A 55169-nucleotide genomic window follows, 5' to 3' on the forward strand; every position below is an offset into this window, starting at 1 on the left:
CGGCGTGGAACAGGCGGCCAGCGCCAGCAGCAAGGCGGCCAGCGGCAGGCAACGTTTGCAATAAGTCATGAAGCGCATGCGCGATTCTCCCGATGGTCACTATATATATGTTGTAGCGGCGCGCGCCACAGCAATAACGCCGCCAGCAGTTTCAAAACACAGGGCAGCACGGCGTAGGCGGCAGACAGGGCCGGCAAGCCGCCGCTGCCGCTGGCAGGGCCGGCGGCAAGGCCAGGTCGGCGCCCAGCGCCAGGCCCGACAGCAGGCAGATGGCGGCAAAACCCCAGGCGGCGCCCTCGCCCAGGCCATACGCCCAGACAAACACGCTGGCGGCCAGCAGCATGGCGCCGCCCCAGGCGCGCGCTTCGCCAAAGCGGCGCGCCAGGGCCACCCACACGGGCATCGAGGCGGCCGCCGCGCAAAAGTAGACGATCAGAAACGGTCCCGCGTATTGGCCCAGGCGCAAGTAGTCGGTGGCAAAGAACAGGAACAGGGTGGCGGGAATGGCGGCAGCCACGCCATTGACGAGCAGGACGGCAAACAGCCAGCGAAACGCGCGCTGGCGAAATGGCAGGCGCCAGGCGCCAGCAGGCAGCGCCGCCGTGCCTTGGCGCAAGACCGGACGCGGCGCGCGCGCCAGCAGCAGCGCACCTGCCGCCAGCAGGCAGCCGGCAAAGGCCAGCGACAGGCCGTCATAGCCGAGCACGGACGTCAGCCCCGCCGCCAGGATCACGCCGAGCAAGCCGCAACCTTCGCGCACGGCCGTCACCCGCGCCCGCTGCGCGCGCGCCTGGCTCAAGGCCGCGCCCCAGCTCTGGTGCGCGATGCCGGCCAGGCCATAGGCGGCGTACACGAGCAGCAAGGCAGCCAGGAACCAGGCCAGGGTGGCCGCTTGCGGCATGGCCGGCGGATGGAACAGGGCGCCAAAGCCCAGCAACAGCAGCGGCAGCGATGCGCCGACCAGCACGGCATAGCTGCACCCGCCGCGCGCCATCCAGGCGCCGAGGGCCGGGTCGATGAAAGCGGCGGCAATGCGCGCCGCCAGCAGCACTGCGCCGATTTGCGCCAGATCAAGGCTGCTGCGCTGCGCATAAAACGGCGCCACATATATATAGATGGGCAGCGCCAGCATGGCCAGCGGCAAGCCGAACAGGCCATAACTGAACAAGGCGGGCAAGCTCAAGGCGCTGGCCCCGGCGTTCATGGCAGCGGCGCCGCACTCTGCAGCAAGGCGGCGCGCAGCTTCGGCGCCGTGCTCGACGGCGACAGCCAGATGGCGAAGAAGGCGCGCGCGAAGTCGCCATCGTTCACGTCGGCCAGCACCTTGCCATCGAGATAAAAGCGCACGCCGGGCGCGATGCCGGCCCGGTAGGCGCCCGCGATGCGCTGGTCTTCCTTGACGTCAGGAAAGATGCGCTGCATGGTGGCCAGCCACGCCAGGCGCTGCTCCGGCGTGCCGGCGCCGATTTTCTGCATCTGTTCATAGCTGGCTTCGGCGATCTTCTTGCCATCGAGCGCGCGCGCGTAACGCAATTCCAGCACGAAGGGCGCCGTTGCCGATGCCGCGCCCTGGTAACCGTTCGCGCCCACCCAAAGTTGCGCCCGATAAATACGCATGCCGAACCACGTGTATTCCCCCTCGCCCGCCAGGCGGGCTTCGGGCACGTCGGCCGCGATAAAGGCCGGCGGCGCAGCCGCGGCGCCAAACATGGTCAACGACAGCAAAGCGGCGACAAGCAGGCGGCGCATCATCACTCCTTGATCAGGGTAAATTGCATCACATCCGTGTTGTGGGCCAGGAAGGCGGCCTCGCAATACGCAAGGTAAAACTCCCAGGTGAGCAGGAAACGGCCGTCGAAACCCTGCTTTTCCAGCGCCGTGCGCTGGGCCAGGAAGCTGGCGCGCCACTGGCGCAAGGTTTCCGCGTAATCGAGGCCAAAGCTGAAGGCGTCTTCCACGCGCAAGCCCTGCGCCTCGGCGGCGCGGCGGAATTCGGCCGGCGAAGGCAGCATGCCGCCCGGGAAAATGTACTGTTGAATAAAATCCGTACTCTTGCTGTAGCGCTCGAACAAGTCGTCGGCGATGACGATGGTCTGGATGCAGGCGCGTCCGCCCGGCTTCAGGTTGCGCGCCACGCATGCGAAATAGCCGGGCCAGTAGCTTTGTCCCACGGCTTCGAACATCTCGATCGAGGCGATGGCGTCATACTGGCCGGCGCTGTCGCGGTAATCGCACAGCTGCAAGTCGGCCTGCCCTGCCAGGCCCGCGTCCTGCAGGCGCTGGCGCGCATAGGCGAGCTGTTCTGTCGACAAGGTCAGGCCCGTCACGTGCGCGCCGCAGTCGCGCGCCGCCGCTTCCGCAAAGCCGCCCCAGCCGCAGCCGATCTCCAGCACGCGTGCGCCCGGCTGCAGTTGCAACTGGTCCGCGATGCGCGCGTATTTCGCCCCTTGCGCCTGTTCCAGGCTGGCGCCTTCGGTGAACAGGGCGCTCGAGTACGTCATCGACGGGTCCAGCCACAGCTGATAGAAGGCGTTGCCGATGTCGTAATGGGCATGGATATTCTTCTTGCTGCCCGCGCGCGAATTGCGGTTGAGCAAGTGCCGGACCTTGTAGACCAGGTTGCCCCACCAGTTGCCATAGATCAATGACTCGATGTGCGCGCGGTTGCGTATCATCAACTCGATCAAGCCCGGCAAATTGTCCGTGCGCCAGTCGCCGGCGATAAACGTTTCCGCAAAGCCGATGTCACCCGAGCGCAGGACGGCCGCACACAGGCGCCAGTTGTGCAAGTCCAGGGTGACGGGATGGCTGCCATCGCCGTACAGCAAGATGCTGCCGTCCGGCGTGCGCAGGCGCAGCGCGCCGTATTGCAATTTTTCCAGCAGGCGCACGATCATGCGCCCGGCAGCGGGCATGTCCACGTGCGCATGCCCATGCAAGGGAGTGGAACTGCTGCGCGCATGCAGGCCGGTCGGCAGGGAATCGGAGCTCATCGGGACACCTTTTCTTGTGGAGGGTGGGGTTTGCTGAAAAACGGCACGCGGCGCAGCCACAGGCGCAAGGCTTGCCAATGGATGCGCACCATCACGCCGAACGTCATCAGGGGATAGCGCAGCAAGGCCCAGGCGATGGCGCCATCGCGCAGCGGCTGCGCCGTGCCGGACAAGCTCGTCTGCAGCAGCGGACCGTCGAGGTCGTCGTAATCGACCCGGGCCAGGTGGCGCTCGCCATCCTGGTCGTTGTTGCGCAGGAAACGGAAGCGGTACTGGCCTTCCACCTTGCAAAACGGCGACACGTGAAAGATTTTCTTGGCGACCAGTTCGCTGCCATACGCGATGGCGCCGCCCTGCTCGAGCAAGTACAGGTGGCGCTCGCCAAAGGTATTGCGCACGTCGCAGAGCACGGCCCGCAGCGCGCCGTCAAGCCCGTGACAAAACCAGAAACTGACGGGATTGAAGACATAGCCGAACATGCGCGGCATGGTTTGCAGCCAGATTTCGCCGCCCGCGTCGACCACGCCATGCTGGCACAGCAAGCCGTCGATCCAGTCCAGCAGCGGTGTCGTGCCATCGCCATGGTCGCTGTCGCGGAAGGACAGCACATTGGCGCCGTTGCGCGAAATCAAACGGGCAGGAAAATCGTGCGCGCCCAGGCTGCGCAGGGGCAGGCGCAGGTAAAACATGCCGTAAGCAAAAGCATGCGCGCGCGGGCGCAGCCGCGCATGGCGCACCTGTCCCAGGCACAGCTGGGGCTGCGGCCGGAGCGGCTGCGTGGGATCACGCGGCATGGCCAAGCTCCGCCGACGCCAGGCCATTCAGGGCTTGCGCCACGCCCAGGCCCGACTTCAAGCCGTCTTCATGGAAGCCATAGCCCGTCCAGGCGCCCGCGAACCACGTGTGCTGCGCGCCTTGGAAGCCGGCCAGGCGCGTCTGGGCGGCAATGGCCGCGCCATCGAACACGGGGTGGGCATACGAAAACTCGTCGATGATGCTTGCCGGATCGGGCTCGTCGAGCGGATTGAGCGAGACGATGACGGGCGTGGTAAACGGCAGCGGCTGCAACTGGTTCAGCAAATAGTGCACGCACACTTGCGGCGCTTCGCCCTCCCCCGCTGCCGGCCGTCCCTGGTAATTCCAGGCGGACCAGGCACGGCGGCGTTGCGGCAGGCAGGAGGCATCCGTATGCAGCACAGCCCGGTTCGGCTGGTAGCGCACGGCTTCGAGCACGGAGCGCTCGTCGTCGCGGATATCTCCCAGCAGGGCCAGCGACTGGTCGCTGTGGCAAGCGAGCACGACGTGATCGACATGCTCGACGCCGGCGGCCGTATGCAGCTCGACCATGCGCGCGCCGCCGTGCCCCTGGCGGCGCACGGCCAGCACGGGGCACGCCAGGCGCTGCTGCGGTATGCCCGCCAGCAATTTTTCCACGTACACGCGCGAGCCGCCCCGCACCGTGCGCCATTGGGGCCGGTCGCTCACTTGCAGCAACCCATGGTTGTGGCAGAAACGGATGAACGTGGCCAAAGGAAAGGCCAGCATCTGGCGCGCCGGACACGACCAGATGCAGGCGGCCATCGGCAACAGATACCAGTGACGGAATTCGTCGCCGTAGCCGTGCAGGTCGAGGAATTCTCCCAGCGACAGGGCCGGCGCCGGCAAGGCGGCCGTGGCCAGGGCGCTGGCCTGGCGGTTGAAGCGCAGAATGTCGCGCAACATGCGCAGGAAGGCGGGGCGCAGCAGATTGCTGCGCTGGGCAAACACGGTGTCCAGATTGGCGCCCGCCCATTCCAGCACGCGGGCATCGGGCGCAGCGCCCAGCGGCATCTTCACGGAAAACGACATGTCGCTGTCGGCCGCCTCGACGCCGAGTTCGTCAAACAGTTGCACCAGATGCGGGTAGGTGGCGTGGTTAAACACGAGAAAACCCGTGTCGACGCCATGCGTGACGCCATCGAGCGTGACATCCACCGTATGGCTGTGGCCGCCAAAGTAATCGCCCGCCTCGTACAAGGTGACGTCCTGGCCCGATTGCGCCAGGCGATAGGCACACGACAATCCTGCGATTCCTGCTCCGACGACGGCAATTTTCATGAGTGCACCCGTGTTATGTTTGTCCTGGACAAAACAAGCTGCATCGATAGTCAGTCAAATATTGATCTATGTCAATGAGCACCTGTTGTCGTTCACAAACTTATACGCGAGCAATATCCAATCGGATTCAGCTATTTGGTACGGGGCGGCGGAAGGCGTAGAATGCCAGTAACGTTCTTTTCGGCATGCGAGCAACCCCACTGGTATGGATACTGACCTGCAACTATCTCCTGCCTTCAGCATCGGCGATGTCGAACGCGACACAGGGCTGGCCAAGGAAACCTTGCGCGTGTGGGAGCGCCGCTACGACTTTCCCCAGCCGCGGCGCGACGCCTTTGGCGAGCGCAGCTACCCGGCCGAACAAGTGCAAAAGTTGCGCATGGTCAAACGCCTGCTGGACCTCGGATTTCGTCCGGGAAAAATCATGCAGCACAGCACCGCGCAACTGCAGCAGCTGGCCAGCGCCGGCAGCACGCCGCCGCCCGCGCCGGCGCCCCAGCTCGAACACTACCTGGCCCTGTGCCGCAGCCACCAGATGGCGGAACTGGGCGACGCCCTGCGCCAGGCGCTGGCCGTGCTGGGCTTGAAAGCGTTCACCATCGACGTCATCGCCCCCCTCACCGGCATGGTGGGCGAAGCGTGGGCTTGCGGCGAACTGGCGGTTTACGAAGAGCATCTGTATAGCGAAACCTTGCAAACGGTGATGCGGCACGCCATCTTTTCCCTTCCGCAAGCAAGCAGCCCATCCATGCGCTCGCCGCGCATCGTCCTCAGCACCTTGCCGCAGGAGCGTCACGGCCTGGGGCTGCTGATGGCTGAAGCGCTGTGCGCGGCGGCCGGCGCCCATTGCATGTCGCTGGGCGTGGAAACGCCGCTGACAGACATCGTCGCGGCCGCCCGCGCGCAGCGGGCCGACATCGTCGCGCTATCGTTTTCCAGCGCCAGCAAGCAACGGCAGACGCGCGACAGCCTGCAGCAGCTGCATGCAAGCTTGCCGCCAAGCATGGAATTGTGGGCAGGGGGACGCAGTCCCGTGCTGACCAGGCAGCCGCCCCCCTTCTTGCATGTGCTGGACTTGCGGCAAGTCGACGAAAGCATCGCCGACTGGCGTCGCCGCCACCAGGCGCTGGCCCTGCAAACCCACTGAACCGGCGGAAAAGCGCGGCAACTGCGGCGATCTCCGTGGATAGCGGCGCAATGTTGCCAATCGAACAGTAAAGCATGAAGGGCCGGGCGCGCTCTGGTAGAATAGCCCGTAACACAGTGTCCGGCGCCGCCGGGCCTTAGGTCAGCACCCGCCACCACACATCCATGTTTAGTTTCTTCAAGAAAAAACCCATCGCTCCCGAGGCTGCACCAGCCGAGCCCCTCGTCCTTCCCGCCGCCACGCCGCCTGCACCGCAGCCTGCCGCCACGCCCCTGAGCGGCGCGCCGGCCGAGCTCGTGCCCGTGATCGTCGCAGCCGAACCCGAGAAAAAATCGTGGATGACGCGCCTGAAGGCCGGCCTGTCGAAAACCTCGAACACCCTGTCCGTGCTGTTCGTCGGCGCGAAGATCGACGACGCCCTGTACGAAGAGCTGGAAGCGGCGCTGCTGATGTCGGACGCCGGCATCGACGCCACCGAATTCCTGCTCACGGAATTGAAGAAAAAGGTCAAGGAAGACAAGCTGCTCGACGCGGCCGCCGTGAAGGCCGCCCTGAAAGTGCTGCTGATCGACCTGCTCTCGCCGCTGGAAAAGCGCTTCGAGCTGGGCCGCCACAAGCCGCTGGTGATGATGATTTCCGGCGTGAATGGCGCAGGCAAGACGACCACCATCGGCAAGCTGGCCAAGCACATGCAGTCGAATAACCAGTCCGTGCTGCTGGCCGCGGGCGACACCTTCCGCGCCGCAGCACGCGAACAGTTGATGGTCTGGGGCGAACGCAACAACGTCACCGTGATTTCGCAGGAATCGGGCGATCCGGCCGCCGTGGCCTACGACTCCGTGCAATCGGCGAAGGCGCGCGGCATCGACGTGGTGATGGTCGACACGGCGGGACGCTTGCCGACGCAGTTGCACCTGATGGAAGAATTGAAGAAAATCAAGCGCGTGATCGGCAAGGGCATGGATGGCGCGCCGCATGAAACCCTGCTTGTGATCGACGGCAACACGGGCCAGAATGCCCTCACGCAAGTGAAGGCCTTCGACGATGCCCTGCAGTTGAGCGGCCTGGTGATCACCAAGCTGGACGGTACCGCCAAGGGCGGCGTGCTGGCGGCGATCGCCCGCGTGCGTCCCGTGCCCGTGTATTTCATCGGCATCGGTGAGAAAATTGAAGACTTGCAGCCTTTCGTGGCTGCCGAATTTGTCGAAGCGCTGCTAGGATAAGCCTATACATGATTGAATTTCAGCACGTCTCCAAGCAATACTCCGCCGACGCCGTGGCGCTCAGCGATATTTCCCTCAATATTGCCAAAGGCGAGCTGGTGTTTTTAGCGGGCCCGTCCGGCGCCGGCAAATCCACCTTGCTGAAAATGATCGCCGCCATGGAACGCCCCACGTCGGGCAAGCTGATCGTCAATGGCCAGGACATGGCGAAGATCAAGCCGGCCGGCGTGCCCTTCCTGCGCCGCAACATGGGCCTGATCTTCCAGCAGCAAAAATTGCTCAACGACCGCTCCATCCTGGCCAACGTCATGCTGCCGCTGCTCGTCGTCGGCGCCCACAAGACGGCGGCCGAACAGCGCGCGCGCGCCGCGCTCGATAAAGTCGGCCTGCTGGACCGCGCCATGGCGCGTCCCCTGTCGCTGTCGGGCGGCGAGCAGCAGCGCGTGTCGATCGCGCGCGCCATCGTCAACCGGCCGCAGATCATCCTGGCCGACGAACCGACGGCCAACCTGGACCGCGCCAGCGCCAACAAGGTGCTCGACGCCCTGAAAGCGTTCCACTCCGTGGGCGTGACTTGCCTCATTTCCAGCCATGACGAACAGATGCTCGACGCCGCCGCCCGCGTGATCCACCTGAAAAACGGCCAGCTGGTGGCCATCGACAAGGCCACGCAGGCGCCCGTGTTCGCGCCGCCCGATCCCGATTTCGCCCCAGGCTTAGATGACGGCGAAGGAGAACAGGCATGAGAGGCTGGTTCCGTCAACATCGCTTCGCCCTCGGTTCGGCGCTGATCCACTTGCGCAAGTCGCCGGGTGGCTTCCTATTGAACGTGCTCGTCGTCGCCATCGCCCTGTCGCTGCCGTTCGCCGGCTTGACCATGCTCGACAATGTCCGCCCCATGTCGGAACAGATGTCGGTCGACCCGGAAATCAGCGTCTTCCTGAAGATCGACACGCCGCGCGAGCAAGCCGTGGGCCTGGCGGGCGCCATGCGCAAGATTGTCGGCGAGCAAAAGGCGAAGATCGTCTTCATCCCGCGCGAACAGGCGCTGGATTCGCTGAAAAACAAGAACGGCCTGGCCGATGTGCTGAGTACGCTGGGTGACAATCCCCTGCCCGACAGCTATGTGCTGAAACTCGACGCCTTCAGCAGCGCCAGCGAAGCGCAGGATGTCGATGCGGTGGCGGAACAGCTGCGCCACTTGCCCGGCGTGGAATCGGCGCAAGTCGATTCGGCCTGGGTCAAGCGCCTGGCGGCCCTGCTGGGCGTGCTGCGCCTGGTGCTGCTGCTGCTGGCCATTACCCTGGGCGTGGCCGTGATCGCCGTCGTCTTCAACACCATCCGCCTGCAAGTGATGCAGCAGCGCGATGAAATCAGCATCTCGAAATTGATCGGCGCGACGGACACCTTCATCCACCGTCCCTTCTATTACACGGGCGCCCTGCTGGGCTTGTGCGCCGGTGCGCTGGCCCTGGGCGCCGTGGCGCTGGCTTTGCAGCCGCTCAATACGGCGATTGCCGAGTTTGCCCGCCTGTATGCGTCCGAATTCCAGCTGGTGCCGCTGGCGCCGCTGCCGATGGCCGGCTTGCTGGCCGTCAGCGCCGGCCTGGGCCTGATCGGCGCCTTCCTCTGCGTGCAGCGCCACCTGGCGCGCCTGAACTGATCTTCTTTCCCATGGCGGCGCCTCCGGTGCCGCCATGCGCCCTCCCCATACTGCTGTTATCTTGATATTAAGCAAGTATTCTTAAGGTTCGCTTCAGCCAGAGGCCGTAGACTGGCTACGTTGTCGTGAAGCGGCCTGCAGCACTGTTCAGATCGCTATTCAGACATATTTATCAGGCATTCATTCGCCATAGCATTTAGGCTATCAGATCGATTAAATGTGCTGATTGGCACTCTCAAGCAGAGAGTGCTAATATAGGGACATACCAACAGCAGAACCGCCATGGACGCCAGATCAAGATGGTGCCGCGATCTGCAAAGTGCAAGACCGAATACGCAAAAACGACGATACAAGCTGCCACGTCGCGTGACGTGGCCAACTGGAACAAAGCAAGACTACGAGGGAGAAAACATGACTATGATGTCCGCAACGTCCGCATTGGTTCCGACCAAAAGTAATGCGCTGGGCCTCGGGTTCACTGGCAATCTGGGCAATATCGACGCCTATATTTCGGCCGTGAACCGCCTGCCCATGTTGACCCACGACGAAGAAATTTCGCTGGCGACACGCCTGCGCGAAAAAAATGACCTGGCCGCCGCGCAAGAACTGGTGCTGTCGCACCTGCGCCTGGTGGTCTCGATTGCCCGCGGCTACCTGGGCTATGGCTTGCCGCACGCCGACCTGATTCAGGAAGGCAATATCGGCTTGATGAAAGCCGTGAAACGTTTCGATCCGGACCAGGGCGTGCGCCTGGTGTCGTACGCCATGCACTGGGTGAAAGCCGAGATGCATGAGTACATCCTGAAAAACTGGCGCCTGGTCAAGGTCGCGACGACGAAGGCGCAGCGCAAGCTGTTCTTCAACCTGCGCAGCCACAAGACGGGCCTGGATGCGATGACGCCGAAGCAGATCGATGCGCTGGCCAAGCTGCTCGACGTGAAACGCGAAGAAGTGATCGAGATGGAAACGCGTTTGAGCGGCCGCGACATTGCTCTGGAATCGCCGACCGACGATGAAGACGACAAGTTTTCGCCGATCGCCTACCTGTCGTCGGAGCAAAGCGAGCCGACCAAGGTGCTGGAAGCGGAACAAGTGACGCGCCTGCAATCGGAAGGCCTGGAAACGGCCCTGTCCAAGCTGGACGCCCGTTCGCGCCGCATCATCGAAGCGCGCTGGCTGGCCAACGACGACGGTTCCGGCGCCACCCTGCACGCGCTGGCGGAAGAGTTCGGCGTATCGGCCGAGCGCATCCGCCAGATCGAAGTGGCGGCGCTGAAAAAAATGAAGGGCGCGCTGGCGGCCTACGTGTAATCGCAAGCAATGCCGCAATGTAAAAGGCGCCGCAAGGCGCCTTTTAGTTTTACTACTTGATGTTTATCAACAGATAAACATGGCAGCCAGTTAAGCTGCAGCCAGGCCCTTGCTGATCAATTCAGCAACGACTTCATTCAGATCCGCACCGCGCTCCTTGGCCAGGGTCTGCAATTGCAAGACCAGATCGCTGTTCAGCTTGACGGCGAATGGCACCAGGCCCAGGGCCTGGTCGCGCTTGCGCTGTTCGCGGCGGTCGACGACCACCGCTTCCTTACCGAATGCACCGGCGCCGGGAACATTCATCTTTCCCATCAGTTTCTTGGCATCGCTTTTGGCCAGGTCGGTTTTTTTCATGGTTGTTTCCTGATTTTCAAAACAGCCATTCTACGCAGTAATCGGCGCGCCGCGTGGCTCGCGCCTCAATTCATCGGCAGCACGCCAATAGTGCGCCGGAAAAATATCATTTTGTTACTATCATTTTATCCCACGCGTGAACAAGCACGCCGGGGACGCTCCACCTGAAAGGAAAAACATGTCTACTCTGAACCGCTCTTACCGCACCGTGCTGCTTCCCCTGTTCTTCGCCTGCCTGGCCATACTGGCCGGCTGCGGCGCGGCCGGCAGCGCCGGCGACGCGGAAAACACGCCGCGCAGCGTCACCCACGTGCTTTCGCCGGGCGAACAGGTGGCCATCACGGCCACCGATACCCTGAAACTCGAACGCGTCAACGACAGCCGCTGCCGCAAGGGCGCCGTGTGCGTGTGGAAAGGCTACGTCAGCTACAGTTTCAGTTTGCTCAACAGCGCGGGCACGACCGACATCGTCCTGTCCGAGTCCATGCCCGGCGCCGCCAGTTCCGTCACCGTCAACCACCTGACGTTCACCCTGCTCGACGTCGACCCGGCCACGCCGCCCACCCTGAATGCGGCCGAGCCCACCTACCGGGTCAAGGTGAAAATCACCCAGGGCGCGCTGCCCCGCTGATGGCTAGGCATCGTGGCGCCGCTGGCTGTCTTCGGGCGCCTGCTGCCGCTCCAGCAAGCCGTAATCGCGCACGACGGCGGCAATGCGCAGCCGGTAATCGTCGAACACGCCGTGCCGGCCGGCCGATTGCGCCGCGCGGTGCGCTTCCAGCTGCCGCCACTGCGCCAGCGCCGCCTCGTCGCGAAAGAACGATAGCGACAGCAATTTTCCTGGCTCGCTCAGGCTGCTGAAGCGCTCGATGGAAATGAAACCGTCCACCTCATCGAGCAGGGGCCGCAGGGACGCCGCCAGGTCCAGGTACTGCTGGCGTCCTGCGGCGCTGGGCCAGACCTCGAAAATCACGGCAATCATGCGTTTTCTCCTTGCGCAAACACGGGGATGCGCGCGTTCAGCGACGGCAGATAACGCCACGCCAGCGGCAAGCGTTCCAATGCCCCGGCCCACGCCTGCAGGCAAGCCGTGGCGGTGGCGAGCGCGATGGCCTGGCCCGGACACGCGTGGCGGCCATGGCCGAAGCCCGACTCCGCCTGGCCGGCGCTGGCCAGCACGACGAGGATCATCTGCCCGGCCGGCACGCGCACGCCATTGAACTCAGCGTCTTCCGCCGTGTAGCGGCGCGTGTTGTGGATGGCGGGATCGCGCAGGCTGACTTCGCGCAGCATGGCCGGCCACAGCTCGGGCGCGGCGCGCAGTTGCGGCAGCAAATCCCGCTGCGTGCGCAAGGCCACGATGGCATTGCCCAGCAAGCCGGCCGTGGCGTCGCACGTCTGCGACAGCAAGCCCACGAGGTTGGCCAGCACGCCGCCCGACGCTTGCCAACCCAAGGCATCCGCCTCGGCCACGATGGCGGCCAGCATGCTGCCGGGCCTCACGTCGCCCGCGCGCAGCAGACGGCCAAAACTTTGCAGCAGAGCATCGGCCGCCACTTGCGCGCCGGCCAGTTGCTCGGCATTGCTCAGCGGCGACAGGCAGGCGACAAACGAGCGCGTCCAGGCGGCCAGCGCCGGCCATTGCGCTGGCGCAAAGCCCAGCAAGTCCGCCATGGCGAACAGGGGCAGCTCAAAAATCGCATCGTTCAGCTGGGCGGCGCTGCCGGGCACCCGCTCGCCGGCAAGGTGCAGCGCCCGCCCCTGCAAGCGCGCCATATCCACCTGGCCCAGCGCGCGCGCCAGCACCTGTTTTGGCAAGGTATGCCGTTCGCCATCGTTCATGCGCACCAGTTCGGCAAAGATCGCGCCGCACGGCGTGCCCGCCAGGTTGTGCGGCACGCCCAGGTCCGCTGGCCGCACGCGGCAGGCGGGATGCGCCAGCACGGCGCGCACGCCGTCCGCGCCCGTCGCCAGCCAGCAGTCGAGCTGCGCATCGAATCGCAGCGGCGGGCCGTCCGCCAGGCGGCGATAGTAATCGTACGGCGCCGCGTGGGTGACGGCAGAGAAAGGGTCCACGGGGTCGGTAACAGAATCGGTGAGCGGCATGCGGCTTCCATTGCAGTGAGGTAGGGAGCAGAGTATGCTGGCCCTTCCACCACAACACTTCGCTAACGGACGAATCATGGATGACAAGCATCAAGCCCGCACGGCCGACATGGGACTGGCGCAACTGGCCGGCGCCATCGCCGAGCCGGCCCGCGCGCGCATGCTGTGCAGCCTGCTCGACGGCCATGCGCGCACGGCCACGGAATTGGCGGCGCTGGCCGAGGTGGGCGCTTCGACGGCCAGCGCGCATCTGAGCCGGCTGCGCGACGATGGCTTGCTGTCGATGCTGGCTCAGGGCAAGCACCGCTACTACCGCCTGGCCAGCATGGAGGTGGGCCAGGCCCTCGAAGCGCTGCTGGTGGTGGCTGGCGTGGCGGCGACGCCGTTTACGCCCACCACGCCGGACCGCCTGCGCCATGCGCGCACTTGCTACGACCACATGGCCGGCACGGTGGCCGTCGCCCTGCATGACCAGCTGCACACGCAAGGCTGGCTGCTGGACGATGGCGGAGCATATCGTTTGTCGGAAGCGGGCGCGGCTGGCATGGCGGCCCTGGGCATCGACGTGCCGCAATTGCAGCGCCAGCGCCGCCGCTTCGCCTGTGCCTGCCTGGACTGGAGCGAACGGCGCGCCCACCTGGGCGGCGCGCTGGGGGCGGCCCTGCTGCAGCTGGCCCTGCGCCAGCGCTGGGCCGAGCGCGAACTCGACAGCCGCGCCCTGCACCTCACGCCGGCCGGTGAACAGCGCCTGCTGGCCGCCTTCCGTGGCGCCTGAACGGTGCAGGATTTTGTATCTCGGAAGCAACTAGAACGCGAAAAAATGCGCTTTTATCATTGTTTTCCTTCATCATATGCTGCGCCCTTGAGCGATCATCTTTACCTTTCGGCCATGGAAAGAGACCATCTTGAAAACAGTGTCATCCAGCACGCATCCCGCCAGCACCTGCCATAACTGCCATACCGATGCGCCAGGCAACTTCTGCAGCGCCTGCGGCCAGACAACGGCCGTGCACATGCCCAGCGCGCGCGAATTCCTGCATGAATTTGTCGCCCATTATGTGGCGCTCGAAGGCAAGCTCTGGCGTACCTTGGCCCTGCTGCTGTTCCGCCCTGGCGCACTCAGCAACGAATACCTCGCGGGACGCCGCGTGCGCTACGTCGAGCCGCTGCGCGTCTACCTGACCTTCAGCATCCTGTTCTTTGCCATCCTCAAGTTCAGCAGCCCCGACATGTTCCTCACCGTCCACGACCAGCAAGCCCAGGTAGGCGCCCATGGCCCCCGCCAAGCTCCGGAAAACCAGACGTCGACCATGCAGGTCAGCATTTTGGGCCAGACGCCCACCCTGCCGCGCCAATGGCAAGACTTTGAGCAACTGCCCACGGCCGAGAAACAAAAACTCGTGGTGGAAAGCTTTTTCCATTACGCGCCGTACGCCATGTTTTGCCTGATGCCGCTGTTCGCCCTGTTCCTGAAAATCCTCTACCTGGGCAGCGGACGGCGCTATGGCGAGCATTTCCTGTTCGCCCTGCATACGAATGCCTTCGCCTTCATCACGATGGCGCTGATGCTCCTGATCCCCGTCGACCTGGTCCGCCTCGTGCTCGGCGCCTGGCTGCTGGCCTATCTGCCCTGGGCCATGTGGCGCGTGTATCCAAGCGGCAAACTCGCCACCGTCTGCCGCTGGCTGCTGCTGATGGTCGCCTACAGCCTCGCCATGAGCCTGGCGATCGTGGCCTGCATCGCCATCGGCGTGATGCTGCGGCATTAAGCTACGCCACCAAGAGGCGCTCCGGCGGTCCTGCTGCCAGCGGACGCTCCACCATTGATGCAGATCAATGACGATGGCTTGTGGCCGCTGGCACCGGGCGTGCTGGCGCACGGGCCATGCCTGCGGGCGTAGCGGCGCTGCCCTGTCCGCTTATCAGCTGAATAGCTGAATAGCTGATTGTTGCCGGGTTTGCTAGAATCGCACACGTTTCCGTCCGTATCCCAACCCCTGACTACGCACAGATCACGCATGCATCCACGTTTGTTCGCCCCATTTATCCTCGTTGCGCTGCTGAGCGGCTGCACGGTACTCGCCCTGCGCCCCAACAGCGGCGTCGAAAACCGCACATTTACCGTGCAGGAAACCCCGCGCCTGCGCATCGACGCGCCCAAGGCGCGCATCCAGAATCCCATGCCCAACGACCACTTCATCGGCATCGCCCTGTCCGGCGGAGGCAGCCGCGCAGCCAATTTCTCGGCCGCCTCGCTGGAACAGCTGGAGCAGTTCGGCCTCGTCAGCGGCGCCTCGGCCATTTCCGGCGTCTCGGGCGGCGCCATCGCGGGCGGCTACTATGCGCTGCATGGCAAGCAGACGGACTGGCCCTTGCTGCGCAGCAAGCTGAAAACGGATTTCTTTGGCCAGACCATCTTGAAACCCGCCAACCTGACGACGATGTTGTTGACGAACAAGACGCGCACCTCGTTCCTGTCCGACGTGCTGGATGATGTACTGTACGACAAGAAAACCTACCAGGACTTGCCGCACGGCGGCCCCATCTTCCTGGCCAACGCGACGGACGCCACGGATGGCGGCAAGCGCGTGGTGTTTTCCTATGAGTATTTCTACAGCACCCTGCATTCGCCGATCCAGGATATCCGTCTGGCCACGGCCGTGGCCACCTCGGCCGCCTTCCCCGGCGTGTTCGATTCCGTCACCTTCGAGCGTTTCCGTCCGAAAAACAGTTTCGTGCCGGAACTCGGTTCCGAGTCGCGCGAATCGCCGTCCTACGTGCACCTGTTCGATGGCGGCGCGGCCGACAACCTGGGCGTGGAAACCCTGTGGGACGTGGCTCTGACTCAGCTGTACGGCAACGACATGGCCGTCGTGCCGCCGCGCCTGAACAGCAAGCCCTTCATCCTCATTTCCATCGATGCCAACGCGCCCAATTCCAGCGCCGTCTTTGAAAAGATGTCGGACGAGCGCCAGCCGCTGGACCGCATTTTCAACAAGAATATCTATGATGCCGTCGACGCCCTGTTTTCGCGCCAGCGCAAGGAAAACCTCGTCAAGATGGGCTTTGGCCAAGCCCGCTTCGATACCATCACGCATGAAAACTTTGGCGACCTGAGCCAGAAATTCGTCAAGAGCAAGCGCACCTCGGCCTTTGCCATCCCCGTGCTGTGCCGCCCCCACCTGGGCCAGTACCGCTGCGAAGTCGATGCGGCCGATCCCTTGCCGGGCCAGATCCGCACGCGGCTGGAAGGCTTTGCCTGGCATATTTCCATCGACCAGATCGCCTCGCTGGCGCTGCGCCTGGCCAGCGAAGACGTGCACGTCGACAGTGCCCGCAAGGAAGAACGCGCCGCCCTCGTCAAGCTGCAACGGCTGGCCACGCAGACGAAAACCCATCTGAAGCTGACGGGCCCGGAAAATTGCAGCCCGGAAGTCTTGCAATCGGCCCTGTACAGCGCCGCGCGCGTGCTGATCCTCGACGACGAGGAATCGCGCTTCGCCCTGTGCGACTACATGCTGGCGGGCCAGCTGATCAATGACGACACCGTCTGCAAGCAGCGCTATGTCCACGCCGTGCCCCGCTTCGCCATCGAAAGCGAAGATTTGCAGTACCGCAACCTGAGTTCGGACGGCAATTCCGTGAACGTGCCGATCCGCTGCAAGAAGTGAGCGCGCACAAAAAAGCCCGCACGATCGCTCGTGCGGGCCTTAGCGCAAGGATACCTGGCGCCCGGTTGATTTAGATCAACCGACTACGCCTGCGCATGTAGCTGCGGCTTAACGCGCCTTCCAGTTCCTGCTCCGTCTTATGCTGGTTCACCGTGTACAGGGCCCACAGGGCCGCCGGCGCCCAGCCGATCACAGTGCACTGCAAGATCAAGGCGGCGACACCGGCCAGCGGGCGCCCCAGCATGAAAAACGTGAGACACGGAAGTAGCAAGGCTATCAGCAATCGCATCACGACATACTCTCCTTCAATATAGAGCAGCGGACAAGGGCCGGTATCCGGTCCGTCCCCCGCCCGCTGCGTACTGCTCCTTAATAAAGTCTGGCAAAATCGTCGCGAGCGAATGCGAGTTGCGGCCGAGAAGCGCAGCTGTGCGAATGCACAGTGAGCATCACAGGCCGCAAATCGCGGCGCGCAGCAGATTTGGCCAGACCTTTATAGATGCACGGAAATCTGGGGCATTAAGTCGTCAAAGGTGCGACCGTTGCCGTTTTCTCCGATGGCGTGCATCTTCCATTCGCCGTTATGGCGGTACAGCTTGGCCATGATCTGTGCCGTGTGGGAACCTTGCACAGACAGGTTGAAACGCGCGACTTCCTGGTTATTGCTGGCATTTAAGATGCGGCAATAGGCGTTTTCCACCTGCGAGAAGTTCTGGCCAGTAAAGCTGTTGACGGTAAAGACGAGGCTCTTCACGTGCGCCGGCACTTTCGACAGATCGACATTGATCTGTTCGTCGTCGCCATCGCCCGCGCCCGTGCGGTTGTCGCCCGTGTGGACGATGCTGCCGTCCTTGCTTTTCAGCTGGCGGAACCAGACGATGTCGGATGTGCTCTTGTTGTCGTCGAACATGACGCACGAAGCGTCCAGGTCGACGGCTTCCGTCTTCGAACCGAAACCGAGGAAACCCTTGGTCTTGGCCGCATCCCAGCCCAGGCCCATGGTGATACGGGTCAGGGTGGTACCAGCTTCTTTGTCCAGAGAAATCTTCTGGCCCTTGCTCAAATTGACAGACATACGCATAGCTCCTGTTTGGTTGGTTACTGCTTGATTACGCCGGCTTGCTTTGGGTCCAGGCGAGGAAGGCTGCGCGGTTGCGCGAGCACACGAGGATTTTTCCCGTGCCTGAAAACTTCAGCACCATGCCCTCGCCGCTGGTCTGGCTGTTGATCAGGTTACCCAGAAAGCCGCCGCTGCTGCCGGTCGTCATGGAAATTTCGTATTGCAGGCGGTTGTCCCAGCACACGACGTGCGAGTTATCGATCACCACGTCCTTGCCAGGCGTCACTTCCAGTATCGACATCGCGCCAAAACCGGATACCGCCAACTGGCCGCTGCCTGCCGTCTCGGTGATGAAAAAACCACCGCTCTGGGCAAACAGCGCATTGCCAAGGCTTTGCGTGCGCACCTTCAATTCCACGCCAGACGTGGCCGCCACGAAGGCGCCGTCGCTGATCATGTATTGCTGGGCGCCAACCTCGAGCACCCGCATCGCGCCGGGCAAGGTGGGCGACAGCAGACAATCGCCGTCACCCCGCATGGCCTCGATATGCTGCTGAAAGAACGATTCCCCGTTGGCAAAGGTGCGCATCAGTGCGGCGCCTATGCCGCCCGTCATCTTGCCTTTCAGCTCAAGATTGGTTTCCATCATCACCATCGCATTGGATTCGCAATAAATCTTCTCGCCCTTGGCAAGCGACACATGCAGGAACGGGTCGACGTCCCCGGTAATATTGAAAACTGGCATACCTATTCCTTCCTCAACGATGATGGTGATGGCGGCGGCCCGCACTGCGGACCGCCTGTACTATTTACTATTGACGACTTACACGCCGACGCCGAACGAGGCAGCTAATGGGCCTAAACCGCCCTTGTAACCCTGGCCGATGGCCTTGAATTTCCAATCGCCGCCATTGCGGTAGATTTCGCCGAAGACCATGGCCGTTTCCGCCGAACCGTCTTCCGACAGGTCGAAGCGGGCGATTTCCGTGTTGCCGTTGGCATTCACGCAACGCACGTACGCCTTCGATACCATACCAAAGTTTTGCTTGCGCGCTTCGGCATCGTGAATCGTGACGCAGACGGCGATCTTGTCGATCTCGGCTGGCACCGTGGCCAGGTCGACGACGACGGTTTCATCGTCGCCATCGCCGGCGCCGGTGGTGTTGTCGCCCGAGTGGGTAACGGAGCCGTCGCTCGATTTCAGGTTGTTGTAGAAAATCATGTCGACGTCGGCGCGAACCTTGCCGTCGGCCTTCAGCAGGAACACGGAACCGTCGATGTCGAACGCGGCGCCGTCGGTGGCGCGGGCATCCCAGCCCAGGCCGATGATCATCTTCGAAATGCCAGGGGCTTCCTTGCTCAGGTTGACGTTGCCGCCTTTTTGCAGACTGATTGCCATGATGTATTACTCCTATGTGGGTTGTGTAAGACCAAACACCTGGCGTCCTCCACCGGCCTGACTCCCCAGGCCGGCGGCGACGCTTGCTACAACTTGCCGACAAACGGGTGTAGTCGTTTGTCGCGCATTCTTTACACTGCCTTGACCGCTTCCAGCGCTTCCGTCCGGCCTTCTTCGAGGGCCATCCTGCGCTTGTAGCGGATCGACGACCACAGCGAGGCGAGGATGAAGGCCACTCCGATCAGACCCGTGAAGATCTCGGGAATGTGGAACTTCATGCTGACCAACATGATCACGGCCAGGATACCGATCGCATAGTGCGCGCCGTGCTCCAGATAAACGAACTCGTCGAGCGTGCCCTTGCGCACCAGGAACACCGTCATCGAACGCACGAACATCGCGCCGATAGCCAGGCCCAGCATGATGATCACGACATCCTTGGTGATGGCAAACGCGCCGATCACGCCGTCAAAGCTGAACGAGGCGTCGAGCACTTCCAGGTACAGGAAGCCGCCAATACCGCCGCGCTTGACGATGTCGCCCACGTTGCCGTCGCCGTTATCGCCCTCCAGCAAGCCGCTGACCACATCGACGCCCACGTAGGTCAAAATACCCCACAGACCGGCCGTCAGCACCACCAGTTTCTGGCCTTCTTCGATCATCGACAGGCTCGCCATCAGGGTGCCCAGCGCGATCATCACGGAAATCGACGAAATCTTGCCCAGCGCGCCCAGTTTTTCTTCAATACGGCCCAGCCAGTGCGTTTCCTTCTCCGAGTCCAGCAGGAAGTTCAGGAACACCAGCAGCAGGAAGATGCCGCCGAAGGCCGCCACTTCCGCATGGTGATTCGTCAGGTGCATCGAATACTGTTCAGGATTGCTCAGTGCCAGATTCCATACTTCCATCAAGCCCAGGTCGGCCGCTTGCGCCACGATGACCAGCGGGAACACCAGACGCATGCCAAAGACGGCGATGATGATGCCGACGCCCAGGAACAAGCCCTGCCAGAACTTGTCCCAGTTCTTCAGCACCGAGGCGTTGACCACCGCGTTGTCGAACGACAGCGAGACTTCCATCACGCCCAGGATCACCGCGATACCGAGCGCCGCCAGCATCGTCTGCACGCCGCCGTGCGTGTAACCCCACCAGGCGGAAATGCCCAGGCAGATAAATGTCACTAGAAATGACACTCTGAAATGTTTCATCGATAGTTCCCCTTTATCCAAATTCAATGGAACGTAGTATAGGGACGTGTGACACATTTAAAAATAGAAGATAATGGAAGTATTACTTCGTAAAAACAGAAGATAGAGGATGCAGCGATGAAAACCACCGGTTTCAATTACCGCCATTTGTACTTCTTTTGGGTGGTCGCCAAGGAAGGCGGCGTGACGCGCGCGGCTGAACGGCTGGGACTGGCCGTGCAAACCATCAGCACCCAGCTGGCCCTGCTGGAAAAGGAACTGGGCAAGTCGCTGCTGCAGCCGCAGGGGCGGCGCCTGGTGCCGACGGAAGCGGGCCGGCTGGCGCTCGGCTACGCGGACCAGATTTTCCTGCTGGGCGAGCAGATGCAGGAAGCGCTGGCCGACACCGACGCGGAAAAGATGCGCCTGACGGTGGGCATTTCCGATTCCTTGCCGAAACTGATGGCGTACCGCATGCTTGACGCCACGCGCAGCCTGGACAAGCCCGTCAAGCTGGTCTGCCTGGAAGATGAATTCGAGTCCCTGCTGGCCGACCTGGCCTTGCACAAGCTGGACCTGGTGTTGACGGACCGCGCCGTACCGGCCGGCGCCAGCCTGCGCGTGTCCAGCCACCTGTGGGGCGAGAGCGCCATGAAACTGTTCGGCATCCCCGCGCTGGCCGCCCAGTACCGCGACAATTTCCCGCACAGCCTGCACGGCGCCCCCTTTTTACTGCCCGCGCGCAACAACGCCTTGCGCGGGCGCATCGACGAATGGATGGTGCAGCAAGGCGTGCGTCCCGACGTGGTGGGCGAATTCGAGGACAACGCCATGCTCAACGCGTTCGGCCGCAAGGGCCTGGGCCTGTTCTTCGCCTCCGCCAGCCTGGCGGCCGATATCGAAGAACAATTCGGCGCCGTGCTGGTGGGCGACGCCTCGTCCCTGCGCGAGCAGTTTTACGTCATTTCCAACGAGCGCAAGATCATGCATCCTGCCCTCGACGTGATCCTCGCGGCCATCCAGGGCCAGCCGAAGATTCACAAGGAAACCTGATAAATCCATTCGAAAATAACGTTTGAATAATTAATCAAAAGCGATTGTAATGAAGCCTGAGACAAACACGCGCCCCTCCCTCGCCGGCAGGGCGCGACCACCATAAAAAAACAGGAGCGGCACCATGTCCACGGCAGGCAAGACGATCGATATTCCCGATCTCATCAACAACAACAAGATCGGTTCCTTCCAGATCGGCATGCTGATCCTGTGCGGGCTGTGCGTCATCATGGATGGCTTCGACGTGCAGGCGATGGGCTATGTGGCGCCCGCCATCATTGCCGACTGGCACGTGAGCAAGGCCAACCTGGGGCCCGTGTTCGGCGCGGGCTTGCTGGGCATGCTGGTCGGCTCGCTCGTCTTCAGCATCACGGCCGACAAGTTCGGCCGCCGTCCCGTGCTGATCGGCTCGACCATCTTCTTTTCGCTGTGCATGCTCGTCACGCCGCTGGCCACCACCATCGAACAATTGCAGCTGATCCGCTTCATCACAGGCCTGGGCCTGGGCGCCGTGATGCCGAACGCCATGGCGCTGGCCGGCGAATACAGCCCCCTGCGCAAGAAAGTCACCTTGATGATGCTCGTCTCGTGCGGCTTTACCCTGGGCGCCGTGCTCGGCGGTTTATTGTCCGCCGCGCTGATTCCCGCGTTCGGCTGGCAATCCGTGTTTTACGTGGGCGGCGTGGTGCCGCTGGTGATCGGCGTGCTGATGTTCTTCCTGCTGCCGGAATCGATGCAATTCCTGGTATTGAAGAAACGCAAGCTGGATAAAGTCGCCAAGTGGCTCAAGCGCATCGATCCGACGGTGACCATCACGGCCGAAACCCAGTATGTCGTGCATGAAAAGGAACACAAGGGCGCGCCCGTGCTGCAATTGTTTACGGGCGGCCGCGCGAAGATGACGATTTTGTTGTGGGTCATCAACTTCATGAACTTGCTGAACTTGTATTTCCTGTCGAACTGGCTGCCGACGATTGCCAGGGAAGCGGGCCTGTCGACGGCCAACGCCGTGCTGGCCGGCACGGCCCTGCAAGTGGGCGGCACCATCGGCACCCTCGTCATGGGCCAGTTGATCGACCGCTCCAGCTTCCGCCGCATCCTGCTGCCCTGCTTCCTCGTTGCCGCAGTCGCCATTGCCCTGATCGGCCGCCCGGACGTGTCGCTGGCCTTCCTGTTCATCACGATCTTCATCGCCGGCTTTTGCGTGGTGGGTGGCCAGCCGGCCGTCAACGCCCTGGCGGCCAGCTACTATCCGACCACCCTGCGCTCGACAGGCATCGGCTGGAGCCTGGGCGTGGGCCGCATCGGCTCCATCATCGGCCCCGTGCTCGGTGGCGAACTGATCCGCCTGAACTGGCCCAACAGCACGATTTTCCTCGTCGTCGCCATCCCGGCGGTGGTCTCGGCCGTCATGGTGTTTGCCATGCGCGGCGGGCCGCAAACGGCGGCCAAAGGCTGAACAAGCGTGAAAAACCTGCCGCGCCCGCCCGCCTGCACGGGCGGCGAGCGCGGCTAAATTAGGCTATGGCGCCCTTCGTCGTTTAAGATGTCGTTTTTACAGCCCATCTTCAGCGCCCCCATGCACAATGTCTTGCTAGTCCTGCTCGCCCTCTTCCTGGTCGCGCTGAACGGTTTTTTTGTTGCCGCCGAGTTTGGCATCGTCACCTTGCGGCGCACGCGCATCCGCGCCATCGCCAAGACACAGGGGCTGCGGGGCCGCATCCTGGCCAAGGTGCATGGCCAGCTGGACGCCTACCTGTCCGCCTGCCAGCTGGGCATCACCCTCGCGTCGCTGGGCCTGGGCTGGGTCGGCGAACCGGCCTTCGCCGGCTTGCTCGAGCCCCTGTTCGGCGCCATCGGCGTCACGTCGCAAGAGCTGATCCACGGCGTGTCCTTCGTCGTCGCCTTCAGCGTGATTTCCTTCCTGCACATCGTCGTAGGCGAACTGGCGCCCAAATCGATGGCCATCCGCAACCCGGAAGCCGTCGGCCTGTGGAGCGCGATTCCCCTGTACGGCTTCTACTGGACCATGTACCCGGCCATCTACCTGCTCAACGCCAGCGCCAACTGGGTGCTGCGCCTGGCGGGCCTGTCCGGCAAGGGCGGCCACGACGCCCATTATTCGTCCGAAGAACTGAAACTGATCCTGCGCACCAGCCAGCCGGGCGAGAAATTTACGCGCGACGAGCGCAACATCCTGGCGCAATCGCTTGATTTCGAACAAATGACGGTGTCGGACCTGATGCGCCCGATCAATGAAGTGATCGCCCTGCACGCTTCCAACACGCTGGAAGAAAACCTCGACACGGTGCTGCGCAACCGCTTCAGCCGCTACCCGTATTTCGACACGAATGAAGACGACGTGCTGGGCGTGGTGCACCTGAAGGACCTGTTCTTTGCCCAGCAGGCGGGCAAGCCGATCACCTCGCTCACGCCCTTCCTGCGTCCCGTCGACGTCATTTCCGCGCGCACGCCGGCGCTGGAACTGTTCCGGCGCTTCCGCGACGGCGCGCCCCACTTCGCCCTGATCGGCGAGAAGGGCAAGCGCCCGCTGGGTTTCATCACGCTGGATAACTTGCTCGGCGCCATGGTCGGCGAAATCCGCGATGAATTCCGCCGCAATGAAAACGACTGGCTCAAGCAAAGCGACGGCACCCTGATCGGCAAGGCCAGCCTGCCCATCTTTTCGCTCGAACGCATCCTCGGCATCGATATCGAAAACGAGGAACTGGGGCTGGACGACGTGGAATCGGTGGGCGGCTTGATCATGGTCAAGCTGGGAGATATTCCCAAGCAGGGCCAGCGCATCACCTTCGTCGACTTCGACATCGTCGTCAAGAAGATGAACGGGCCCCGCATCGTGCTGATCAAGGTGATCCCGAAACAGGAACGCGACCTCGATGCGGACTTGCGCGATTAATCTTTTTTCAAGGTAAGCGTGTCTTTACCCTGCGGCACGGTGGTTTCGCCCACCGTCCACGTTTGCAGCAAGCTGTACAGTACCGCCAGCAGGGTCGGGCCGATAAAGATGCCGACGAAGCCGAAGGCCAGCACGCCGCCCAGCACGCCCAGCAGCACCAGCAGGAAGGGCAAGCTGCTGCCGCGGCTGATCAGCATGGGTTTGACCACGTTGTCCACGCCGCTGATCAGCAGCGCGCCCCACACCAGCATGAAGATGCCCCAGCCCGTCTGCCCGTCGGTAAACAGCCAGATGGCGGCGCCGCCCCAGATCAGGGGCGGGCCCACGGGGATCAGCGAAAAGATGAAGGTGGCCACGCCCAGCAGCGCCACGGCCGGCACGCCGGCGATCAAAAAACCCACCACCGCCACCAGCGCTTGCGCCAGCGCCGTGCCCAGCAAGCCGTACATGACGCCGCGCACGGTGCGGCTGATGGTCAGGCCCACGCCGGGCGCGCTGTCGCCGATGATGCGGCCTGCGCCCGTCATCAGGGCGCGGCTCAGCTGCTGGCCGTCGCGGTAGAGGAAGAAGCTGACGAACACGGCCAGGCTGGTCTGCGCCAGGCCTGTGCCCAGCAGGATGCCGCCGGAAGCGAGGAAGTGGCGCGCCGGTTCCAGCATGGTCTTACCCAAATTCAATAATTCCTCGCGGTCAGCCAGCAGGCGCTGCACATAGCCGTCGATGGTTTCGCCCACCACGGGTATGCTGGCCAGCCAGGCCGGCGGATGCAGGCCGCCCGATTCCAGCGCCGCGCGCAGCTGTTCATAGATGCGCGACACATTGTCGGCCAGGTTGTAGGTGACGAGGGCCAGCGGCAGCACGATGACCAGGATCAGGGACAGGGTCATGATGGCGGCGGCCCAGTTGCGCCGGCCTTTCAGGCGTTCGAGCAGGAGCAGATACAGGGGCCAGCTGGAAATGCCCACGCAGGCGGCAAACAGCATGGCGGCGAGGAAGGGCCGCAAGACGAAAAAGCAGCCGATCAACAAAAAGATGATGGCTGCCAGACGGGCGTGGGGCTCGAAACGTTTATCCATGTACTGCGTATCCTGAAGATGGCGCCCGGGGGCGCGACCAGGTCAGGATAGCAGAAGTTTAAGATCGTGCGCGATGGCGGCCGGCTTTTCGCCGTGGCGCACGAACAGGCGGATCTTGCCTTCGCGGTCGAAGACATAGGTGCCAGCCGTGTGGTCGACCGTGTAGCTTTCGTCCGTCTCGCCCTCGACCTTGGCGTAATACACCTTGAATTCCTTGGCCACCTTGGCCGTCGCGGCCGCATCGCCATACAGGCCGACGAAACGCTTGTCGAAGGCGGGCACGTACTGCGCCAGCAATTGCTGCGTGTCGCGCTCGGGGTCGACGGTGACGAACAGCACTTGCACCTGCTCCGCCTGCGGCCCCATTTCCTGCATCACCTGGGCCATGTCGGCCATGGTGGTGGGGCACACGTCGGGACACTGCGTGTAGCCGAAGAACATCAGCACCAGCTTGCCCTTGTAGTCGGCCAGGGTGCGCGGGTGGCCCGTGTGGTCCGTCAGCACGAACTCGCGCGCATAGCCGAGGCCCGTCACGTCCGTGTTCTTGAAGGCCAGCTTGGGCGCGGCCGGCTTGCCGCAGCCGGCCAGGACGGCGACCAGGGCGGCCGCCAGCAACAGTGTCAGGATTTTTTTCATGTTCCGAGGGGAATGTAGTGGTCGACCAGCAAAGCCGCGAACAGCAAGGCCAGGTAGATGATGGAAAACGTAAAGGCCTTGCGCGCGATCAAGTCCGTGTAGTGGCGGTACATCTTCCACGCGTAATACAGGAAGCCGGCGTTGAGCACCACGGCCGAAGCCAGGTAGATCAGGCCGCTCATGCGCACGGCATACGGCAGCAAGGTGGTGGCGGCCAGCGCGATCGAGTACAGCCAGACGTGAAATTGCGTGAACTTCAAGCCGTGCGTGACGGGCAGCATGGGCAAGCCCGAGCGCGCGTAATCGTCGCGGCGGTACATGGCCAGCGCCCAGAAGTGCGGCGGCGTCCAGACAAAAATGATCAGGACCAGCAGCCACGCCTGCATCGGCACGTCGTTGGCAACGGCCGCCCAGCCCAGCGCGGGCGGCATGGCGCCGGACAGGCCGCCGATGACGATATTTTGCGGCGTGGCGGGTTTGAGCACCATGGTATAGATCAAGGCATAGCCGACAAAGGTGACAAAAGTCAGCCACATGGTCAGCGGATTGACGAGGTGGTACAGGATCGCCATGCCCAGGCCACCGATCACCAGCGCGAACACGACCGTCTGTTTCACCGTGATGTCGCCCATGGCCATGGGGCGGCGCGCCGTGCGGGCCATGCGCGCGTCGATTTCGCGCTCGGCCAGGCAATTGACGGCAAACGCGGCGCCCGCCAGCAGCCAGATGCCGATGGTGCCGAACACCACCGCGTGCCAGTCGGGCAACTCTTCGCTGGCCAGGAACATGCCGATGACGGCGCAAAACACGGCCAGCTGCGTCACGCGGGGCTTGGTCAGCGCCCAATACTGGGCGATGCGGGGGGAGGGTTTACGGCTGATGGTCTGAGTAGTCATTTATGCGGTACGGGAAGGACTGGCTGGTGCCGAGGGCACTGGCGCGGCGGCGGAAGCAGGTGTCCGCGCTACATCGAGTTGGAATTTAGCCTTGTAGTTTAACATGGTCAGCAATAACACGAGCAGCGCCGCCCCGCCGTTATGCATGACGGCAATCGACAGCGGCCAGCTCAGGTAGATGGTCGCCAGGCCCGTGGCCGCCTGCAGGGCCAGCACCAGCGCCACCCAGCGGGCCGTGCCGCGCAAGGACGGCAGTTTCCACGCGCGAAACACGGTATAGCCGATGCCGGCCAGCACGATGAAGGCGAAATTGCGGTGCACCCAGTGGATGGCCGTCAGCGCAGAAAACGGCAGGTAATGGCCGGCGGCCGTCTTGCCCAGCTCGCGCCACAAATGGAAACCATGCTCGAAATCCATCTCCGGAATCACCTTGCCGCCGCACAGGGGGAAATCCGTGCAAGCCAGGGTGGCGTAGTTGGTGCTCACCCAGCCGCCCAGCGCGATCTGCACGGTGAGCAGCACGAGCGACATGACGGCCAGCGCGCGCACGGGGCGCAGCACAGCAGCATCCGCATCGGCCCGCTTGATAGGCGCCACGGCATGGTCCTGGCGTCCGCCCAGCCACGTCAGCATGGCCAGCAAGCCCATGCCCAGCAGCAAGTGGATGGTGACGATCACCGGTTGCAGCTTCAGGGTGACGGTCCAGGCGCCGAACGCGCCCTGCAGGCAGACGAACAGGAACAGGGCCGTCGGCAGCGCGGGAGCGAATTCCTGCCGCTTGCTTTTCTTCCACTGGCGCCACGCCTGCACCATCATCGCCACGATCAAGACGCCAATGGCCATGGCCAGGTAGCGGTGCGTCATTTCGATCCACGCCTTGACCACCGTCACGGGGCCCGTCGGCATCAGGGTCTCGGCCGCCACGATGTGCTCGTGCGCGAGGAAAGGATTGGCAGAACCATAACATCCAGGCCAGTCAGGGCAGCCCAGGCCGGAATCGGACAGGCGCGTAAAACCGCCAAACATGATCAGGTCGACCGTCAGGAAGACGGCGATCCATACGAGCTTGCGGTACTTGTTGGCGTCCGCGGACACCCAGACCATGGTCAGCGGCAGCAGCGCCACCAGCAGACCAGTCAAGCCCAGCTGGGCCAGCGCGGAGAGATGCATCGTCGGCATGCGTTCCCCTCAACCGATCGCCGAAGCTTTGAGCAGCTTGGCGATGTCTTTCTTGATCTTGTTCGGATCCGCGTCCTTCGGGAAGCGCATCATCAGATTGCCCAGCGGATCGATCAAATACAGATGGTCGCTCGTCTTGCCGCCAGCTTCCACGGGCAACCAGGCTTTCAGGGCGTCGCTATTGACGCGCAGCATGCTGGTGCCGTCGAATTCGCGCATCACGAGGGTGTCGAGCGGCTGCGCATCCGTCACCAGCCAGACCCGTTCCAGGCGTTCGCGCTCCTTGCCCTGCATGAGGCGCAGTTGTTGCATGTCAAACAATTGCTTCTTGCATGTTTCCTGGCAATCGGACGGTCCCGTTTGCAACAGTACCCACTTGCCCTTGAACTGGGCCAGCGGCGCGGCCTTGCCGTCCAGTTCCGCCACCTGCAGCTGGGCTTCCGGTATCGGGTACAGACGGGGGTCGATCAGGGCGCCGTAGTTGTTGCGGCCCGTGGGCTTGATGATGTAATACGTGAAATACGAAGCGATGATGGGAAAGGCGCATACGGCCACCACAGCCAGCAGTTTCCACCGTCCTTGTACCTGCTTATTGCTGCTGTCTTGCGTTGCGTCAGGGCTGTTTGTTTGCACGTCGAAATCCTGTAAAGACAAAAAATAGAAAAGCCATCAGTGCCAGTGCATACCACTGGAATGCATAGCCGCGGTGCTTGTCGGCGCCCAGGTCCGGCGCCGGCCAGTCGCGCACGGGAAGCTGGCTGGACGCTGGCGTCGTGGCTGCCGAATCGACTGGATCAGCTGTTTGTTCAAGGATAAAAGGTTGCAAGGCCAGGCCGCTGGCTTGCGCCAGCTGGGCGATATCGGCATTTTGCACGATGGCGTGCGGCGCCAGGGCCGGCGCCGTGCCCAGCTCCATCACATGGCCCGCATTCAGGCGCGCGATGCCGGAAATGGTGACGGTGCCCGTGGGCGTGGCGTAGTCGGGGATGCGCGTGCGCTCGGCATTGTTGCGCGGCAACCAGCCCTGTGCCACCAGCACGTGCATGGGGGAACCGTCGATCTGGAACGGCGTGAGCACGTGAAAGCCCGCTTGCCCCTTATAGGGGCGGTTGTCCAGGTACACCGTCCAGGCGGGAAGAAAATGGCCCGTGACGGTGACCCTGCGGTATTCGATCGCTTGCGCGTCGACCGGCAACAGGGGCGCGGCCGTCAAGGACAGCGGCGCGGCCACGTTGCCCGCTTCCAGGCGGGCGGCGCGGGCGACTTTCTCATCGCCACGGCGCTGCTGCCATTGCGCCAGGGATACGCCCAGCGCCACCAGTAGCAGCATTACAACAAATGGAATCCATCTAAAATGGAAGCGGATACGCATTACAATGAAACCTCCTCAAGCCTGGCGCTACCATCCATGAAAATCCTCGTTGCCATTGCCTTCATCCTGATCCTGGGCAGCCTGGGCTCGGCCCTGTTCTTCCTCATGCGCGACAAGGGCAAGAGCAACCGCACCGTGCAGGCGCTGGCTCTGCGCGTGGGCTTGTCGATCACCCTGTTTTTGCTGATCCTGCTGGCGCACAAGCTCGGCTACATCCAGCCGACGGGCATACATTAAGAACGCCTATCAAAACCTACTGCGCGTCGTAATTTACGGCCTGCGATGCTCACTGTACCTTCGTACAGTTGCGCTTCTCGACCACAACTTCCTTCCGCTCGCTACGGTTTTGTTAGGCGTTGTAAGTCTTTTCTTGCCTGATTGGCAAATTCTTCACACTAAGAAAAAAGCCGTACCCAGGATGTCCCGGTACGGCTTTTTTTATGGTGCCGGCGCGCCTAACAACCACGCGCGCCCTGCCCCGCCATTATAACCAATACACGACCACGTACAGGCCCAGCCAGACGACGTCGACAAAGTGCCAGTACCAGGCGGCACCTTCGAAGCCGAAGTGGTGCTCGGGCGTGAAGTGGCCTTTCAGCACGCGGTACAGGATGACGGACAGCATGATGGCGCCCAGGGTCACGTGGAAGCCGTGGAAACCCGTCAGCATGAAGAAGGTGGCGCCGTAGATGCCCGACGTCAATTTCAAGTTCAGTTCGCTGTAAGCGTGGATGTATTCATACACCTGGAAGCCCATGAAGATGGCGCCCAGCACGATGGTGGCAAACAGGAACAGGGCCGTCATGGCGCGGTGGCCGGCGCGCAGCGCGTGGTGCGAGATGGTCAGGGTGACACCCGACGTCAGCAGCAAGGCCGTATTGATGGTTGGAATCCAGAACGGCGTCATGGTGGTGAATTCCTGCACCGTGCCGGCCGGGCCCGTATTGCCCCAGTGGGCGGCGAAATCAGGCCAGATCACCTTGTGGTCGAGGTCGGCCAACCATGGCATGGAAATACTGCGCGCATAGAACAGGGCGCCGAAGAAGGCGGCGAAGAACATGACTTCCGAAAAGATGAACCAGCTCATGCTCCAGCGGAAGGAGTGATCGATGCGCTCGCTGTACAAGCCCTGCTCCGATTCGCTGATGGCGTCGCCGAACCAGAAATACAGCACCAGCAGGATGCCGGCGATGCCCAGGTAATTCACGTACGGGCCCCAGGAGACGTCGTTGACCCAGGCCGAGGCGCCGATCATGGTCAGCAGCAGGCTGGCGCCGCCCAGCATGGGCCAGCGCGACGGGCCGGGCACGAAATAATAGGGTACGGCGGCGTGGTTGGAACTCATCATCATCTCCTCAAAAACTTATAGGGTGGTTTTTTATAATTTATAAAACGACGAATTTAACAATTGAAATCAAGATGCCGATCAGGCAAGCCACCACCAGGAAGCCGGCGATGACGATGTGCACGGGATTGAGCTTGGCCGAATCCGTGTCGAAATCGCTCTTGCGGCGCAGACCCGTGAATGACCACACGACGGCCCGCAGCGAATACAGGAACGACGCTTTTTCCGGTTTGGCGGATTCGCCCATGGCACTCTCCTATTGGACGGCCGGCGTCTGAGCCTGGCTCAGACCGGCAATCTCGAAAAACGTGTACGACAGGGTGATGGTCTTGACCTCTTTCGGCAGGGCCGGATCGAGGAAGAACACCACCGGCATCTGCCGCGCTTCCTTCGGCTTCAAGGTCTGCTGCTTGAAGCAGAAGCACTCGACCTTCTTGAAATGCGGCGTGGCGCTCTGCGGCGCGTAACTGGGGATGGCTTGCGCATTGACGACGCGGTCTTGCGTGTTGACCACTTCATACATGACGGTCACCAGCTCGCCCGGATGCACTTGCATGCTCGACACGGTCGGGCGGAAGCGCCATGGCCCCTGCGCATTGCCATCGAACTCGACGGTGATGCTGCGCGTCGTGTCGACTTGCGTATTGTTGTCGTACGCCACCGTGCCATCTTTTTGCGTCAGCACGTTGATGCCCATCACTTCGCAAATCTGCTTGTAGACGGGAATCAGGGCATAGCCGAAGCCAAACATCAGCACGGCAATGACGAGCAGCTTGCCCAGCATCTTGCGGTTCAGGCCGCGTGTTTCCTGTTGGTGGGGCGTCGTCACGACAGCCACAGCCGCTTGGCGAAGACGGACAGGAAGAAGAAGGCCGCCAGGGCCCCCAGTATCAGTCCCGTACGCAGGTTGTTCGGTTTCTTGCGCTCAGTTTTCACTTCGGTCATGGCAGGCACTCTATTCAAAGGGGCCGGCAGCGGCGCCGGCCCGTGACACTGGCATTACTTGCGGATGACTACTTGACGGTAGGCGGCGTTTCAAACGTGTGGAAAGGCGCCGGGCTCGGCACGGTCCATTCCAGGCCTTCCGCGCCTTCCCATGGTTTCGCTGGCGCAGCCTTGCCGCCGCGGATGGTCGGCAAGACAACGAAGAACAGGAAGTACACCTGCATCAGGCCAAAACCGAAGCCGCCGATCGAGGCGATCATGTTGAAGTCGGTGAACTGCGCCGGATAGTCGGCGTAGCGGCGCGGCATGCCGGCCAGGCCCAGGAAGTGCATCGGGAAGAAGGTCACGTTGAACGTGATCAGCGACAGCCAGAAGTGGATCTTGCCGCGCGTCTCGTTGTACATATGGCCCGTCCATTTCGGCGACCAGTAGTAGAAGCCGGCGAACAGGGCAAACAGCGAACCGGCCACCAGCACGTAGTGGAAATGCGCCACCACATAATAGGTATCCTGCAGCTGGATGTCGATCGGCGTCACGGCCAGGATCAGGCCCGTGAAGCCGCCCATGGTAAACACGAAGATGAAGCCCACCGAAAACAGCATCGGCGTCTCGAACGTCATGGAACCCTTCCACATCGTGGCGATCCAGTTGAACACTTTCACGCCCGTCGGCACGGCGATCAGCATGGTCGCGTACATGAAGAACAGCTGGCTCGTCACCGGCATGCCGGTAGTAAACATGTGGTGCGCCCAGACGATGAAGGACAGGATCGCGATGGAAGCCGTGGCGTACACCATCGACGCGTAGCCGAACAGGGGCTTGCGGGCAAACGCGGGCAGGATCTGCGAGACGATGCCGAAAGCCGGCAGAATCATGATGTAGACCTCGGGATGGCCGAAGAACCAGAAGATGTGCTGGTACATGACGGGATCGCCGCCGCCTGCCGCGTTAAAGAAGGACGTGCCGAAATGGCGGTCCGTCAGGGTCATGGTAATGGCGCCAGCCAGCACCGGCATGACGGCGATCAACAGATACGCGGTAATCAGCCAGGTCCAGCAGAACATCGGCATTTTCATCAGGGTCATGCCAGGGGCGCGCATGTTCAGGATGGTAACGATGATGTTGATCGAACCCATGATGGACGAGGCGCCCATCAGATGCATGGCAAAAATGGCCATGTCCATGCCAGGGCCCATCTGCGTCGACAGCGGCGCATACAGGGTCCAGCCGGCGGCGGTGGCGCCGCCCGGCACGAGGAAGGACGTGGCCAGCAGCAGCGCAGCCGGTGGCAGCAGCCAGAACGAGAAGTTGTTCATGCGGGCAAACGCCATGTCGGATGCTCCCACTTGCAGCGGGATCATCCAGTTGGCGTAGCCGACGAAGGCCGGCATGATGGCGCCAAACACCATCACCAGGCCGTGCATGGTGGTCAGTTGATTAAAAAATTCTGGGTGGAAAAATTGCAAGCCTGGGTGAAACAGTTCCGTACGGATCATCAGGGCCAGCACGCCGCCCGACAGCAGCATGATGAACGAAAACCACAGGTACAAGGTACCGATATCCTTGTGGTTGGTGGCAAACAGCCAGCGGCGGTAGCCGGTCGGGTGATCGTGGGCATGGTCGTGATCGGCGTGGTCCAAGGTACTCGTGCTCGTGCTAGTACTCATCTGCGGCTCCTAATTACTTGCGTGCAGCCACGACTTCGGCTGGTTGAACGATGTTCTCTGCGGCCTTGTTCGACCAGGTATTGCGCGTGTAAGTGATCACTGCGGCAATTTCCGTGTCGGACAGCTGTTTCCATGCTGGCATTTCAGCGGGATACTTGCCGCTCTTTTGCCCGTTCAGCAAGACGTGGATCTGATCCGCTTTCGGACCGTTCACCACGGCCGAGCCATCCAGCGGTGCAAACGCACCGGGTACGCCCTTGCCTGTCGCCTGGTGGCAGACCACGCAGTTGGCCGCATACACTTTCTCGCCCTTGACCTTCAATTCGTCGATGGTCCACACCTTGCTTGGATCATCAGCCAATGCGGCCATTTCCTTTTGTTTTACATCAACCCAGGCCTTGTAATCATCTGCCGAGACGACCTTGACGACGATGGGCATGAATGCATGTTCCTTGCCGCACAGTTCGGCGCAATTGCCGCGGAAGGTGCCGATATGGTCAGCCTTGAACCAGGTGTCGCGCACGAAACCGGGAATCGCATCCTGTTTCACGCCAAAGGCGGGCACGGACCAGGCGTGGATGACGTCGTTGGCCGTCAGCACCACGCGGATCTTCTTGTTGACCGGCACGACGACTTCATTGTCGACTTCGATCAGGTAGTTTTCGCCCCGTTTTTCCGTCGGCGGCGCGCCCGGCGCACCCACTTGCGAACGCGGCGTGGCCAGGTTGGAAAGGAAGGAAATGCCTTCGCCCTCGCCTTTCAGGTAGTCATAGCCCCATTTCCACTGCATGCCGGTGGCCTTGATGGTGATGTCGGCGTTCGACGTGTCCTTCATGCCGACGACGGTGCGCGTGGCAGGCAGGGCCATGCCGATGACGATCAGGAAAGGCACGACGGTCCAGGCGATCTCGACGGTGGTGCTTTCGTGGAAAGTGGCCGGTTTGTGGCCCAGGGACTTGCGGTGCTTGAAGATGGAATAAAACATGACGCCGAACACGGCCACGAAGATCACCAGGCAGATGATCATCATCAGGGTGTGCAAATCGTAGATTTCATGGGCGATCTGTGTCGCCGGCGGTTGCAGATTCATTTCGAACGGCACGGGACCGCCGGTGCCGGGATAGGTGCTGGCAGCCGGTGCCGCCGTGGCCCATCGCCCGATGCCAAACGCTGTCAAAGACAGCCCGAGCAGCAACGATTGAAGTCGCTTTGCATGTGTCATGTTTTCCCCAACCACCCAAAAATAATGATATTTTAAACGGCTGCGGACTTCTCCGTACTGGACCGCTGCCGCTCCTCCATGAAAGCAACACGGCCGGAATGCGGCCATGTGCGTCAAGCACCAGCGAATTCCATGCTGGCTGCGGCAGCAAAAACGGCGGCGCGCAACCATGCTGGAACCCTGTTTTTCTTCCCCACACTGAAATGGCCTCGTGTGGAAGATGGTTACTATACTAATGCAGTAACTTCGAATTAGTCTTGCTTTGTTTTTTTTATTTTGTATGCAGCCCTTGTTTTTTCTACTTAACAAGCTGACAAACAATCAACGATTATAATCAAGTAAACTTGAATCCATCAAGCAATAATCGGCTTTGTGCGCGCCCTTCTCCCGGCCGCCGCGCGCTTTGCAACGGTTGCTGCAACATCCATGCGCGGATGGCGACCAAGTGTCGGTTTCTTTATGCTTTTATTTAGGCTTGCGCGGTAAATCAAAGCGGATGATGGCTTCGCCGTTGCGCGTCACGCGCGGTGCGGGACGGAAGGCGTGGCCATAGATCACCTCGAAACTCAGGCCCAGCTTGCCATCGGAACGGCGCCTCTTTTCCAGCGCGTCCAGCATGCGCTGCCAGGCCGCCTTGCCCATCAGGCCGCGCCGGCGCGTGGTCAGCGGATTGCCGCCGAAGGCGCGCACGTCCGCCAGCAGTTTTTCCGCCGTGTCGTAGGTGACGGTGATGATTTCCATGTCCAGCACGGGCGTGGAAAAGCCCGTCTCGACGAGCATGTCGCCAAAGTCGTGCATGTCGACGAAGGGCAAGGCGTGCGGATAGAGATCCGCTTCGGCGAAGGCGTCGCGCACTTCGCGGAAGGTGTCGGGGCCGAAACAGGAAAACATCAGCAAGCCATCGAGGCGCAGCGCGCGCCGCCATTCGGCAAACACGCGGTCGGGCTGGGCATGCCAGTGCAGCGCCAGGTTGGACCACACGAGGTCGATGCTGCCCTGCGCCAGCGGCAGGTCGCCCAGGTCGCCGCACAATAAATCCACGCCCGCCTTGGCCGGCAAGAGTTTGCTGAGGAACTGGTTCAGACTGGCCAGTTTCGACGCGGGCGTGCGCGCCGCCTGCATCATCGCTTGCGCTGCATCGAGACCGATAATCTGCGCTGCGGGATAATCCTTTTGCAACTGCGCCAAATCCGCGCCGGGGCCGCAGCCCGCGTCGAGCACACGGTGCGGCGTGATTTTCACCAGCTCCAGGCGCTCGTGCATGCGTGCCGACACTTCGCGGCGCAGGAAGTCCGACGGCGCGACGCGCGCCGGACGGGAAAAGAAATCGCGTACTTGCACCGCATCGATGGGCGCACTCATTTTGGGCGGACTGGTGGGAACTGGCATGTTGAATCGGGTGAGGTGAGATAATGTCGGCAGTGTACATGGAACGACGCCATCGCGATGCGGACCGCCACCCGGCACCGCCTTGACGCCGCCTGGCAGGCGCTGCGCCTGTGGCTGGGCGCCACGGTGCTGCCGGCGCAATGCGCGCTGTGCGGCATGGGCTGCCCGGAAGTGCTGTGTTCGCCCTGCCGCGCCCAATATCTGACGCAAGGGCGCCCCCGCTGCCGCCAGTGCGCCAATCCGCTCGACGATGCGGCGCTGCTGTGCGGACGCTGTTTGCGCCAGCGGCCCGCGTATGACGCCACCGTCGCGGCGTTTGACTATGCGGCGCCCGTCGACCAGTTGCTGCTGCAGCTGAAATTCGGCGCGCGCCTGGCGCTGGCGCCCCTGTTGGCAGAACTGTTGTATGTTGCCATTCAGCAACAACAAGCGTGGGAAGCGCCGCAGCTGCTGTGTCCCGTGCCGCTGGGCCCGGCCCGGCTGGCCGAACGGGGTTTTAACCAGGCGCTGGAAGTTGCCCGTCCGCTGGCGCGCCTGCTGGACGTACCTTTACAGCCGCGCCTGGCGCTGCGCGTGCGCGAAACCCGGGCGCAAAGCGGCGTAGCGCCGCAGGAACGGCAAGCCAACCTGGCGCACGCGTTTGCCATCGCGCCCGAACATGGGGCCTTGTTGCAAGGATGCCATGTGGGCATCGTCGACGACGTGATGAGCAGCGGCCATACCGTCCACGCGCTGGCCACCGCCTGCAAGAGCGCAGGGGCGGCCAGGGTCAGCATCCTGGTCGTGGCGCGCACGCCGCCGCACTAGAACCGCATCAGATTCGCTATATATATGAGGAGAGCATTTTGTTTCACGTTGTTTTGGTAGAACCTGAAATCCCGCCCAATACGGGCAACGTCATCCGCCTGTGCGCGAACACGGGCGCGCAGCTGCACCTGGTCGAACCGCTGGGCTTTCCGCTCGACGATTCCAAGATGAAGCGCGCCGGCCTCGATTACCACGATTACGCCAACATGAAGGTGCACAAGAACTGGGCAGCGTTCCTGGCCGACACCCAGCCCGACCCGGCCCGCATGTTCGCCATGACGACGCGCGGCTCGCGCCCGTTCGGCGACGTGGCCTTCCTGCCGGGCGACGTGTTCGTGTTCGGTTCGGAAACAAAAGGCCTGGACCCGGCCCTGCGCGACGGCTTTCCGGCCGAGCAACGCATCCGCCTGCCGATGCGCCCAGACAACCGCAGCTTGAATCTGTCGAATACGGTGGCCGTCGTCGTGTATGAAGCGTGGCGCCAGCACGGATACGCCGGCGGCGCGTAGCTGACACCTCACCCAGTCTACTGCGCGGCGCACTTTGCGGCCGACGATGCTCGCGCTACTAAAGTAGCGCTGCGCTTCTCGGCCACAAATCATCGCCGCTCGCTACGACTGGATGAGATGTTGAGACTCCTGCAATCTCCCTTTACCGCTGCGCCAATTGCTGCGCCGCGCCGCTATTGTCGTCCAGCATCACCAGCTGCGTGCGCAGGTCGCGCGTGGCGGCCAGCTTGCCGTTCACGTACAGATTCGTCTTGACGCCATACACGCCTTGCGACACGCCGGCCGGCAAGGTCAGCTCGAACGAGTTTTCAAAGCGCCCGCCCGACTTGTTGCTGCTGGCCAAGGCTTTCGAACCGGACTTGAACGGCTGACCTTGCGGATCGAGCACCACCAGCTCTTCGCGCACGTCGTTGACGCTTTGCGCGCTGCCATTGACCAGCTCCACCACGGAATTGACCTTGAACGGCTGGCCGCGCTTGACGGTCGACGCGCTCAGTTGCGGCGTGTACGACACCACTTGCGGCTCGCGCGGCAGCGCGCCGCGCGTGCGGATGTAGTCGCGGTCCGCCTGCGCCGCCGTCTTGGTCTGGCGCGAATTGACATTGATGGCCAGGCAACCGGCCGCCGCCAGGCCGCCGCCGATGGCGGCCCCTTTCAGCGCGCCATTCTTGCCGCCCGCCAGCGCACCCAGCAATGCCCCCACGGCCGCGCCGGCCGCGGCCGTCGCGCCCACGCTGCACGGGTCCTCATCCGTGGCCGCTTGGGCGCCACCTTGCGGATAGGAACTGTCCTGCCGCACGCCGTTCGGATTCATCGGCGCCGTGGCGCAGCCGGCCAGCATGGCCGCGATGGTCAGCGCAGCGGCCGTCCGCAAGGTGGTGTGATTCAGCATGGTGACTCTCCAGATGACTAATTGATCGTTGTTTCCGTCTGCAGCACTTGCCGTTCGCGCTCGCGGATGCGGCGCGACAGATTGTCGATGCGCGCATTGCCCGGATCGACGCGGCGCGCGCTTTCCAGATACGTCTTGGCCGCATCGAACTTACCTTCCAGCAAAGAACGCTCGGCATCGCGCAAGAACGCTTGCGCCATCTCGCCGCGCATGGCCGCGCCGCTGTCGACGGGCGTCGTTTCCTGCGGGCGGCGCTCGGCCACCGCTGATCGTTCGACCGCGCGCGCGGGCGCCGGTTCCGTGGGCACGACGCGGGCCGGTGCCGTTTCCACCGGCGCCGGGACCGGTGCAGCGACGGACGCGGGCGCCGACAGCGCCTGCACATCAGCCCTCAACTGCGGCAATTCCGCCGCTTCGCGGTCGATGGCTTCCAGCCTGGCGATGCCATTGCCGGCCGCCGTCGCATCCTTGCCGTCCAGCGCCTGGCGCACGCCCACCAGCACGGACGCGGCTGCCGCTTGCTGGCGCGCCAGCTGCTTGCGCAGGGAATCCACGCTGGCAGCGCCCGCGCAATCGGCGTCGAGCGCGGCGATGCCCCTGGCCGCGCTTTGCAATTGATGGCCATCAATATGGCGTTCGATGGCGCGCACGCCCCGCTGGCAACTGCCCGATGCGGCGCCGGCCTTGCCGATCGCCGCCTGCAAATCGTCCGCCTTGGCGCTGGACTTGCCCGTGCACACATTCTTCGCCGTCGCCAGCTTTTGCCGGGCGCCATCCAGGCTGCCATTTGCCACCAGCTTCAAGCCGCTGTCGATGGCGTCGTTGCAAGCCGATTCATTCTTGCCGCCCGGCTTGCCATTCATGTAGACGATGACGGCCGCCAGCACGGCAGCGACGCCCAGCCAGCGCAGCCACTTGCGCGGCGGTGGCGGCGGCACCGGTGTTGCCGGGGCAGGCGCCGGTGGAAGCACAGGCGCGGGCACGGGCTTCGGCGCCGCTTGCGGCGGCGCCGGCTTGGCTGGCGGTACTGGCGCCGGCTTCGGCGGCGCTTTCGGCGCAGGCGCAGGCGTCACCGGCACGGGCGGCGGCTTGGGCGCAGGTGGCGGCGCTACCGGCGCAGGCGCAGGGACGGGCAGCGGCGGCGGCACGGCCGCGGCTGGCTTGGCAGCGTCCGCCATGGCGTGACCGCAGTACGGGCAATGGCTGACAACGGTCCACAGGCCCGTCTTGCATTTGTTGCAGATATCCAAAACTAATCCTTCATTCCAACGTCATTCCAGCGTTCACAAGGGCGGCGGCATCAACGGTGGCGGCGCGCCGAGGAACAAGGGCGCCAGTTCGGGGAACTGGGCCAGGTCGGCCCAGGCCGGCAAACCGGCGCGCCACACCTTGGTGGTGGCTGGCACAACCTGTCCCGCCTGCACGTACTGCACGATCTGCTGGGCCGTGAACGGTCCCTGCTGCTGGCCGTTGATGCCCAGGAAGTACTGGTATTCCACCAGCGGCGGCGGCATGCCGCCCAGCGTTGGCGGCGCCATGCCGAACGCGGCCGACGCCGGCGCAGGCGCCGCGCCGGCCGGACGCAGCAATTGCTCCAGGCGCCCCGCTTCCAGCATTTCCGGCTTGATTGCATACTTCAGGCGCGGCTGGCCGTCCGCTTCCGGTTCGCGCACTTCCCAGTCGTAGGCATCGCCGTCGGAATCGCCGATGACGTTGGCCCACTCCTTCAGCCGGCCCAGCAAGGCTTGCACCGTGCGGTCGAGCTCGTCGCTGGCCATGCCCTTGCGGCGTGCCGACTCGCGCAGGCGCGTGCCCACTTCGGCGGAAATGGCGCTGCCAAAGCCGATGTAGGGCAGCTGCGAGCCATCGGCTTGCGCCACCAGCTTGGGCGCATACACGCCCCGTTCATAGTATTTTGCCAGCGCCGCCATGGCCGCCGTCTGCACGGCATCAAGCGCCGTCAATTTTTCTTCGATGCGCAGGGCGATATTTTTCTCGTACGAGGCGGGCATGCCGTTCTGGCGGATGGCCCGTTCGTTGCCGATGCGGCGCAAGTCGCCCGGCTCGACGGCAAACTGGTACTGGCCCGGCGGCACGACTCTGCCCGTGTGGCGCGTCAGCACGCCCAGCATGATCGCTTGCAGGAATTCGCCGAAGTCTTCCGCCAGGCGCTTCATCTCGTCCGTGTTCGGCGCGATCGGGTGCGTGAATTGCGTTGGATCAATATGCGTGTGGGTCGGCGCCTTGTCGTTGTCGCCTTCCTTGCGGTAGCTGGTGCGCCAGCCTTCCAGGCCGCGCAGCACCGTCATCGGCACGCCGGCCAGTTCGCAATAGCAGACGGCGCGCCCGCGGATGCCCGTTTCGACGATTTCCAGCTGGCTCACCGTGATGCCCACCTGGGTCGGCACGCACGATTCGAGCTCGGCGCCGAACTTCGCCTTGAAGGCGGCCGCATTGGCCACGCCGATCACGCACTTGAACTGGTCCGACACGACCGTGAAGTCGCCCGCCATATTGGCGTCGATCCACGGCATGGAGCAGGCCAGCAGCTTGCGGAAGCGGTCCAGGCGTTCGGACACATCCATCTGTTCCAGCGCCTCGAACAACGGGTCGGGCGTGCTCGTCGCCCCTTCCGCCAGGCCGGCAGTAGCGATCATGTTTTCCGCCATGCGCGTGACCTTGGCCAGGATCAAGGCCCGTTGCGCCGGTTCGCCCAACATGGGGAACAGCGCTTTCGAGCCGCCCATGTCCTTGAACGCTTCATCGGCCCACTGGCGCAAGGTGGCCGCCGACGGCAGCGCGATGTCTTTTTCCGTGACGGGAATGACGATCAGGGTCGCGTGTTCCTTGTCCAGGTCCTTTTGCAGGATGGTATTGGCCGTTTTCAACTCCGTCAGCATGGCCAGCACGCCTTCGCGGCCCGATTGCAGCTCGCCCACCAGGCCATTCCACTGGGCGCGGCCTTGCGCATCGACGCCGACCCGGTTGCCCAGCCAGCGCGACAGCTCGCCCAGCAGGAGGACGGACTCGTCCGCCGCCTTGGCCCGTAAATGGAATTTCAGCGCATTCGCCATTTCCGTGCGTAAATGGTCCATCACCACGCCCGCCTGCTTTTCGCCATTGCTGAGGAAGCCGAAGGTGCTGCGCGTCTGTTCCAGGTTGTTCAACAGGCGCTCGTATTCGCGCGAGCGCACGGCTTCCTTGATTTCGCGGTAACGCTCGGCATTGTTGCCGATCTGCGCCGTCAAGCCGCTGCCCGGCGCCTCGATGCGGTCCTTGATCTGTTCCACCAGCGACAGCACGTATTCCAGGCCGCCGAATTCTTTATTATCAAGATAGCCATACAGCTGGTCGCGCACGACTTTCTTGACGTCTTCCAGCACTTCGCGGCGCCGCTTGCTGATGCGGTCTTCCGTCGTGTCGGCCGTGGAATCCTGGTCGCGCACGGCGTCGCGTTCCAAATGCTTCATGGCGTCGCGCACCTGCGCCGGCCATTCGCTGCGGTCGAAACCCGTGCGGATATCGTTGATGCGCGTGTTGACGCGGTTTTCCACGCCGGCCAGCAAGTGGCCGTGGCGGTCTTCCAGCAATTCGTCGACGACGCGGAAATCGATGAAGTCGCCGCTGGAGCGCTTCAGTTCGATGCTCTTGTCGGAAAACTCGGGGAAATCGCTGAACGGCGTGCCCTTCAGGAACATATTGGCGGCGAGGAAATTATCGCGTTGCGTATCCGTGGCCCGGTTGGCGCCCGCATCCGTGCCGCCCACGCCAAAGAACGCTTGCAGCATGGCGCCGGCCCAGCGGTGGGCCCGCTCGTCGCGCGCCGCTTCCTGGCGCGTATCGAGCACGGCCATGCCGAACGAGGAAAAGCGTTTCGAGAAATACAGGCGCATGTCGCCGAAGCGGTCTTGCGGCACGGGCGCGTTGTACAGCGAATTCTTGTGCTGCGCCTGGTTGACGGCGATCGAACGCTTGGCGCGCGCGAAGTCGGCCGAGGCGAAATCCTCGAACAGCGAATCGGCCACCATGTGGTAGACGTCGCTGACATCCTTGGTGTGCTGCTGGGCAAGGTTGCCCGAATCGATCAGGTAAACCTCGCTGTACGGCTCGCGCGTCAGTTCCGGACGGTCATACGCATCCCAGCGGCCCACATAGCCCTTGTTGCCCATCATCGCCGATTCCAGCTCCATCAGCGCCGCGTAGCCGTTGGCTTCGACCCGGTCCTTGTTGGCCTTGGTGTAGCCGGTCGGCAAGAACAGCATCAGCTCCACGTCGGCCGCGCCCACTTCGCTGCGCGCCAGCCAGCGCGCCAGCAAGCCCATGTCCAGGAAGGAACCGGAACCCGTGCCGCCTGCGACGGAGCCGACGATGACGATGCGGAAACGGTTCGTTTCCATGCGCAGACCCAGTTCGGCCAGCTGGCGCTCGTGCGACAAGCCCGCCTTCAAGGCTTTCAATTTCAGACGGATCTTGTCGCGGATCTTCGCGTACTTGTCGAAGAAATACAGGCGCGACACGGCGCGGATCTGGCCGGCGCCGCTGCTCATGTCGAAGCGCAATTCGCGGATGCGCTGCGGCGTCAGCGGCAGCCATTCCTTGATGTGGGGATATTTCTCCAGAGAATCTTCATCACGGCTGTACTTGTCCATGTCGAACGATTCGACCACCTTGTCGTCATCCGTGAACTTCACCTGGTCGAACTGCAAGTCCTTCGCCTGCGACTCGCCGCTTTCGATCACGGCGCCATTGTCGAGGTCGAAATGGATGAATTGCGCGATGGGAAAGTCCGCCAAGCCCTCGATGCGCGTGCGGTTGCCCGCGCCGCCCCACAGGGTATTGAGGATGCGCCGGCGCACGCGCATCAGCACTTGCATGCCCGTGCCGCCGATGCCGATGAACAGGGTCGGGCGCAGTTCGATGATCTTGTCCTGCTTGCGCTCGCTGGCGCCGCCGGTGATGGTTTGGTTCAGGTTCTCTGCCATGGTGATTCCTTCGATGATGCGTGCAACGGCGTGTTCTTAGCGGCGGCTGGAAGTAAAGGTCAACAAGAGTGCAACGAGGCCCACCAGCACCAGCGGGCCCATGAACAGTGGCGCAAGGAATTTATGCGCATTCACGGCAGCCAGCACGACGCCCGTCGCCAGGCTGGCCAGGAAGATGAACAGCCACCAGCCCGAGGCATTGGCCTTGTTCGGCGGCACGCGCTTGGCCACCAGGCCATTCGCATAGGCATTCTTGGCAAAGAAAAAGGCGATGAACAGCAGCAACAGCACCACGCCGCCGACCAGGGTGTCGCGCGACGAGGTATCGGTCGTGCCGGCAGCGTCAAACGCGGGCGCAGCTTCGGTCGTTGCGGTGGCGGCGCTGGCCGCAGCGGCGGCGTCCGCGGCGGGCGGCGCCGACGCCGGGGCCGTTACCGGGGCCGGCAAGGTGAAACCTGCGTTGTCTTTCGGAGTGTCTTGCGCCATGGTATGCCTCTATTGAATGGAAGGAATTTTTAAGGAATCTGTGTTCAGGCCAGGGTCAAGGCATGGCCTTCGGCCACGCGCACGACGGCCGGCTTGCCCAAGCCACGCTTGAGTTCGCCAATGTCGCGGCCGTCATCGTCGCGGATCTGCACGCTTTTAAATGGTTTTAATAACACTTGCCGCTGCACGCCGTCGGCCATCACCTTGTAGCGCGTGGCGCGCATGCCGACCAGGCCCAGCGCCAGCAAGCCCAGCACGAGCGCCAGCACGCCGCCGAGGATCACCAGCACGGGCAGCAGCGGATACTGTATGCGCACCAGCAGCGGTATCGTCGCCCGCGACGCGCGCACGCTGTCGGGCGGCGTAAACATGCCGGAAATCGGGTCGCCAGGGAACAGTTCCTGCAAATCCTTGCCGAAGCTGGACGCCAGCGCCAGCCGCTGTTCCGACAGGCCCACCTGCGCCTGCATCGGCAGCAGCACCTGCTTGCCCATGGCGGCGATCGCCTGCGCCGACCACGGCGACGGGATCTGCGCCATCGGCAGCGCGAACTGCACTTGCACGGACTGGCTGGCGCCCGGCTGCAACTGGCGGATTTGATCTGGCGCAACGTGCAAGGGCGCGTTCTGCCCGGCCAGGCTGGCGTGCACCCTGGCGCTGTCGATCACGTACGGGAAAAACATGTTTTGCAGGGAGGCCTGCAGCACCACTTGCGGCACCAGGTTCGCCGCATCGACGTCGAGCACGATGGTGCGCCCGTCGCGGCCCAGGCTGGCGTGCACGTTGGCGCTGTTCTTGACGGATTGCGGCACGATGCGCACGGCATCCTGGTCCACCGGTTTCAATCGCGCGGGCGGACGCGTCAGCACTTGCGACAGCCGCCCTTCGGCCAGGATGCGGTTCAAGGCCTCGGATGCAGGCTGGCCATACGCGAGCGCATACACCATCAAGCCCTTGGCGCTGTACAGCTTGCCCTGCACGGGCATGCGCAGCGGAAACACCACCGTCTTGGTGATCGACGGTTCCAGGTGCAGCAGGCGGTAAAAGTCGCGGTTGCGCTCGGCCGTCTGGCTATCGTTGTTCGGGCTGTTCTTGTTATTGGTAAAGATCCACACGATGCCGGACGCGGACTGGAACGGCCCCGTGATGGTTTTTGTCACGGCTTCCTGGAAATCCGTGTCGGCCAGCGCGCCGCCGGCGCCCTTGCGCGCCAGGCCCAGGCTGGCCAGCTGGCCCGCCACGCCGGCGCCGCCCTGCCCTTGTCCCAGCAGCGACGGCGACACGTGCGCGCCGCTGCTCTGGCTGAAGGCCAGGGTATACACTTTATCGGACGGGTTTGTGGCAGCCTGCGCCACGGCGCCCACCAGGGCTTTCAGCTGCGAGTGTTCATCCGTGTAAAACGGCTCCATCCAGCCCGAATTCTGCACGAGGAACGCTTGCTGGATGCCGGCGGCCTGCACGCTGGCGCTGGCGCTGGCGAAGGCGAGGAAGGCGGCGCCGGCCGCGATCAGGACGCGCGCTTTCATGCCTGCAAGGCCCAGCCATCGATACGCGACAGCAGCGGGTGGTAAGCCCACAGCGTACCTTCATGCACAAACAGGCGCACGCGCCACGGTTCGCTGACGGCAAAGGTATGGAACACGTTTTCGCGCAATTCGTCGTCCTGCACCAGCTGGGCCGCCAGGCGATCGTTCGAGCGCAGCACGCTCGACAGGCCGGCGCTGGTGGCAAACTTCACGCCGAAGACGCTGTTGCCCACACTCGATTCCAGCAGCGGCATGACGGCCTGGTTCTTGCCGCCGTCGTCGCCGTGTTCCGGCTCTTCCCACGGCGCCGTTTTCAGCTTGGTGGCGAAGCGGTAATTGAAGCTGCCCGAGCACAGGCGCGGCGCCAGCGCGTCGGCCCGTTCGGACTGCGCGCCCAGTTTCACGTAGACATAGGTGCCGCGGCTGCGCTCGAAGCACAGCTGCCACAGGCCGCCGTCGCGCGACACGTACGGGCTGCCGAATTCGAAATGCGGCACCAGCCCTTCGGGCCAGGGGGTGAACGAGGCGGCCACGTTGCCGTCCGGCTGCAATTGCAGGCGCAGCTGGCCGTTGGCGCAAGGCCACACGGCCATGCGGTTGTAGGCGACGGGCGCGCTGACGGCGCCCAGGTCAAACAGGCCGTCGAGCAGCACGTCGCTGCCCGGCTTTTGTTGCGCATCAAGGTTGACGAAGCGGAGGCGGCCATCGTCGTCGCGCAGCGGCGCCCACAGACGGTTCTGGAACCAGACGGGCGCGGCCGCGCACGGCGCGCCGCCCACGTGCTCGACCACATAGGTCAGCGACGGCACATCGGGACGGATGCAGGCCAGGCCATGGCTGGTCGGCAAGACCAGTACGCTATTGAACTCCGGCACCAGCTCGGCGCGCCAGGCGCCGTGGGCCAGGTCCGATTCGGCCAGCAAGCTGCCATAGTCGGGGTCCAGCGCCAGCCAGCGTTTCGAGGCGGGCAGCCAGGCGTGCAAGACGGCCTTGCGCGGGTCGAGCGCCAGCAGCGCGGGCGCGCTGGTGCCGAACTGGGCGGAAAAGAATTCGTATTCGCCGGGCGGCGGCATCGGCAGCGAGACATCGGCCTGCGCATGCTCTTCGCGCGCGCGCTGGTCCGCCAGTTTCAGGGGCGCGCTGGCCTGGCGCAAGCCGGCCGGGCCCGTTGGCGGCACGTCGCTGACGGGAGATGCGCCGTAGGGCGGCACCCAGGGCGGCGTGGCGGAGGTAGCAGGCGGCACTTGCAAGGCCGCGCCCGAGGCGGGGTCGAACGCGAATTCGGGCGGAAACTGGCGCACGGGCGCACCGGCGGCTGCGGGCAGGCGCCGCGCATGCATCAGCTTGCCGATATCGGCATGGCTCACCAAGGGCGAGACGTTCTGGCCATCCGCGCTGCGCTGCATGGTCCACGCGCCCTCGTCATCCACGTGCCAGGCGCCGGAAGGCAGTGGCCAATCCCCAGAAGTTTTATGATCCATTTATTTTCTATGACTAGCAATGCATTCAGACGGTGTAACGTGCTGGGGCTGTCGAAACAAAGTCGCAGCCCTGGCAGTTCTCATAGTAACGTCTTTTTATCTGTATGGAAACATTGACGAGCTTCCTCAGCCTTGCTGCGTCCGCACTTTCGTCAACAGCTTGGTGGTCGAGCGGTCATGCTCGAAATCGATGGCCACGGCCTGGCCGCCATACGCCAGCACGGCGCGGCCTTCGGGAATGGCCGCCATGTCATAGTCGCCGCCCTTGGCATAGATTTCCGGCGCGATATCCTGCACCACTTCCAGGGCGCTGTCTTCCGAGAACGGCACGACCAGGCTCACCGCTTCCAGCGCGGCCAGCACGGCCATGCGGTCTTCGCAGCTGTTCAGGGGACGGTCATCGCCCTTGCCCAGGCGTTTCACCGAGGCATCGGTATTCACGGCAACGATCAGCGAGGCGCCCAGTGCGCGCGCCTGGGCCAGGTAGGTCACGTGGCCGCGGTGCAAAATGTCGAACACGCCGTTCGTCACCACCACCGGTTTCGGCAGGGCTGCGGCGCGGGCGCGCAATTCGTCGCGTCCGCACAGTTTGTTTTCAAAATCAGGCATGGATATCTCTGGTTGGGTTAAATGGGGTCACGCCATGGTCGCACTCAGGCGTGGCTATCGCCTTGGATGCCGCCGGCATCCCGGCGCCAGGCATCGATCAGGGCCACGACGGCCGGTTCCAGGGTCTCTTCGGCGATGCGATCTTGCCGGTAATAAATCATCAGCGCATACACGCCGGCCAGGCGGCTGACGGGCGGCGACAGCGCATATTCGTTGCCGCGCGCTGGTTGCCTGGCACGCCAGTAATTGATCGCCGCTTCCAGCGCCTGCATCCGCAGTTCCATCGCCATCTCCCTTCGACGCCCGGTCCCGCATTATAGGGGGCGATCCGCTACAATACGCCATCGGCGCCACAGTTTCACGTTTGCGCCACCTTTCATTCATTGCAAGTAAGTACTTCCTGTGTTTCAATCAACCTATGACACTGACTGAACTGAAATATATCGTTGCAGTCGCGCGAGCGAAGCACTTCGGCCACGCCGCCGAAGCCTGCTTCGTTGCCCAGCCCACCCTGTCAGTGGCCATCAAGAAACTCGAAGACGAATTGGGCGTGGTCCTGTTCGAACGGGGCGGCGCGGAAATCTCCGTCACGCCCCTGGGCGCGCAGATCATTGCGCAAGCCGAGCGCGTGCTGGAACAGACGGCCGCCATCAAGGAACTCGCCAAGCAAAACAAGGACCCGCTGGCCGGCCCCCTGCGCCTGGGCGTGATCTACACGATCGGCCCCTACCTGCTGCCGCCCCTGGTCAAGGCCATGATAGACCAGGTACCGCAGATGCCCTTGATCTTGCAGGAAAACTTCACGGTTCGCCTGCTCGAATTGCTGCGCCAGGGCGAACTGGACGTGGCCATCATGGCCCTGCCCCTGCCCGAACACGGCATGGCCATGCAGGAACTGTATGACGAACCGTTCGTCGTGGCCATGCCGCGCCAGCATCCATGGACGGCGCGCGAGAAAATCGCCGCGCAAGACTTGAAATCGGAAACCATGCTGCTGCTGGGCAATGGCCACTGTTTCCGCGACCAGGTGCTGGAAGTGTGCCCCGAAATGGCGCGTTTTTCCTCGCCCGGCAATGGCATGCAGCGCACGTTTGAGGGTTCCTCGCTGGAAACCATCCGCCACATGGTGGCCAGCGGCATCGGCCTGACGGTCTTGCCGCGCGCCTCCGTCGCCAATATGCACGTCACCGACGGCATGCTCGAATACCGGCCCTTCGCCGCCCCCGTGCCCTCGCGCCGCGTGGTCATGCTGTGGCGCAAGAGTTTCACGCGCAAGGCCGCCATCGACGCCCTGTGCGCGGCCATCGCCAGCTGCAACTTGCCGGGCATTACGCCGCTGTGCGAGGATGAAGACTAGCGCCCCAGGCGCAAAATAGTACATTTACATACTATTTGCGATAATCGACCTTTCTCTTCAACAAGATCGAGTCTTCCATGAACAAGCTGGCGCTGTATTTCCGCCTGATACGGCTGGACAAGCCTATCGGTACCGTATTGCTGCTGTGGCCTACCCTGTGCGCGCTGTGGCTGGCGCAGCAGGGCGTGCCGGACTGGCGGCTGCTGCTCATCTTTACCCTCGGCACTTTCCTGATGCGCTCGGCAGGCTGCGCCATCAATGACTACGCCGACCAGGATATCGACAAATTCGTCAAGCGCACGGCCGAGCGCCCCATCACCAGCGGACGCATCAGCGGCAAGGAAGCGCTGGCCGTGGCCGGCGTGCTGACCGTGCTGGCCTTTTGCCTGATCCTGCCCTTGAATGCGCTGACCAAGCAGCTGTCCGTGGCCGCCGTCATCATCGCCGGCACCTATCCCTATTTCAAGCGATTCTTTGCGATTCCGCAAGCGTATCTCGGCATCGCCTTCGGCTTCGGCATTCCCATGGGCTTTGCCGCCATCACGGATGCCGTGCCCGCCGTCGCCTGGCTGCTGCTGCTGGGCAATGTCTTCTGGGCCGTGGCCTACGATACGGAATACGCGATGGTCGACCGCGACGATGACTTGAAAATCGGCATCAAGACCTCGGCCATCACCTTCGGCCGCTACGACGTGGCCATCGTCATGGCCTGCTATGCCGTTTTCCTGCTGCTGTGGCTGGCATGCGGCTGGTATCTGGGCTTGCGTTACTGGTTCGTCGCGGGCTTGCTGGTGGCGGCCGGCTGCGCCGTTTATCACTACACCTTGATCCGCGCACGCGAGCGTATGCCGTGTTTTGCGGCATTCCGGCATAATAACTGGCTAGGAGCGGCGGTATTTGCGGGCGTGGTACTGGACTTTGCTTTCCGTTAAGCAATGACCCTTGCGCCGCGGCAGCCCTTGAGGCGGCGCAAGACAAGCCTGGCCGCAGCTGCCTACACTGGTATTTCACTGTGCAGTTTCACTTCCATGAGGTAATACATGAGCTCGATACATACCGGAAAATCCAGCAGCGACAGCATCCTCGCCGACGCCGACAAGGCTCGCGACAAACTGGTCGGCGACTTGAAGACCGTCATCGATGAAGCAGAAGGCTGGCTCGATGGCGCCAAGGATCAGACGGGCGAGAATGTCAAAGCCGTCAAGGACAAGTTCATCGCCACCCTGGAAACGGCCAAGAAAGACTTGATCAAGCTGGAAGAAGACTTGCTCGAACGGACCAAGAAGGCGGCCAAGGCCACCGACGAATACGTGCAGGACAATCCCTGGAAAGCCGTGGGCGCGGGCGCCGTCGTCGGCGTGCTGTTCGGTCTGCTGCTTTCCTCGTCGCGCCGCTAGATTGTAACGACGCGGTACCGACGGCGCAGGCCGTCACCTGACGCGAAAGGCAGCATATGGCTATCGTGCACCATGTCGCCCAAGTCGCAGCGACCCTCGCCGCCATCGTCCAGACCCGTCTGGCCCTGGCGGCCGTGGAAATGGAAGAAGAGTCGTTGCGCTTCCTGTCCTATCTGGCGCTGGCCATGCTGGCACTGTTGTGCCTGTTTGTCGGCCTCGTCTTGATCGTGTTCCTCGTCATCGTGCTGTTCTGGGATACGCACCGCATCGCCGCCATCGCCATCACGGCCGCCGTCTTCATCGTCGCCGCCATCGCCACCCTGCTGGGCGTGCGCGCCAGTTTCCGCAGCAAGCCGAAACTGCTTTCTTTTACACTTTCCGAACTGAACAAAGACCTGGACGAGCTGCAATTGCTGGCGCGCCGGGGATCGGAGCGGCCATGACCACGCACCCCACCAAATTGTCCAGCGTCCACACGGCCGCCAGCCTGGCGCAGCGGCGCGACGCGCTGCTGGCCGAATGCGCGCTGCAGCGCCTGGCCCTGGGCGTGCAGACGCGCCAGTTGCTGGAACCGCTGACGGGCGGCAATCTGCGCCACACCCTGGCCACGCGTTTCAAAATTCCCCTGATGGTGGGCGGCGCCGTGCTGGGCCTGGCGCTGGTGCGTCCGCGCCGCATCCTGCCGCTGCTGCGGGCCAGCGGCGCGCTGCTCAAGCACGCCGCCACCGCCATGCCCGTCCTGCTGGCGCTGGTGCAACGTTTCAGCAAGAAAGAAACGCCGTCATAAAATATTTTGACCTGGCTGCATCCAAATGGCAGACCCATGCGTAGTAATGGTATCAACCAGCCGGTTGAGCCAACTACCAGGAGTTCGCCATGCTTGCCTTCACCGCCCCACGCCACGCCGTTCCCGCCCTCGCTGTGCTGGGCGCCGCCCTGCTGCTGAGCGCTTGCGCCCCCATGAGCGCGCGCTATTCGCAAGAACAATTACCGAACGCCGTCAAGGTGCCCGATGGCCACCAGGTGGCCATGCAGACCGTGGGCGTGGGCAAGATCGCCTACGAATGCAAGGCCAAGAAAGACATGACGGGCCATGAATGGGTTTTCGTGGGACCGGACGCGGCCTTGAACGACCGCAGCGGCATGCAGGTGGGCACGTATGTCGGTCCACCGGCCACCTGGGCCAACCTGGACGGCTCGAAAGTGACGGCGACGCAAGTGGCCGTGGCGCCGGCCGGCGCGGGCAATATCCCGTACCAGCTGGTGAAGGCCAATCCGGCCACGGGCAGCGGCGCCATGCAGGGCGTCAGCTACATCCAGCGCGTGGCCACCAGCGGCGGCGTGGCGCCAAGCAGCCCCTGCGGCATGGAAAGCATCGGCGCCAAACAATGGGTGCCCTACCAGGCCGACTATATCTTCTGGAAAGCCGCCTAAATCAGTGAAAGCGACGGTTGGCAAGCGGGTTTCTAGCCTATACTCAGCCTTGAAAACTTGCTAACCGTTTACTCTTGACGATTGCACCGACCTTGCCAACGCTAGCCACTCCGTTCGATTACGATGCCGCCCTGCGCGCCTGCGCCAGGGGCGAGCAGCAGGCATTGCACGGCCTGTACCAGCAGGAAAGCCGCTACCTGCTGGGCGTGGCCCTGCGCATCGTGCGCCAGCGGGCCCTGGCCGAAGACGTGCTGCACGACGCCTTCCTGAATATCTGGCGCCGCGCCGGCAGTTTCGACGCCACGCGCGGCAGCGGCAAGGGCTGGATCTATGTGGTGGTGCGGCACCAGGCGCTGGACGTGGCGCGCGCCCGCGCCCATGAAGTACCGGCCGACGAGGATACCGTGGAAACCCTGCTGCACGAACGCCACAGCCACGATGCGGGCGAGGCCTATGCCGACCAGGCGAACCTGGGCAAGCTGCACGATTGCCTCGGCCACCTGGACGAATCGAAGCGCAACAGCATCCTGTACGCCTACGTCGATGGCTGTTCCCACAGCGAAATCGCGCAGCGCCTGCAAGCGCCGCTGGGAACCGTCAAGGCCTGGGTCAAGCGGGGCCTGGCCGCCTTGCGGGAGTGCATGGGATGAACAACAGCGACGAGGAATTGCACAGGCTGGCCAGCGAATACGTGCTGGGCACATTGGAACTGGCCGAACGGGCGGAAGTGGAACAGCGCTTGCCGCGCGACGCAGCCTTGCGCGACGCCGTCGAAGCCTGGGAACGGCGTCTGCTGCCCTTGACGACCCTGGCGCCGCCCGAAACGCCCTCGGCGCAACTGTGGCCGCGCATCAGCGCCAGCCTGTTGACGCCTTCGGCCGTGCGGCAGGCGGGCGGCTGGCAAGCGTGGTGGAACAGCCTGGCCTTCTGGAGAATACTGGCGGGCGGCGGCTTGGCGGCCACGGCCGCGCTGGCCGTGCTGGTCAGCGTGCAACTGCAAACACCCAGCGGACCTGGCTACCTGGTGGTGCTGGTGGCGCCGCAAGACAAATCGCCGGGCTGGATCGTGCAGGCGGGCGGACGCGGCGGCAAGAACCGCGACCTGAGCCTGATCCCGCTGGGACCGACGGCCGTGCCGCAGCAAAAGGCCCTGCAATTCTGGACCAAGGGCAAGGACTGGGGCGCACCCGTCTCGCTGGGCCTGGTCAAGCCGGGGCAAAGTCTCAAGTTGACATTGGACAAGCTGCCGCCGCTGCAGCCGGAGCAACTGTTTGAAATCACCTTGGAACCGGCAACGGGCTCGCCCACGGGCCGGCCGACGGGACCGGTTTTATACATCGGCCGCGCCGTCAAGGTGATCTAATTACTTCGACAGCTCATCACCCATCTCGCGCCCCCGCTGTGCGGCCGCCTTGATGCCCTTGACGATGGCCGCCTTCACGCCGCTCTCTTCCATGCTGGTGAGCGCCGCATACGTCGTGCCGCCCTTCGACGTGACCCGCTCGCGCAGCAAGGACACGGGTTCGCTGGAATTGGCCGCCAGCTGCGCCGCGCCCGTAAACGTGGCAATCGCCAGCTGCGTGCCCTGCTCCGGCGTCAGGCCCAGCTCGGCGGCCGCCTGCTGCATCGCTTCGATAAAGTAAAACACATAGGCGGGACCGCTGCCGGACACGGCCGTCACAGGGTCGATCTTCGCTTCGTCATCGAGCCAGACGGTCTGGCCGACGGCATGCAGGATGGCGTCCGCCGTCTTCTTTTGCTCATCGCTCACGCCGCTGCTGGCCACCATGCCCGTGATGCCCATGCCGATCAGGGCTGGCGTGTTCGGCATGCAGCGCACGATGGCGCGGTAATCGCCGAGCCAGCGCGACAGGTCGGCCGCGCGGATGCCGGCCGCGATCGACAGGATCAATGGCGCCTTGTTTCCGTCGAGGAAGGGCAGCAACTGCGCCGCCACCTCGCGCATGCTTTGCGGTTTCACGGCCAGCACGATCACGTCCACGCCGCGCAGCGCGTCGCCGGCGGCGGAAGCCGTCGTCACGCCGAATTGCGCCTGCAGTTTTTCCAGCGCGGGCGCATGCGGGTCGATCACGTGGATGTTGCCGCCCAGGGTCAATTTACCCGCCAGGCCGGCGATCAGGGCCGCCGCCATGTTGCCGCCGCCCACAAAGGCGATATTCAATTCTGTCGTCATGGCTATGCTTTCTATCAATCAGTTAAGAGTAAGTGCGGGAACCAAAGATGGCGCTGCCCACGCGCACGATGGTGGCGCCTTCCAGCACGGCGGCGCGCAAGTCGGCCGACATGCCCATCGACAAGGTATCGAGCGCCAGGCCGTCCGCCTTCAATTGGTCGTACAGCACGCGCAACTGCGCAAAGGCGGCGCGCTGCAGGTTGACATCCGTTTCCGGCTCGGGAATGGCCATCAGGCCGCGCAGGCGCAAACGGGGCAGTTGCGCCACGGCATGCGCCAGCGCTGGCAAGTCAGCCGGCGTCACGCCGCTCTTGCTGGCCTCGCCGCTGATATTGACTTGCAGGCAGATATTCAAGTCCGGCAAGCCGGCCGGGCGCTGCTCGGACAGGCGGGCGGCGATCTTTTCCCGTTCCACCGTATGCACCCAGTCGAAATGTTCGGCGATGGGGCGCGTCTTGTTGCTCTGGATGGGGCCGATGAAATGCCAGACGGGTGCGCCTTGCGGCAGCGCAAGCTTGACGGCGTTAATCTTGTCGAGCGCTTCCTGCAGGTAATTTTCGCCAAACGCCGCCTGGCCCGCGCGCATGGCTGCCAGCACGGCGTCCGCGCCGAAGGTTTTTGACACGGCCAGCAGGGTCACGTCACCAGGGGCGCGCCGCGCGTCTGCGGCGGCCTGCGCAATACTGTCGCGCACGGCTTGCAAGTTCTGTTCGATTGTGGACATAATCATTTTCTAGTGTATAGGGGCGGCGGCACGGTGCGCCAGCCCATCAATGCAGGCACAGGGATTATAAATGGACATCTCCGAACTACTCGCTTTCTCCGTCAGCAACAAGGCTTCCGACCTGCACCTGTCTTCCGGCCTGCCGCCGATGATACGGGTCAATGGCGACGTGCGCCGTCTGAACGTGGCGCCGCTCGAGCACAAGGAAGTGCACAGCATGATCTACGACATCATGAACGACAGCCAGCGCAAGGCGTATGAAGAAGCGCTGGAATGCGATTTTTCGTTCGAGATTCCCGGCCTGGCGCGCTTCCGCGTCAACGCCTACAACCAGGAACGGGGCGCCTCGGCCGTGCTGCGCACGATTCCGTCGAAGGTGCTGACCCTGGAAGACCTCAACGCGCCGCGCATCTTCGGCGAGCTGGCCATGCGCCCGCGGGGACTCGTGCTGGTGACGGGCCCGACGGGTTCCGGCAAGTCGACCACCCTGGCGGCCATGGTGAACCACGTCAACGAGCGCCTGAACCACCATATATTGACCATCGAAGACCCGATCGAATTCGTGCATGAACCGAAGAAATGCCTGATCAACCAGCGCGAAGTGGGTTCGCACACGCATTCGTTCAGCAATGCGCTGCGCTCGGCCCTGCGCGAAGACCCGGACGTGATTTTGGTGGGCGAATTGCGCGACCTGGAAACCATCCGCCTGGCCTTGACGGCGGCCGAGACGGGCCACCTCGTGTTCGGCACCCTGCACACCTCGTCGGCGGCGAAGTCGATCGACCGCATCATCGACGTCTTCCCCGCCGAGGAAAAGGAAATGGTGCGCGCCATGTTGTCCGAATCCTTGCAAGCCGTCA

General features: G+C 63.2%; 61 protein-coding genes (2 of these 61 cut by a window edge). 24 read left to right on the forward strand and 37 right to left on the reverse strand.

The genetic code is table 11. The annotated features are described in order from the left end of the window. The 6 genes from O3301_RS24420 to O3301_RS24445 all read right to left on the reverse strand — a co-directional run. Window positions 1-78 carry the 5' end (the start) of a DUF3833 domain-containing protein gene (locus tag O3301_RS24420; RefSeq protein ID WP_369812237.1) on the reverse strand. The gene continues 483 nt to the left of window position 1, outside the view, so 78 of the gene's 561 nt are visible here — the first part of the coding sequence; the start codon lies at window positions 76-78; its stop codon lies off the left edge, out of view. A 73-nt stretch (window positions 79-151) separates the two neighbouring features. Continuing rightward, a complete protein-coding gene (locus O3301_RS24425; protein ID WP_305057746.1) occupies window positions 152-1204 on the reverse strand; it encodes an MFS transporter in 1053 nt (350 codons plus the stop codon). Beyond that, entirely contained in the window at window positions 1201-1749 is a 549-nt protein-coding gene (locus O3301_RS24430) for a chalcone isomerase family protein (protein WP_305057747.1), read from the reverse strand. The genes O3301_RS24425 and O3301_RS24430 overlap by 4 nt, the downstream gene beginning before the upstream one ends. A 2-nt stretch (window positions 1750-1751) precedes the next feature. Further along, complete coding sequence (locus tag O3301_RS24435) at window positions 1752-2993, reverse strand: class I SAM-dependent methyltransferase (protein WP_369812238.1); 1242 nt, start codon at window positions 2991-2993, stop codon at window positions 1752-1754. Then, on the reverse strand, window positions 2990-3787 hold the full coding sequence (locus O3301_RS24440; protein WP_305057748.1) for a DUF1365 domain-containing protein: 798 nt from the start codon (window positions 3785-3787) through the stop codon (window positions 2990-2992). The genes O3301_RS24435 and O3301_RS24440 overlap by 4 nt, the downstream gene beginning before the upstream one ends. Then, entirely contained in the window at window positions 3777-5090 is a 1314-nt protein-coding gene (locus O3301_RS24445; protein WP_305057749.1) for an NAD(P)/FAD-dependent oxidoreductase, read from the reverse strand. Before O3301_RS24445 ends, O3301_RS24440 begins: the two co-directional genes overlap by 11 nt. A gap of 205 nt (window positions 5091-5295) precedes the next feature. On the opposite strand from O3301_RS24445, the gene O3301_RS24450 reads away from it, so the two are divergent. From O3301_RS24450 to rpoH, 5 genes are all read left to right on the forward strand, one after another. Beyond that, the gene (locus O3301_RS24450) at window positions 5296-6237 is read left to right on the forward strand and encodes a MerR family transcriptional regulator (RefSeq protein ID WP_289913646.1); all 942 of its coding nucleotides are present in this window, start codon (window positions 5296-5298) and stop codon (window positions 6235-6237) included. Window positions 6238-6401: 164 nt separating this feature from the next. Continuing rightward, window positions 6402-7460 carry a signal recognition particle-docking protein FtsY gene (ftsY, locus tag O3301_RS24455; RefSeq protein WP_251351064.1) on the forward strand — a complete coding sequence of 353 codons (1059 nt, stop codon included), beginning with the start codon at window positions 6402-6404 and terminating at the stop codon, window positions 7458-7460. A gap of 8 nt (window positions 7461-7468) precedes the next feature. Further along, the gene (locus tag O3301_RS24460; protein ID WP_251351063.1) at window positions 7469-8206 is read left to right on the forward strand and encodes a cell division ATP-binding protein FtsE; all 738 of its coding nucleotides are present in this window, start codon (window positions 7469-7471) and stop codon (window positions 8204-8206) included. Next, a complete protein-coding gene (gene ftsX / locus O3301_RS24465; protein WP_099665445.1) occupies window positions 8203-9123 on the forward strand; it encodes a permease-like cell division protein FtsX in 921 nt (306 codons plus the stop codon). The genes O3301_RS24460 and ftsX overlap by 4 nt, the downstream gene beginning before the upstream one ends. 417 nt (window positions 9124-9540) lie before the next feature. Next, window positions 9541-10434 (forward strand): RNA polymerase sigma factor RpoH, encoded by an 894-nt coding sequence (gene rpoH / locus O3301_RS24470; RefSeq protein ID WP_034784924.1) that lies wholly within the window; start codon window positions 9541-9543, stop codon window positions 10432-10434. 90 nt (window positions 10435-10524) lie between these two features. Here the strand turns inward: rpoH and O3301_RS24475 are convergent, their stop codons facing one another. Beyond that, complete coding sequence (locus O3301_RS24475) at window positions 10525-10791, reverse strand: hypothetical protein (RefSeq protein WP_077399791.1); 267 nt, start codon at window positions 10789-10791, stop codon at window positions 10525-10527. A 178-nt stretch (window positions 10792-10969) separates the two neighbouring features. On the opposite strand from O3301_RS24475, the gene O3301_RS24480 reads away from it, so the two are divergent. After that, window positions 10970-11422: a hypothetical protein gene (locus O3301_RS24480; RefSeq protein WP_305057750.1), complete on the forward strand. Its 453-nt coding sequence runs from the start codon at window positions 10970-10972 to the stop codon at window positions 11420-11422. Between the two features lie 3 nt (window positions 11423-11425). Here O3301_RS24480 and O3301_RS24485 read toward each other — a convergent pair whose 3' ends face one another. Together O3301_RS24485 and O3301_RS24490 are read right to left on the reverse strand one after the other, a co-directional pair. Then, complete coding sequence (locus O3301_RS24485) at window positions 11426-11773, reverse strand: antibiotic biosynthesis monooxygenase (RefSeq protein WP_305057751.1); 348 nt, start codon at window positions 11771-11773, stop codon at window positions 11426-11428. After that, window positions 11770-12897 carry a cytochrome P450 gene (locus O3301_RS24490; protein WP_305057752.1) on the reverse strand — a complete coding sequence of 376 codons (1128 nt, stop codon included), beginning with the start codon at window positions 12895-12897 and terminating at the stop codon, window positions 11770-11772. Before O3301_RS24490 ends, O3301_RS24485 begins: the two co-directional genes overlap by 4 nt. Window positions 12898-12973: 76 nt before the next feature. On the opposite strand from O3301_RS24490, the gene O3301_RS24495 reads away from it, so the two are divergent. The 3 genes from O3301_RS24495 to O3301_RS24505 all read left to right on the forward strand — a co-directional run bounded on the left by O3301_RS24495 (window position 12974) and on the right by O3301_RS24505 (window position 16568). Continuing rightward, entirely contained in the window at window positions 12974-13672 is a 699-nt protein-coding gene (locus tag O3301_RS24495) for a helix-turn-helix transcriptional regulator (protein WP_305057753.1), read from the forward strand. A 139-nt stretch (window positions 13673-13811) separates the two neighbouring features. Continuing rightward, window positions 13812-14666 (forward strand): DUF3667 domain-containing protein, encoded by an 855-nt coding sequence (locus O3301_RS24500; RefSeq protein ID WP_305057820.1) that lies wholly within the window; start codon window positions 13812-13814, stop codon window positions 14664-14666. A gap of 249 nt (window positions 14667-14915) precedes the next feature. Further along, window positions 14916-16568, forward strand: coding sequence for a patatin-like phospholipase family protein (locus tag O3301_RS24505; protein WP_099665450.1), 1653 nt, complete (start codon window positions 14916-14918; stop codon window positions 16566-16568). Between the two features lie 70 nt (window positions 16569-16638). Here the strand turns inward: O3301_RS24505 and O3301_RS24510 are convergent, their stop codons facing one another. From O3301_RS24510 to O3301_RS24530, 5 genes are all read right to left on the reverse strand, one after another. Beyond that, complete coding sequence (locus O3301_RS24510; RefSeq protein ID WP_369812239.1) at window positions 16639-16812, reverse strand: YqaE/Pmp3 family membrane protein; 174 nt, start codon at window positions 16810-16812, stop codon at window positions 16639-16641. 249 nt (window positions 16813-17061) lie between these two features. Beyond that, entirely contained in the window at window positions 17062-17643 is a 582-nt protein-coding gene (locus O3301_RS24515) for a TerD family protein (protein WP_099665451.1), read from the reverse strand. Window positions 17644-17677: 34 nt separating this feature from the next. Then, on the reverse strand, window positions 17678-18373 hold the full coding sequence (locus O3301_RS24520; RefSeq protein WP_251351058.1) for a TIGR00266 family protein: 696 nt from the start codon (window positions 18371-18373) through the stop codon (window positions 17678-17680). 78 nt (window positions 18374-18451) lie between these two features. Continuing rightward, the gene (locus O3301_RS24525; RefSeq protein WP_070222543.1) at window positions 18452-19027 is read right to left on the reverse strand and encodes a TerD family protein; all 576 of its coding nucleotides are present in this window, start codon (window positions 19025-19027) and stop codon (window positions 18452-18454) included. 131 nt (window positions 19028-19158) lie between these two features. Beyond that, window positions 19159-20232: a DUF475 domain-containing protein gene (locus O3301_RS24530; RefSeq protein ID WP_076568380.1), complete on the reverse strand. Its 1074-nt coding sequence runs from the start codon at window positions 20230-20232 to the stop codon at window positions 19159-19161. Window positions 20233-20349: 117 nt separating this feature from the next. Between O3301_RS24530 and nhaR the strand changes: the two genes are divergently transcribed. From nhaR to O3301_RS24545, 3 genes are all read left to right on the forward strand, one after another. After that, window positions 20350-21264, forward strand: a complete 915-nt coding sequence (gene nhaR, locus O3301_RS24535; RefSeq protein WP_289919597.1) for a transcriptional activator NhaR — start codon at window positions 20350-20352, stop codon at window positions 21262-21264. A gap of 124 nt (window positions 21265-21388) precedes the next feature. Then, window positions 21389-22723, forward strand: coding sequence for an MFS transporter (locus O3301_RS24540; RefSeq protein WP_305057754.1), 1335 nt, complete (start codon window positions 21389-21391; stop codon window positions 22721-22723). Window positions 22724-22843: 120 nt separating this feature from the next. Beyond that, window positions 22844-24184, forward strand: coding sequence for a hemolysin family protein (locus O3301_RS24545; protein WP_099668233.1), 1341 nt, complete (start codon window positions 22844-22846; stop codon window positions 24182-24184). Here the strand turns inward: O3301_RS24545 and O3301_RS24550 are convergent. The 6 genes from O3301_RS24550 to O3301_RS24575 are packed head-to-tail and all read right to left on the reverse strand — an operon-like array spanning window position 24181 to window position 29343. Further along, a complete protein-coding gene (locus tag O3301_RS24550) occupies window positions 24181-25260 on the reverse strand; it encodes an AI-2E family transporter (protein ID WP_099665455.1) in 1080 nt (359 codons plus the stop codon). The two genes, O3301_RS24545 and O3301_RS24550, sit on opposite strands and share 4 nt — an antisense overlap. A 42-nt stretch (window positions 25261-25302) precedes the next feature. Then, window positions 25303-25896 carry an SCO family protein gene (locus O3301_RS24555; RefSeq protein ID WP_305057755.1) on the reverse strand — a complete coding sequence of 198 codons (594 nt, stop codon included), beginning with the start codon at window positions 25894-25896 and terminating at the stop codon, window positions 25303-25305. Next, window positions 25893-26792 carry a heme o synthase gene (cyoE, locus tag O3301_RS24560; RefSeq protein WP_070258805.1) on the reverse strand — a complete coding sequence of 300 codons (900 nt, stop codon included), beginning with the start codon at window positions 26790-26792 and terminating at the stop codon, window positions 25893-25895. Before cyoE ends, O3301_RS24555 begins: the two co-directional genes overlap by 4 nt. Continuing rightward, on the reverse strand, window positions 26793-27962 hold the full coding sequence (locus O3301_RS24565; RefSeq protein WP_305057821.1) for a heme A synthase: 1170 nt from the start codon (window positions 27960-27962) through the stop codon (window positions 26793-26795). It lies immediately after the preceding gene. 18 nt (window positions 27963-27980) lie between these two features. Then, a complete protein-coding gene (locus tag O3301_RS24570) occupies window positions 27981-28604 on the reverse strand; it encodes a cytochrome C oxidase subunit I (protein WP_289913636.1) in 624 nt (207 codons plus the stop codon). Next, entirely contained in the window at window positions 28585-29343 is a 759-nt protein-coding gene (locus O3301_RS24575; protein WP_305057756.1) for an SURF1 family protein, read from the reverse strand. The genes O3301_RS24570 and O3301_RS24575 overlap by 20 nt, the downstream gene beginning before the upstream one ends. A gap of 36 nt (window positions 29344-29379) precedes the next feature. On the opposite strand from O3301_RS24575, the gene O3301_RS24580 reads away from it, so the two are divergent. Then, a complete protein-coding gene (locus O3301_RS24580) occupies window positions 29380-29580 on the forward strand; it encodes a twin transmembrane helix small protein (protein WP_034748996.1) in 201 nt (66 codons plus the stop codon). Window positions 29581-29827: 247 nt separating this feature from the next. Here the strand turns inward: O3301_RS24580 and O3301_RS24585 are convergent, their stop codons facing one another. The 7 genes from O3301_RS24585 to O3301_RS24615 all read right to left on the reverse strand — a co-directional run bounded on the left by O3301_RS24585 (window position 29828) and on the right by O3301_RS24615 (window position 35884). Then, window positions 29828-30688: a cytochrome c oxidase subunit 3 gene (locus tag O3301_RS24585; protein ID WP_099665459.1), complete on the reverse strand. Its 861-nt coding sequence runs from the start codon at window positions 30686-30688 to the stop codon at window positions 29828-29830. A 40-nt stretch (window positions 30689-30728) separates the two neighbouring features. Further along, a complete protein-coding gene (locus O3301_RS24590; RefSeq protein ID WP_077399736.1) occupies window positions 30729-30935 on the reverse strand; it encodes a DUF2970 domain-containing protein in 207 nt (68 codons plus the stop codon). 9 nt (window positions 30936-30944) lie between these two features. Then, window positions 30945-31517 carry a cytochrome c oxidase assembly protein gene (locus O3301_RS24595; protein ID WP_099668235.1) on the reverse strand — a complete coding sequence of 191 codons (573 nt, stop codon included), beginning with the start codon at window positions 31515-31517 and terminating at the stop codon, window positions 30945-30947. Beyond that, complete coding sequence (locus O3301_RS24600) at window positions 31514-31633, reverse strand: cytochrome oxidase small assembly protein (protein WP_218965284.1); 120 nt, start codon at window positions 31631-31633, stop codon at window positions 31514-31516. The genes O3301_RS24595 and O3301_RS24600 overlap by 4 nt, the downstream gene beginning before the upstream one ends. A gap of 68 nt (window positions 31634-31701) precedes the next feature. Beyond that, window positions 31702-33300: a cytochrome c oxidase subunit I gene (ctaD, locus tag O3301_RS24605; protein ID WP_099665460.1), complete on the reverse strand. Its 1599-nt coding sequence runs from the start codon at window positions 33298-33300 to the stop codon at window positions 31702-31704. 13 nt (window positions 33301-33313) lie between these two features. Beyond that, the gene (coxB, locus tag O3301_RS24610) at window positions 33314-34522 is read right to left on the reverse strand and encodes a cytochrome c oxidase subunit II (RefSeq protein ID WP_099665461.1); all 1209 of its coding nucleotides are present in this window, start codon (window positions 34520-34522) and stop codon (window positions 33314-33316) included. 465 nt (window positions 34523-34987) lie between these two features. Further along, window positions 34988-35884, reverse strand: coding sequence for a methyltransferase domain-containing protein (locus tag O3301_RS24615; RefSeq protein ID WP_305057757.1), 897 nt, complete (start codon window positions 35882-35884; stop codon window positions 34988-34990). Window positions 35885-35968: 84 nt separating this feature from the next. Between O3301_RS24615 and O3301_RS24620 the strand changes: the two genes are divergently transcribed. Together O3301_RS24620 and trmL are read left to right on the forward strand one after the other, a co-directional pair. Further along, on the forward strand, window positions 35969-36718 hold the full coding sequence (locus O3301_RS24620; RefSeq protein WP_289906849.1) for a ComF family protein: 750 nt from the start codon (window positions 35969-35971) through the stop codon (window positions 36716-36718). Between the two features lie 38 nt (window positions 36719-36756). Next, window positions 36757-37227 carry a tRNA (uridine(34)/cytosine(34)/5-carboxymethylaminomethyluridine(34)-2'-O)-methyltransferase TrmL gene (gene trmL, locus O3301_RS24625; RefSeq protein WP_099665463.1) on the forward strand — a complete coding sequence of 157 codons (471 nt, stop codon included), beginning with the start codon at window positions 36757-36759 and terminating at the stop codon, window positions 37225-37227. 142 nt (window positions 37228-37369) lie between these two features. Here the strand turns inward: trmL and O3301_RS24630 are convergent, their stop codons facing one another. The 8 genes from O3301_RS24630 to O3301_RS24665 form a co-directional block, all read right to left on the reverse strand. Further along, window positions 37370-38119, reverse strand: a complete 750-nt coding sequence (locus O3301_RS24630) for a hypothetical protein (protein WP_099665464.1) — start codon at window positions 38117-38119, stop codon at window positions 37370-37372. 17 nt (window positions 38120-38136) lie between these two features. Further along, on the reverse strand, window positions 38137-39369 hold the full coding sequence (locus O3301_RS24635) for a hypothetical protein (protein WP_305057758.1): 1233 nt from the start codon (window positions 39367-39369) through the stop codon (window positions 38137-38139). Window positions 39370-39402: 33 nt separating this feature from the next. Next, a complete protein-coding gene (locus O3301_RS24640; RefSeq protein WP_305057759.1) occupies window positions 39403-43101 on the reverse strand; it encodes a tubulin-like doman-containing protein in 3699 nt (1232 codons plus the stop codon). A gap of 36 nt (window positions 43102-43137) precedes the next feature. Next, a complete protein-coding gene (locus O3301_RS24645; protein ID WP_289906843.1) occupies window positions 43138-43587 on the reverse strand; it encodes a hypothetical protein in 450 nt (149 codons plus the stop codon). Window positions 43588-43631: 44 nt separating this feature from the next. Beyond that, window positions 43632-45113, reverse strand: coding sequence for a hypothetical protein (locus tag O3301_RS24650; protein WP_305057760.1), 1482 nt, complete (start codon window positions 45111-45113; stop codon window positions 43632-43634). Continuing rightward, the gene (locus O3301_RS24655; protein WP_305057761.1) at window positions 45110-46594 is read right to left on the reverse strand and encodes a hypothetical protein; all 1485 of its coding nucleotides are present in this window, start codon (window positions 46592-46594) and stop codon (window positions 45110-45112) included. Before O3301_RS24655 ends, O3301_RS24650 begins: the two co-directional genes overlap by 4 nt. Before the next feature lie 126 nt (window positions 46595-46720). Beyond that, the gene (gene rfaE2 / locus O3301_RS24660) at window positions 46721-47203 is read right to left on the reverse strand and encodes a D-glycero-beta-D-manno-heptose 1-phosphate adenylyltransferase (RefSeq protein WP_289900394.1); all 483 of its coding nucleotides are present in this window, start codon (window positions 47201-47203) and stop codon (window positions 46721-46723) included. Window positions 47204-47247: 44 nt separating this feature from the next. Further along, complete coding sequence (locus tag O3301_RS24665; RefSeq protein WP_077399697.1) at window positions 47248-47487, reverse strand: DUF3717 domain-containing protein; 240 nt, start codon at window positions 47485-47487, stop codon at window positions 47248-47250. A 134-nt stretch (window positions 47488-47621) separates the two neighbouring features. On the opposite strand from O3301_RS24665, the gene O3301_RS24670 reads away from it, so the two are divergent. The 8 genes from O3301_RS24670 (at window position 47622) to O3301_RS24705 (ending at window position 52754) form a co-directional block, all read left to right on the forward strand. Further along, the gene (locus O3301_RS24670) at window positions 47622-48560 is read left to right on the forward strand and encodes a hydrogen peroxide-inducible genes activator (RefSeq protein WP_305057762.1); all 939 of its coding nucleotides are present in this window, start codon (window positions 47622-47624) and stop codon (window positions 48558-48560) included. Window positions 48561-48637: 77 nt separating this feature from the next. After that, window positions 48638-49492, forward strand: a complete 855-nt coding sequence (gene ubiA, locus O3301_RS24675; protein ID WP_034784859.1) for a 4-hydroxybenzoate octaprenyltransferase — start codon at window positions 48638-48640, stop codon at window positions 49490-49492. A 108-nt stretch (window positions 49493-49600) separates the two neighbouring features. Beyond that, a complete protein-coding gene (locus tag O3301_RS24680; protein WP_099665471.1) occupies window positions 49601-49957 on the forward strand; it encodes a DUF883 family protein in 357 nt (118 codons plus the stop codon). A gap of 56 nt (window positions 49958-50013) precedes the next feature. Then, on the forward strand, window positions 50014-50400 hold the full coding sequence (locus O3301_RS24685) for a phage holin family protein (RefSeq protein WP_046683403.1): 387 nt from the start codon (window positions 50014-50016) through the stop codon (window positions 50398-50400). Further along, on the forward strand, window positions 50397-50744 hold the full coding sequence (locus tag O3301_RS24690) for a hypothetical protein (protein ID WP_305057763.1): 348 nt from the start codon (window positions 50397-50399) through the stop codon (window positions 50742-50744). The genes O3301_RS24685 and O3301_RS24690 overlap by 4 nt, the downstream gene beginning before the upstream one ends. 89 nt (window positions 50745-50833) lie before the next feature. Next, window positions 50834-51391 carry a DUF3455 domain-containing protein gene (locus O3301_RS24695; protein WP_099665472.1) on the forward strand — a complete coding sequence of 186 codons (558 nt, stop codon included), beginning with the start codon at window positions 50834-50836 and terminating at the stop codon, window positions 51389-51391. A gap of 74 nt (window positions 51392-51465) precedes the next feature. Continuing rightward, window positions 51466-52041: a sigma-70 family RNA polymerase sigma factor gene (locus O3301_RS24700; RefSeq protein WP_305057764.1), complete on the forward strand. Its 576-nt coding sequence runs from the start codon at window positions 51466-51468 to the stop codon at window positions 52039-52041. After that, window positions 52038-52754: an anti-sigma factor domain-containing protein gene (locus O3301_RS24705; protein WP_305057765.1), complete on the forward strand. Its 717-nt coding sequence runs from the start codon at window positions 52038-52040 to the stop codon at window positions 52752-52754. Before O3301_RS24700 ends, O3301_RS24705 begins: the two co-directional genes overlap by 4 nt. Here O3301_RS24705 and proC read toward each other — a convergent pair whose 3' ends face one another. Together proC and O3301_RS24715 are read right to left on the reverse strand one after the other, a co-directional pair. Then, the gene (gene proC / locus O3301_RS24710) at window positions 52755-53585 is read right to left on the reverse strand and encodes a pyrroline-5-carboxylate reductase (RefSeq protein WP_305057766.1); all 831 of its coding nucleotides are present in this window, start codon (window positions 53583-53585) and stop codon (window positions 52755-52757) included. Between the two features lie 22 nt (window positions 53586-53607). Beyond that, window positions 53608-54309, reverse strand: coding sequence for a YggS family pyridoxal phosphate-dependent enzyme (locus O3301_RS24715; RefSeq protein WP_305057767.1), 702 nt, complete (start codon window positions 54307-54309; stop codon window positions 53608-53610). Window positions 54310-54379: 70 nt separating this feature from the next. On the opposite strand from O3301_RS24715, the gene O3301_RS24720 reads away from it, so the two are divergent. Beyond that, a protein-coding gene (locus O3301_RS24720) for a type IV pilus twitching motility protein PilT (RefSeq protein WP_289913621.1) crosses the window boundary here: on the forward strand, window positions 54380-55169 show its 5' portion. The gene runs 254 nt beyond the window's last position; only the first 790 of its 1044 coding nucleotides appear in the window; the start codon lies at window positions 54380-54382; its stop codon lies beyond the right edge, outside the window.

This window comes from Janthinobacterium sp. SUN211 (assembly GCF_030587315.1).
Classification (GTDB): domain Bacteria; phylum Pseudomonadota; class Gammaproteobacteria; order Burkholderiales; family Burkholderiaceae_D; genus Janthinobacterium; species Janthinobacterium kumbetense.

Coding starts and splice junctions, on each gene's coding strand:
- O3301_RS24640 (WP_305057759.1), bottom strand. CDS start 43,101: ATGGCAGAGAACCTGAACCAAACCATCACCGGCGGCGCCAGCGAGCGC.
- ftsY (WP_251351064.1), top strand. CDS start 6,402: ATGTTTAGTTTCTTCAAGAAAAAACCCATCGCTCCCGAGGCTGCACCA.
- O3301_RS24620 (WP_289906849.1), top strand. CDS start 35,969: ATGCGGACCGCCACCCGGCACCGCCTTGACGCCGCCTGGCAGGCGCTG.
- O3301_RS24650 (WP_305057760.1), bottom strand. CDS start 45,113: ATGAAAGCGCGCGTCCTGATCGCGGCCGGCGCCGCCTTCCTCGCCTTC.
- O3301_RS24425 (WP_305057746.1), bottom strand. CDS start 1,204: ATGAACGCCGGGGCCAGCGCCTTGAGCTTGCCCGCCTTGTTCAGTTAT.
- O3301_RS24575 (WP_305057756.1), bottom strand. CDS start 29,343: ATGCGTATCCGCTTCCATTTTAGATGGATTCCATTTGTTGTAATGCTG.
- O3301_RS24495 (WP_305057753.1), top strand. CDS start 12,974: ATGGATGACAAGCATCAAGCCCGCACGGCCGACATGGGACTGGCGCAA.
- O3301_RS24695 (WP_099665472.1), top strand. CDS start 50,834: ATGCTTGCCTTCACCGCCCCACGCCACGCCGTTCCCGCCCTCGCTGTG.
- O3301_RS24550 (WP_099665455.1), bottom strand. CDS start 25,260: ATGGATAAACGTTTCGAGCCCCACGCCCGTCTGGCAGCCATCATCTTT.
- O3301_RS24510 (WP_369812239.1), bottom strand. CDS start 16,812: ATGCTGGGGCGCCCGCTGGCCGGTGTCGCCGCCTTGATCTTGCAGTGC.
- O3301_RS24690 (WP_305057763.1), top strand. CDS start 50,397: ATGACCACGCACCCCACCAAATTGTCCAGCGTCCACACGGCCGCCAGC.
- O3301_RS24600 (WP_218965284.1), bottom strand. CDS start 31,633: ATGACCGAAGTGAAAACTGAGCGCAAGAAACCGAACAACCTGCGTACG.
- O3301_RS24450 (WP_289913646.1), top strand. CDS start 5,296: ATGGATACTGACCTGCAACTATCTCCTGCCTTCAGCATCGGCGATGTC.
- ftsX (WP_099665445.1), top strand. CDS start 8,203: ATGAGAGGCTGGTTCCGTCAACATCGCTTCGCCCTCGGTTCGGCGCTG.
- coxB (WP_099665461.1), bottom strand. CDS start 34,522: ATGACACATGCAAAGCGACTTCAATCGTTGCTGCTCGGGCTGTCTTTG.
- O3301_RS24480 (WP_305057750.1), top strand. CDS start 10,970: ATGTCTACTCTGAACCGCTCTTACCGCACCGTGCTGCTTCCCCTGTTC.
- nhaR (WP_289919597.1), top strand. CDS start 20,350: ATGAAAACCACCGGTTTCAATTACCGCCATTTGTACTTCTTTTGGGTG.
- O3301_RS24525 (WP_070222543.1), bottom strand. CDS start 19,027: ATGGCAATCAGTCTGCAAAAAGGCGGCAACGTCAACCTGAGCAAGGAA.
- O3301_RS24435 (WP_369812238.1), bottom strand. CDS start 2,993: ATGAGCTCCGATTCCCTGCCGACCGGCCTGCATGCGCGCAGCAGTTCC.
- O3301_RS24565 (WP_305057821.1), bottom strand. CDS start 27,962: ATGCATCTCTCCGCGCTGGCCCAGCTGGGCTTGACTGGTCTGCTGGTG.
- O3301_RS24590 (WP_077399736.1), bottom strand. CDS start 30,935: ATGGGCGAATCCGCCAAACCGGAAAAAGCGTCGTTCCTGTATTCGCTG.
- O3301_RS24460 (WP_251351063.1), top strand. CDS start 7,469: ATGATTGAATTTCAGCACGTCTCCAAGCAATACTCCGCCGACGCCGTG.
- O3301_RS24515 (WP_099665451.1), bottom strand. CDS start 17,643: ATGTCTGTCAATTTGAGCAAGGGCCAGAAGATTTCTCTGGACAAAGAA.
- O3301_RS24580 (WP_034748996.1), top strand. CDS start 29,380: ATGAAAATCCTCGTTGCCATTGCCTTCATCCTGATCCTGGGCAGCCTG.
- O3301_RS24475 (WP_077399791.1), bottom strand. CDS start 10,791: ATGAAAAAAACCGACCTGGCCAAAAGCGATGCCAAGAAACTGATGGGA.
- O3301_RS24665 (WP_077399697.1), bottom strand. CDS start 47,487: ATGGAACTGCGGATGCAGGCGCTGGAAGCGGCGATCAATTACTGGCGT.
- O3301_RS24555 (WP_305057755.1), bottom strand. CDS start 25,896: ATGAAAAAAATCCTGACACTGTTGCTGGCGGCCGCCCTGGTCGCCGTC.
- rfaE2 (WP_289900394.1), bottom strand. CDS start 47,203: ATGCCTGATTTTGAAAACAAACTGTGCGGACGCGACGAATTGCGCGCC.
- O3301_RS24530 (WP_076568380.1), bottom strand. CDS start 20,232: ATGAAACATTTCAGAGTGTCATTTCTAGTGACATTTATCTGCCTGGGC.
- O3301_RS24445 (WP_305057749.1), bottom strand. CDS start 5,090: ATGAAAATTGCCGTCGTCGGAGCAGGAATCGCAGGATTGTCGTGTGCC.
- O3301_RS24485 (WP_305057751.1), bottom strand. CDS start 11,773: ATGATTGCCGTGATTTTCGAGGTCTGGCCCAGCGCCGCAGGACGCCAG.
- O3301_RS24490 (WP_305057752.1), bottom strand. CDS start 12,897: ATGCCGCTCACCGATTCTGTTACCGACCCCGTGGACCCTTTCTCTGCC.
- rpoH (WP_034784924.1), top strand. CDS start 9,541: ATGATGTCCGCAACGTCCGCATTGGTTCCGACCAAAAGTAATGCGCTG.
- O3301_RS24585 (WP_099665459.1), bottom strand. CDS start 30,688: ATGAGTTCCAACCACGCCGCCGTACCCTATTATTTCGTGCCCGGCCCG.
- O3301_RS24505 (WP_099665450.1), top strand. CDS start 14,916: ATGCATCCACGTTTGTTCGCCCCATTTATCCTCGTTGCGCTGCTGAGC.
- ctaD (WP_099665460.1), bottom strand. CDS start 33,300: ATGAGTACTAGCACGAGCACGAGTACCTTGGACCACGCCGATCACGAC.
- O3301_RS24615 (WP_305057757.1), bottom strand. CDS start 35,884: ATGAGTGCGCCCATCGATGCGGTGCAAGTACGCGATTTCTTTTCCCGT.
- O3301_RS24440 (WP_305057748.1), bottom strand. CDS start 3,787: ATGCCGCGTGATCCCACGCAGCCGCTCCGGCCGCAGCCCCAGCTGTGC.
- O3301_RS24705 (WP_305057765.1), top strand. CDS start 52,038: ATGAACAACAGCGACGAGGAATTGCACAGGCTGGCCAGCGAATACGTG.
- O3301_RS24645 (WP_289906843.1), bottom strand. CDS start 43,587: ATGGCGCAAGACACTCCGAAAGACAACGCAGGTTTCACCTTGCCGGCC.
- O3301_RS24630 (WP_099665464.1), bottom strand. CDS start 38,119: ATGCTGAATCACACCACCTTGCGGACGGCCGCTGCGCTGACCATCGCG.
- O3301_RS24540 (WP_305057754.1), top strand. CDS start 21,389: ATGTCCACGGCAGGCAAGACGATCGATATTCCCGATCTCATCAACAAC.
- O3301_RS24430 (WP_305057747.1), bottom strand. CDS start 1,749: ATGCGCCGCCTGCTTGTCGCCGCTTTGCTGTCGTTGACCATGTTTGGC.
- O3301_RS24520 (WP_251351058.1), bottom strand. CDS start 18,373: ATGCCAGTTTTCAATATTACCGGGGACGTCGACCCGTTCCTGCATGTG.
- ubiA (WP_034784859.1), top strand. CDS start 48,638: ATGAACAAGCTGGCGCTGTATTTCCGCCTGATACGGCTGGACAAGCCT.
- O3301_RS24680 (WP_099665471.1), top strand. CDS start 49,601: ATGAGCTCGATACATACCGGAAAATCCAGCAGCGACAGCATCCTCGCC.
- O3301_RS24685 (WP_046683403.1), top strand. CDS start 50,014: ATGGCTATCGTGCACCATGTCGCCCAAGTCGCAGCGACCCTCGCCGCC.
- O3301_RS24545 (WP_099668233.1), top strand. CDS start 22,844: ATGCACAATGTCTTGCTAGTCCTGCTCGCCCTCTTCCTGGTCGCGCTG.
- cyoE (WP_070258805.1), bottom strand. CDS start 26,792: ATGACTACTCAGACCATCAGCCGTAAACCCTCCCCCCGCATCGCCCAG.
- O3301_RS24655 (WP_305057761.1), bottom strand. CDS start 46,594: ATGGATCATAAAACTTCTGGGGATTGGCCACTGCCTTCCGGCGCCTGG.
- O3301_RS24670 (WP_305057762.1), top strand. CDS start 47,622: ATGACACTGACTGAACTGAAATATATCGTTGCAGTCGCGCGAGCGAAG.
- O3301_RS24715 (WP_305057767.1), bottom strand. CDS start 54,309: ATGTCCACAATCGAACAGAACTTGCAAGCCGTGCGCGACAGTATTGCG.
- proC (WP_305057766.1), bottom strand. CDS start 53,585: ATGACGACAGAATTGAATATCGCCTTTGTGGGCGGCGGCAACATGGCG.